The organism is Microtetraspora glauca (assembly GCF_040656155.1).
GTDB classification, from domain to species: Bacteria; Actinomycetota; Actinomycetes; order Streptosporangiales; family Streptosporangiaceae; genus Microtetraspora; species Microtetraspora glauca.
Map to the genome: position 1 here is coordinate 228,320 of NZ_JBFALK010000003.1, position 57,174 is coordinate 285,493.

The following is a 57,174-nucleotide window of genomic DNA, read 5'->3' on the forward strand; positions in this document are numbered from 1 at the left end:
TACACCGGACACCGGACACCGGCCGCCCGCACCGGCCCGCGGAGCCTCGGGGTATCACCCCGAGGCTCCGCCCCGTACGCGCAGGGGCTCGCCGGCCCCGTCCGTACGAGCCGGCCCCGTCCGTACGAGCCGGACGCGGGCGGGCGGTCCTGTCGATCTCGCGGTGAACCCGTCGACGCGCAGCGGGATCGAGCTGCGCCTCCCCTCCAGCGTCGACGGGCTGACGGCCGATACCGAATCCCGGACGGGCTTTTGATCGGGTCGTGTGACCGGCCACTAACGAGGCGTCGTGTCCGCCGTCGTGCGGTTGGCGCTCAGGTCGCGTGGACCGGGAGCGCCTTTCGCCAGACCTCTACTTACAACCACGGCCCGCACATGGAGTCTCCATCGACCCGTCGCCCGCAGGCGCGGAACTGTTCGCCGGGCTCGCGGGTCGCCTTGTGCGCTGCGCTGGTATTGGGTGATCCGTTGCTCTGCACGGTGAAGGGTCCACACTGAATCCAGCCGTCCCCATAGGTCGTGCTGTAGTCCATCCAGACCAGATCTCCGGCCTTGGTGGCTCCGCTGATCCTGGCCCATCTGTGTGGAACGCCGTTGATCCATGCGATGTGGAGTTCCGCCCGCCGGCCGCCGCCGAGGTCTTTGGTGGTCTCGACGGTCCCGGACTTGTTGTAGGGGATGCTGGTGAAGCCGTTGGCTCCGTTTGTGCAGTTCGCCGCGGACGCGTTCGCCGGACCCGCGGACAGGGTGACCGAGAGGCCGCCCACCACAAGCGCCCCCGCCGCGGCGGTCGACAGAAACCTACGACCGAACGTCATTTCTCGCCCCTTCGTTTTGTATGAGCCCCGTCGGGACTCTGGCTCATGCGCTTACAGGTCTAACCGCTTCCGGGTTGTGCGGCATCGGAGCACACAATGCACAATCAACACTGCACAACCGTCACAAAAGTCTCAGTTCTCCCGGAGGTGGGGATGCCGCGCCCTGAGCGGCCAGTGGATCCGGGGGAAGGGGCTGTTCAGCGGTTCGCGTGGGAACTCCGCCGGTTGCGCCAGAGCGCGGGCAATCCGGGCTATCGGGATTTGGCGCGACGCGCGCACTACTCCGCCAGCACTCTTGCGCAGGCCGCCCGGGGGGAGAAACTACCGAGCCTGGCGGTGGCATTGGCCTACGTACAGGCGTGCGGCGGTGACAGCGCGCAGTGGGAGGCGCGCTGGCGCCAGGCCGCGGAGGCCGTGGAAGACGCGCGCCTGTTCTCCGGGAAGGCCGGCGACGACGCGAGTGGAAAAAGCCCCTACCTGGGATTGGCCGCCTTTCAGGCGGAAGACGCCGAGCGTTTTCACGGCCGTGAACGAATCGTCGACGAACTCGTCGCGCGACTGACTCGGCAGCGTTTTCTCGCGGTGTTCGGTACGTCCGGGGCGGGAAAGTCGTCGTTGTTGCGGGCCGGCCTGATCCCCAGGGCCCGAGCCTGTGACCCGGAAGGCGGCGCGGGATGGCGGACAGTGCTGATGACCCCCGGGGCACACCCGTTGCGCGAGTACGCCACCCAGGCCGCCGCCGCGAGCGGCCGGTCGCCGGACGAGATGTACACCGCGCTCGTCGACGGCCCGTCCGGCCTCTCCGGCCTGACCGAGCAGCCATCGCCGCAGCGGCCGCTGCCCGCTCCGCTCCTCATCGTGGTCGATCAGTTCGAAGAGATCTTCACCCTCTGCCACGACGCGCATGAACGCGGCCGGTTCATCGGCGCCCTGCTGGCCGGGGCCCAGACGACCGGCAGCCGGACACGAGTGGTGCTCGGCGTACGCGCCGACTTCTATGCGCACTGCGCGGATCACCCTGATCTCGCGGCGGCGCTCACGGACGCGCAGATCCTCCTGGCTTCCATGACGACCGAGGAACTACGGCAGGCTGTCACACAACCCGCCCGTGCCGCCGGCTGCAGTGTCGAGGGCGCCCTGCTCGCCGCGATCGTCGCCGACGCCGTCGGGCAGCCCGGCGCCCTGCCCCTCGTCTCCCACGCCTTGGTGGAGACGTGGCACCGCCGCCGCGGCAACACGCTCACTCTCGCCGGGTACCGGGAGGCGGGCGGCATCCATGGCGCCCTGGTGAAAACCGCCGAGACGCTGTATGCCGATCTCTCCCCCGCTCAGCGATCCCGTGCCAAGGACATGTTCATCCGGCTGACCGCCCTGGGGGAGGGCACCGACGACACCGCCCGCCGGATCACCCAGGGCGAGCTGGACATCGACGACCCCGATACCCGCGCCATCCTCGGCATGTTCGCCGAGGCCCGGCTCATCACCCTCGGCGACGACACCGTGGAGATCGCCCATGAGGCGTTGATCCGAGGCTGGCCCCGACTGCACAAGTGGCTGACTGCCGACAGAGAGTCCCTGCGCGTGCGCCGCCAGCTCACCGAGGCCGCACAGGCATGGGCGGCGCTCGACCACGATCCCGGGGCGTTGTACCGCGGCGCCCGTCTGGCCATCGCTCGGGAATGGGCCGCCTATGGCGGCCACCGTGACACGCTGAACAAGCTGGAACGCGACTTCCTGGACGCCGGCATCCAGCGGGAGAAGGCCGAGCACACCAGAGCCCTCCGCCGCAGCCGCCAACTCCGCTACCTGGCGCTCGGGCTCGCGTTTCTGCTGCTCGTCACCACCGGTACCGGTCTGATAGCCGTCCGGCAGTGGCAGGACGCCGCGGCCGCCCACCGGATGGCGCTGTCGCGCCAGCTCGCCGCCCAGGCGCTCACCGTCGCCGACTCCGAACCCGACACCGCCATGCTCCTGGCCGCGCACGCCTTCGCCATCACACCGACCGTCGAGGCACGCGGCGCCCTCCTGAGCACCTCAGCCCTGCGAGCCCACCAAGGGACGCTCACCGGCCACATCGGCGCCGTCTCCCAGGTGCTCTTCAGCCCCGACGGCCGCACCCTCTTCAGTGTCGGCAGGGACAGAACGGTGGCGGTGTGGGATGTCCGGCGCCGGATCCGGCTGGCCACACTTCGCGGGCACGACACATGGCTGAAGGCCGCGGCTCTCAGCCCGGACGGGGAGGTGCTGGCCACCGGTGGGGAAGACGGTCGCCTCGTGCTCTGGGACACGGCAGGGCGCGCACGTGTCGCCACCCTTGACGGCCACACCCAGCAGATCAGGGAGATCGCTTTCAGCCCCGACGGCCGCACTCTGGCCACCGCCGGCGACGACCGGACCGTCATCCTCTGGGATACGCTCCGGCACGCCCGCCTGGCGACGTTCAGCGCCCACACGGGAAAGGTGCGCGGCGTGGCTTTCAGCCCCGACGGCCGCACCCTCGCCACGGCGGGCGACGACAGGCAGGTGATCCTTTGGGACCTCACGCGGCGTGTCCGGCTGGCGACCCTGACCGGGCACGCCGAGACCGCCAGCGCCGTCGCCTTCAGTCCTGACGGCCGCACCCTCGCCAGCGCGGGCGGGAACACGACGGTGATCCTGTGGGATGTCGCCCGGCGCGCCCGCCTGGCGGCCTTCAGCCATCAGCGGCCGGGGGAGGTCATCACCCTTGAATTCAGTCCGGACGGCCGAACCCTCGCCACCTCGGGACACGATCCGGCGATCCTGTTATGGGACGTCGAGCACCGTGTCCTGCGCGGACGCCTCACTGGGCACAAGATCAACGTCTACACGCTGGCTTTCAACCCCCGGACGTCCATGCTGGCCTCAGCGGGAGAAGACGGGGCCATCATCGTGTGGGACACGGCGCAGGCCTCGCTGGCCGGTCAGTCCACACGGGTCAACGATGTCGCCTTCAGTCCCGACGGCCGCCTGCTGGCCGCCGCCGGCGCGCATCAGACGATGGTGTGGGAGACGCGGAATCGAACCCTGCACGCCATACACACGGACACATCCTCGGACATCTACGCCCTCGCCTTCAGCCCCGACGGCCGCACCCTCGCCATGGCGGAGGGAAAGACCGGATTGTCCCCGGAAACGTCGGCCGGCACCGTCACCTTGTGGGATCTCGAGAAGGGCACCTCGGCGAAACTCACCGGACACACCGGTGCCGTGCTCGACATCGCCTTCAGCCCCGACGGCCGCACCCTGGCCACCGGCAGCGTGGACACGACAGTGAATCTGTGGGACGTGGCCCGGCGCACCCGCCTGGCCGTCCTGACCGGCCACAATGGGCCCGTCAACGGAGTCGCCTTCAGCCCCGACGGCCGCACCCTCGCCACGGGCAGCCACGACCAGACCGTGATGCTCTGGGACATCGCGACGCGCAGACCGCTGGCCGCGCCACTGGCCGCCCACACCGCTTGGGTGAGAACCGTGGCCTTCAGTCCCGACGGCCACACTCTGGCCACCGCCGACGCCGACAAGACGGTGATCTTGTGGGACGTGGCCCGGCGCACCCGCCTGGCCGTCCTGACCGGCCACGCCGACGCCCTCACCACCGGCGTCGCCTTCAACCCCGACGGCCGTACCCTCGCCTTCACCAGCGGCGACAACACCGTCACCTTGTGGGACGTCCGCCAGGGCAGACGTACGGCTCACCTCGCCGGTCACACGGAGCCGGTGCAAGCGATCGCCTTCAGTCCTGACCGGCGCACGCTCGCCACCGTCGGCGCTGACGCCACCGTGTTGCTGTGGAACACCGACCCCCAGGAGACGGCACGCCGCATCTGCGGGGCTCTCGGGCGTGACCTCACCCGAGAAGAATGGCGACAGTACACCGAGGGGACGCCGTATCGAAAGACATGCGGCGCTCCGTCATCACGATGATCCTGCTCTCTCGGAGCGTCGCACGAAACGGGCGAACAGCGGCCGGTGTCGGACTTCAGAAAGTATCCGCAACATTCTCAACATTCCTGGCATCTCATGAAACATGAGATTCCGTGCAGCGCTCGCGACACTGCTTCTGACCGCCGCGACACTGATTGGACCGCCCGCGGCGGCTGCCACGCCGGTCACGATCGCGTACGCGCAGCGAACACAGACCTGGCAACTGGTGCTGACCAACGGAGACGTGGTGGAGGTGCCGGAGGCGCTCGCCAAGGCGCCCGATGACGCGGCCAATCCCGGTGCGCCGGCGCCGTTCCTGGTCAGTGGGGACGGGCGGCATTTCTTTTATTTCCGGAAATCGGATCAGTTGTTCGTCGAGCGGACGCTGAACGGCAAGGAAAGGGTGGTGTCACGGCGGCTCACGGCGTTCGCGATCAACGAGGAGTGGCCGGTGGTGTCGGACGACGGCAGTTTCGTGGTCACGACGACCTCGGCGCCGGGCGTGGGGGTCTTCGCGGACCTGCGGAAAGGCAAGACGTTGCCGCTTCCCGGGCGGACGGACGCGTGGAGCTTCCTGGGGTTCAGTCCGGACAGCAAGCGACTGCTGCTGGCAGGGGAGAACCAGCTGACGGTGTTCGACCGAGGGCTGCGCGCCCGGATGCGGCTGAAGACGCGTCTCGGGTCGATGGCGCTGGCGAATGACCACGTCACGGCGGCGGTGCCTGTCGGCACGTGGCCCAAGTACCGCAAGCTGCGCCTGCTCAATCTGCGTACCGGCCGTGTGAGCGGCACGGTGACCGTGCGGTTGCCGCGCGGGCAATACGTCGACGACCTCGCCTTCGACCGGGCGGGACGCATGATCGTCCGATCGAGGACCGGGACGGGGGTGGGGATCTACCGGATCTCGAAGGCGACCGGCAAGGCGACGCTGCTGCGGACGATCGTCAGGCCTGATGCGGAGGTCTGGGTGCTCCCGGGGGACGAGACGTACGAGGCGTGGACGGAGAGGAAGAGCAAGTCTCAGAAGTGAGGTGAGCCCCCCCCCCCCCCCCCGCCGGCGGCACCCGGGCCGTGCGCACACCCTGGCACTCCAGTGACAGCGACCGCGCCGACGCTGAGGGGCACCGCGGGTCGGGGCACCGGGCCTCGACCGATCACCAGGTCCGGTTCGCCCCGCTCCGGCTCAGCGTGCAGCGTACGCCCGCAGAAACGCCCGCACTCCGGCGGTTGTCAGCCGCTCTTCCTCCTCCTTCGGGAGAGGAATGACACCCCAGTAGGACCGCTGCACGATGTCAGTCGAGATGAAGCTCATGAAGTGGGAGGCGGCCTGCGCCGGGTCGCCATGGACGTCGATCAGACCGTGGTCGTTCAGGGTTGCCATGGCGGAGGCCAGTTCGTGACCCACCGCGCGAGGTCCGGCCTCCTGCCAGGCGTCCAGGGCCTCGGCCGGGATGTGCCCGGCCTCCGCATGGATGTGCCGCACCAGTGAGAAGTGGTCGCTGAAGTCCGTCATCAGACCGACCCAGGCGTGGGCCAGGGCGAGCAGGTCGCGTTCGAGGTCGTCGGGGTGCGGCGGGCGGGCCGGACAAAGTTCAGCGAGCCACGGCACTGGGCGCCGATATCGCCGTCGACCACCGCGACCCGCGCTGGCCGGACGCGGTACGCGACGCGCTTGGCGGCAGAGAACTCAGCATCGTGTTCGACGGCGTCGGGGGAACCGCAGGCCGCCACGCCTTCGGCCTCCTCGCACCTGGCGGGAGATTCCTCCTGCACGGCTGGTCGTCAGGGACCGCCACCCGCATCACCACCGACGACATCATCGAGCACGCGAGCACCGTCATATGGGCGATCGCATATGGGCGATCGGCCCCCAGCTGCTTCGACGCGCCGGCACTGTCCATGAACTGCAGGCCCGCGCGATCCGGGCAGCCGCTGACGGTGTGCTCGGCCCCTGATCTCCCGCTACCCTCTCAGCCGTGCCGGCGACGCGCACGCCGACCTTGAGAACCGCCGTGCGACGGGCAAGGTCGTCCTCGTCCCACGCTGACCACCCGCGCGGCACGGCCTTTGGTCAGCGAGCGAAGAACTCGTCAAAGTTGCCCGCGCAGCACAAGGCCAGCCACCCATCAGCCGTGTCACCGAGCTGCCTGGGCAGTACGCCTAGGAGACCTCGTCCGGGCTGGGCTTGGCGGGGCGGGCCCTGCGGGGGGAGTCCAGGGCGGCGGCCTCCTCCGGTGTGGGCGCGGTGCCGCCGAGGTGGGCGGGCTGCCACCAGACGCCCGGGGGGATCTCGGGGTAGGTCCGCTGCGCGCGGTCGAGCAGTTCCGACATCCGCCGCCGGAGCTCCGTGGTGAGGTCCCCGATCGGCTGGCCGGGCTCCGGGTGCATCGGCTCGCCGACCAGGATCGTGATCGGCACGTGCCTCTGGAGGAGCTTGCGCGGGCGGCCCTTGGTCCAGAGCCGGTGCGGCCCCCACACGGCGACGGGGATCATCGGGACGCCCGCGTCCGTGGCCATCCTGATCGGGCCGCTCTTGATGTCCTTGATCGTGAACGACCGGCTGATCGTGGCCTCGGCGAAGTTCCCGACGATCTCGCCGTCCTTCAGCGCGCGCACCGCCGCGCCGAAGGCGCCCGCCCCGGCCGAGCGGTCCACCGGGATGTGGTGCATGCCCCGCATCAGCGGTCCGGCCACCGGGTTGGCGAAGACCTCCTCCTTCGCCATGAACCGGACGAGGCGGCGCGAGGGCCAGGCGGCCAGGCCGGCGAAGATGAAGTCGAGGTAGCTCACGTGGTTGCTGACCAGGACCGCTCCCCCCGTCTTGGGGATGCGCTCCGCGCCCTCGATATTGATCTTGAGGTCCAGCACCCGGAAGAACAGGAGCGCGCTCCGGATCACCGGGGGGTACACGATCTCAGCCATGACTGAACGCTAACCTACGCAACCGTAACCTCCGGACTCACCCCCTCGGGAACGTCCCGGCGTGGCGCGCTCTCCCGTGGCGGGCGGTCATCGAAGGTCAGTGCCCGCGGAACGCCTCCTCCAGCCACCACGAACCCCGATCCCCCGTCACCTTGGCGTGGACGACCAGGGCCTTGTCGCGCGGCCCCTTCAGCCACTCGGCGACCCCCGCCAGGTCCGCCCGCTCGCGTACGGTCACCGCGTCGCAGCCGAAGCCCCGGGCGATGGCCCCGATGTCGACGGCCGGGAAGGTCACGGTGTCCAGCGCGTGGCCGTCGGGGCCGAAGTGGTGGACCTCCGCGCCGTACGCCTCGTCATCGTAGATCACGATGACCATGGGCAGGCCGAGCCGTACCACGGTCTCCAGTTCGGCGACGCCCATCAGCGCGCCGCCGTCGCCGAGCGCGGCGACCGGGAGCCGGTCCGGCCGGGCGAGCGCGGCACCGACGGCGGTGGCCAGGCCGAGCCCGACCGACTGGAACGCCTGGGTGAAACAGAAGCCGTTCTCGTCCGGCACCGAGAGGAACATCGACGGATATCCCATGAAATTTCCGGAATCTACGGAGATGATCCGCTCGGCCGGCAGGAGATCGTCCAGCTCGATCGTGAGCGTCCGGGGGTCGATGCGCCCGTTCCCGCTCCGGTCCTCGTACGGAACGTCGCGCCAGCGGATCTCGGCGGCGATCCGCGTGGCCAGCTCGGCGCCGCGGTACCCGTCACGGGGCTCGCCGAGTGCCTGCGTCACCGCCCGCGCGGTCTCGGCCACGTCGCCGATCACTCCGAGGTGGACCGGCCGGTGCGCGCCGACGGCGTCGGGGTCGAGGTCGACCTGCACGACCTTCGCGTCCGGGCCGATCAGCGAGCCGTGCCGTGTCGTCCACATGTTCAGCGCGCAGCCCCAGCCCACGACGACGTCGGCGTCGGCGATCAGCTCGGCCGCCAGCGGGGACGCGAAGCCGCCGCTGACGTCGAGATCCCACTGGCTGCCCCGGAACAGGCCACGCGCCACCGCCGACGTGGCGAGCAGCGCGCCCACGCGATCGGCCAGCGCCTCGATCTCCCGGCGCGCGCCGCGCGCCCCCCGCCCGGCGACGAAAACGGGGCGCCGCGCGGTGGCGAGCAGCTCGGTCAGCTCGCTCACGGAATCGGCCGGGGCCGAACCCGCCACCTCCGAGGCGGACGGCTCCGCCGCGTCGGCCTCGCGCTGCTCGTCCGCGAGATCGCGCCGGGCCCGGTCGCGCAGATCGCGGACGGCCGCCCAGGCCCTGCTCCCCTGCTCCCCCGCGTCGGTGATCCGGCTGGACCGCAGATCGCGGACGGCCTGCGCGACGTCGTCGGGCAGTTCGGCGTCCTGAACCTCGAGCGGGAGGTTGAGCAGGACGGTACGACGCCCGAGCAGCGCGGTGAGGAACGCCAGCACCGTGTCCTCGACGACGGTCTCCGCCGAGCCGACCCGGGCGGCGAGCGCGCCCACGGCCGCCACGAGGCCGGGCTGGTCGACCCGGAAGTTGGAACGCGGCGAGGTGGCCTCACCGGCCAGGACCAGCAGCGGGGTGCGGCTCTTCGCGGCCTCGGCGACGCCGGTCAGCGCGTTGGTGAGGCCCGGACCCTGGTGCACGCTGAGCACGGCGACGGTGCCGCTCATCCGCGCGTACGCGTCCGCCATGGTCGCCGCGCCACCCTCGTGGCGCGCGGCCACGAACCGCACGCCGTGCTCGGTGAGGGAGTTGGTCACGTGGAAGTTGCCGCTGCCGACCACGCCGAAGGCGGTGTCGACTCCGAGAGAGGCGAGGATCGCGCCCACGGCCTCCGCGACGTTCACCGCTCCACCAGGGCGAGGACCCGGGCCGGGCTGCCGGAACCGCCGACGATCGGAAGGGGACCCGCGATGACGACCGCCCCCGTCGGGGGCAGCCGATCGATGTTGCGCAGCTGGGTCAGGCCGTACTTGCCCGCTCCGAGCAGGAACGAGTGGCAGGGGAACGCCGGGTCGAAGGAGTGCGCGGCCCCGGCGTCGGTGCCGACCGTCTCCACCCCCAGCCCGATGATCGGCGTGCTCTCGGCCAGGTAGCGCGCGCACTCGGGCGAGATGCCGGGGGTGTGCGGGCCGTTCTCGTCGGCGTTGAGGATGCTCTCCTGGTCGTGCGCGCGGGCGTCCCAGCCGGTGCGGTAGAGGAGCCAGCCCCCGTCCGGCAACGGGCCGTGCTCCCGCTCCCAGGCGGTGACGTGCTCGATCTCCAGCAGGAAGTCGGGGTCCTTCGCGGCCTCCGCGGTGAAGTCCAGCACGACGGCCGGGGCCAGCAGCCGGGCGGGCGCGACCTGGGCGACGTCCTCGCCGTCGCGGCCCGTGACCCAGTGGACCGGGGCGTCGAAGTGGGTGCCGGTGTGCTCACCCGTGGTGATGTTGTTCCAGTACCAGGCCGGGCCGCGGTCGTCGTACCTGCTGATCTCCTGGAGGCCGAACGGGACGGTGTTACCGAACGGCTCGGGGAGCATCAGGATCGGCGTCGTGTCCGACAACGGCGCGGTGAGGTCCACCACCTCGATACCACCACCTCGGATGCCCTCCACGAGATCCCGCAACACCGACATGCCCCGCCTCCCATCCGTCACAGATCCCCAGAATCCTCCTACAACCGCCATCCCGAACGCCAGCGTGCTCGCCGGACACCTCGGATCAGCCGATCAGGGCGTACACGGGCCAGCAGACGGCGACCCCGGCGACCGCACCGGCGGCGACCTGCGCGGGCGTGTGGTCGCGCAGCATGATCCGCGACCAGCCGACCAGGGCCGCGAACGGCCAGCAGATCCACGCCCACGGGCCGAACTCCACCATCAGGATCGCCGCGGCCCCGGCGACCGCGGCGGCGTGGAAGGAGATCTTCCAGAGTCGCGTGATCGGCAGCATGACCACGCCCATGCCAAGCAGCGCGCCCTGCACGGCCAGGACGGTGCTGGGCGCGCCCGCCAGCAGGAGCACGACGACACCGCCGAGCACCAGCGCGACGCTGATCGCGAGAGGCACCAGCCGCTGCTCGCGGCGGGTGATGTGCCGGTCGTTCGCCTTCCCGCGCGCGACGCGCCACAGCACGAGCCCGTACGGCAGGACGCCGCCCGACACGGCGGCGAACAGGCCCCACAGGAATCCGGTGGCGGCCGGGTAGGTCTGGTGCCAGCCGACCACGACAGGGAGCGGGATCACCACGTGAAAGGGGCTGAGGACCTCGGTGACGACCCGGGCGGCCCGGGACTCGCGGGCTCGCGGCTCCGCCGCCTCCACGGGAATGGTCACCGCGTTCCTCCATCAGTCGCCACGGGGCTCCGGCATGCCGGGGACGCCGTCGCGCCTCCGACATTAGCGTGATCTTCAACCTCCACGGGAGCGCGGAGAAACGGACGCCGTGGACGGCCGAGGCTTGCCGTCCCTTGTGGCAGGGCAGGCGTAAAGGGGACGATGGCCCCCCACACGAGGACGGCGGCATGAAGAAGCTCATCAACGATGTCGGTTCGGTGGTCGCCGACACGCTGCGCGGCGTCGCGGCGGCGCATCCCTCGCTCCGGGTGGACGTCGAGAACAGGATCATATTTCGGCGGGACGCGCCCCGGCCGGGCAAGGTGGGGCTGGTCTCCGGCGGCGGGTCCGGCCATGAGCCGCTGCACGGCGGATACGTCGGGTACGGCATGCTCGACGCGGCCTGCCCCGGAGAGATCTTCACCTCGCCCGTCCCCGACCAGATCGCCACGGCGACCACGGGAGTGGACGGCGGCGCCGGGGTGCTGCACATCGTCAAGAACTACACGGGCGACGTGCTCAACTTCGAGATGGCGGCCGAGCTCAGCGGTGACGAGGGTGTGGAGGTGGCCCGCGTCCTGGTCGACGACGACGTGGCCGTGCGCGACTCGCTGTACACCGCCGGCCGTAGAGGCACCGGCGCCACGCTGTTCGTCGAGAAGATCGCCGGAGCGCTCGCGGAGAGCGGGGCGCCGCTGGCCGAGGTGGCCCGCGTCGGCAGGGAGGTCAACGACCGCAGCCGCTCCTTCGGCGTCGCCCTGACGCCGTGCACCACCCCCGCCGCGGGCACGCCCACGTTCGAACTGGGCGACGCCGAGATCGAACTCGGCATCGGCATCCACGGGGAGCCCGGCCGTACCCGCGCCGCGCACCGGGAGGCCCGCGAGATCGTCCGGCTCGCCATGGACGCGATCGACGACGACCTCCCCCTCTCCGGGGAGACGCTCGTCATGGTCAACGGGATGGGCGGCACCCCGCTCATGGAGCTGTACATCGTCTTCGCCGAGGTCGCCGCGTACCTGGAGGAGAAGGGCGCGACCGCCGTACGCAGCCTGGTGGGCGACTACGTCACCAGCCTCGACATGCAGGGTTTCTCGGTGACCACGTGCGCGCTCACCGGCGAGCTCACCCGGCTCTGGGACGCTCCGGTGGAGACGCCGGCGCTGCGCTGGGGCCGCTGACCGAATCCCGACCCTCTGGAGTCCCCCTTGGACACGCGGTTCTTCGTCACCTGGATGGAGGAGATCACGGCCGCCGTGCGGGCCGCCCGTGACCATCTCACCCGGCTGGACGCCGCCATCGGCGACGCCGACCACGGGACCAACCTCGACCGGGGCTTCTCCGCCGTGGCCGAGGCCCTGGCCGCCCGCCCGCCCGCGACGCCCGGCGGTGCGCTCGTCCTGGCCGGCTCCACCCTGATCAGAAAGGTCGGCGGAGCCTCCGGCCCCCTGTACGGCACCGCCTTCCGGGAAGCGGGGAAGACACTCGGGGAGACCCCCGAGGTGTCGACGGCCGAGCTCGCCGCCGCCCTGGAGGCGGGCCTCGCGGGAGTGCGCAGGCTGGGCGGCGCCGAGGAGGGCGACAAGACCATGGTCGACGCACTGGCCCCGGCCGTCAGGGCGCTGGCGCGCGCCGTACACGAGGGGGGAACGGCCGGGGAGGCGCTGGACGCGGCCGCCGCGGCGGCGGAGGACGGCGCCAAGGCGACGATCCCGCTGCAGGCGCGCAAGGGGCGGGCCAGCTATCTCGGGCCGCGCAGCATCGGCCACGAGGACCCCGGGGCCGCCTCGACCGCGCTCATCCTCGACGCGCTCAGGACCGTCGGCTCCCGCTGACGACCGCACATCGGACGACACACATCAAGGAATCGGAATGGTGGGCATCGTTCTCATCTCGCACAGCGACGGCCTCGCCGCAGAGGCGGCCGAGCTGGCCAGGCGGATCTGCGGAACGGACGTGCCGGTGGCGGCGGCGGGAGGCACCGACGACGGCGGAATCGGCACGAGCCTGGACAAGGTCGCCGCGGCCATCGACAAGGTGGACCAGGGCGACGGCGTGATCCTCATCCCCGATCTCGGCAGCTCCGTGCTGACCGCGCGGCTACTCGAGGCGCCCGGCGCCGTGGTGATCGCGGACGTGCCGTTCGTGGAAGGCGCGATCTCGGCGGCGGTCGCCGCCGGGTGCGGCACCCCCCTCGACGGCGTGCTCGCCGCCGCCGAGGAGGCCAGGACCATCCGCAAGATGTGATCCGCGGTCAGATCTCTCTGGCGCTACTCCCGCCGGACGTACGCGTGCTCGCCGCCGGTGATCACATCACGGCTGCTCTTCTGAGCTGGGCATCGCGGTCTCTTTCGTGATGATCCGCGCGGTGAAGCCGCCGGCCGTCGAGGCCGCCCCTGCGGCACCCCCGGAGACCGCCGCGGTCCACCAGTCGGCGGTCCGGCGTTTCTTCGCCGAACTCGGTGAAGGCACTCGATTTGTCGCCGACAGCCCGGTGCTGCGGGTCCTGCTGGTCACACTGGCCGTGTTGACGCTTGGGGCGGCGACCCTCAATACGCTCAACGTCTTCTTCGTTTCGGAGAACCTGCACGCGGACGCCGGCTGGTTCGGGACGATCGGCATGGGCGAGGGGGTCGGCGCTGTCGTCGGCGCGCTGGCGGCGGGTCGGCTGTGCCGGCGGTTCCGGGACGTCACGGTGTTCGGCGTCGGCCTCACGCTGGTCGGCGTGGGGCTGGTCGTCTACGCCCGGATCGGCACGCTGTGGGCCGCGGTGCTGGTGATAGCACCCGTCGGCGTGCCGCTCGGCGCGATCAACTCGGCCATATCGCCAATCGTGCTGCGCGCGACACCGCGGGAGTACATCGGTCGCGCGATCTCGACGTTCGGGCCGGTGCAGCAACTCGCGTCGATGGTGTCGGCGATCGGTGCGGGCTGGCTCGTCAGTACGGTCTGGCGCGACTTCGATCACGTCGTCGCGGGAGTGACATTCGGCCGGATCGACACGGTGTATCTGATCGGCGGGGTCGCAATCGTGATCAGCGGGATGTTCGCGACTTTGGCGTTGAAGGGACCGGGCGCGACGCGGCTCACCGACGCCGCCGTCGCGGACGAGACCGTGGGAGCGGACTGAGATCACCGGTCGGCGCCTGCCTCTGACGGTCGGCGTCGCCGTCGGGTTCAAAGGAGGTCGAGCGGTTTCTTCTACGACGGGTTGGTGTGGCGTTCAGGGTCGCAGAGTTTCCAGGTGCCGGCTTCCTTGCGCAGGTACAGCGTGGCGGGTTGCTGGGCGGGACGAGTCACGCGGGCCTTGGCCACATCGCCGGTAACGCGAATGTCTGAAACGTCGATGGGACGTTCGTGGCTGGGGTCGAGGCCGGGGTCATCAGGGGACGGCACCTCGTCGATGACGCTTTGGGCCTCTTCCTCACAGAGCATGGCGACCATGGTGACTGTGTCTTCTCGGTCAACCGCGTGGGCGAACTTCTCTATCGTTGTGCGAATCTGGGCCTCGCCCGCCTTCTCTGCTGTTTCGCGGATCGGGGTCGCGCCGGGGTGCGTCCGGGAGAGGGCGCTGTGGACCACGGCAGCGGACACCGCCAGGGTGATGATCGTCGCAGCGATCAGCAGGGGCTTCCGGTGGGGCCTGCGGGGCCGTTGAGGTCGCGTGGGGAAGAGCGGGTCTGGGGGCTCCATCTGGGGGTCCATCGGTTCAGGCTCCCTGGCTCTTGAGGAGCGCGGCGATGAGCTCCTGCACTTCCTTCGTGGCTTTCTCCCTGAGCTTCGCCTGCGCCTGCAACCATGCGGGGGACGCACCCGAAACGAAGTAGGAGCTTCCGGACTGCTTCGAGCTGTTCGCCGCGCGGGAGAGCCACTGTGAATTGGCGGGAGAGTTGGCGACGAGATACATGTTCCGCGGGGTGAGCTTCAGGAAGTCGCGAAATGTGACCAGACGCCTCAATGGAATGATGTGATCGAACGCCACACCATTAATCCTCCGACCGGGGTATGCGGGGTCAGCGGACCCGATTGCCGGAGCCCGCACGCCTTGCAGGTACGAGGTCCGGGGTATGTCGGGCCGAGTTTCATCGAGCGCCTTATAGACCGCCTTGATGGACGACGGAAGCGGTACCGGTTTTCTGTCCGATCGCGTGGTCATGCCCGGCTTTCCTGGCCCGTACTTGAGGAAGTCATAGGTTTCCGGATTCCATCGGCTACCGGCTCGCTTCTGTGCGAGGGTCAACTTCCCGGCCGCTGTCGCGATCTTGCTGAGCTTGTCCTTGCTGGGGGTGACAACCGTCGACAGCGGGTGGTTGGCTTTCATCTGGAAAAACGCCTCGGCGCAGGCCCGCAGCCGGGCGGCGACCGGGCCTTTTTGAGCATTGAGAGCCCTCGCTTCGGCGTTGTACGTAGCGACAGCTCCCGCGTTGGATTGTGCGGGTGGATTAGCGTTGTGCACGCGGATCTTCTCGCGTAACGCCCTCGCTTCCGCGACCGGATCCGCACAGTTTTCCTTGTAATCGAGGCTGGTCGCCGCCACTGGCGAGGCTCCGACTGTTACGAGGCCGGCCGAGCAGACCAAGGCCAGGGTTCCGGCGACCCTCCGGGATGTGTGCGGCATGCTCCTCGCTCTCTCGTTTCCTCACACCCTCATACGCCGTGGACGATCGGTCAGGGGAAACCGACCCGCTGGCGTACGACGCTTCGGGAGATAAGACCAGATGTGCACTGCGAGCGCTTGCCTCATCCTGCCTGTCATGCGACCGTCACGCCACCCCCGTTACCATCTGATTCTGCTTTCGCCGCCGACACAGAAATACTGTCCACTCGCGCATAAGAGCGTGTTTGAAAAGTGGCAATATCGGTTGATAACAGGAAATTTTCTGGCCAGAGCCAGCACGGTCGACTTTCACGATTCCCCACGCCTATCTCTTCTCCGTGAGCGGCCGGCGGCGGTCCTCGCACCGGCCGGCGCACAGATCCGACTCGGCGAGAGCGGGCCGGCGCGGCCCGCTCGCGCCGCGGCGGCCGTCGCCAGCAAGGACGAGCGACCCCGCTCAGCCGCCATGTAGCGCGCCGCCATGTAGTGCTGCGACCCGTTTCACGGGTGCTCTGACCTCCGGACCATTCGCCAGCCGGTCGATAGCCGATTGCGAAATGCGTTTCCGGCCGACCCTGGAAGCTTCCAGGTTGTCCATCCCGTGCTCGCGCCTGAGCATCTCACCGGAGAAAGAAGAATCTGTGATCACCTCTTGCTAGGAGGATTCATGGCACTGGCGAGGAAAGTCTTCGCGGCGGCAACTCTGTGCGCGTCGGCGTTCGTGGTCCCGATCGTCGTCGCGCCGGCGCCGGCATTCGCCGCGAACACCTGTCGTCTGCCGACGCAGGCCACGCCGCCCAGCAGGTTCATCAAGAGTTACAGCAACTGCAACACCTGCGTCTCCGAGGCCTACAAGAAGTCGCAGAACATCCTCGGTTTCCGGTACTACTGCACCTACAACCCGAGCAACAACCTGAACGACCTGCACCAGTACCTCGGCTAGGTACTCCACCCCTAGATCCTGATCATGCCTCGTCAACGGCCTGTCGCCGGTAGTGGCTGATCCGGGCACGGGCTTGATGGCCTCGTCGCCAGCGGAACCAGCCCAGCACATCAGCCGCGGTCTGATCAGTCCTGGTGAGCAGCCGAACGAGCAGGCGCCTGATCTCGCCCAGAGTCAGTGGAGCCGGTTCGGAGACCGCGGTGGCAGCCTGGCTCGCTCGCAGGCGGCCGCCGCGGCAAGGAAGGCGTGGGCCGGCATGGCCAGGGTGGTCCACCGGTACCACGATCGCCAACGGCGGACGTGATGCTCGTCCAGACCGGTCAACCCCTTGCCGGTCTGGAAGGACTCCTCGATGGTCGATCGACGGCCAGCCACCTTGACCAAGGCGGCCAGCGGTACCGGGCGAGGGGCGTAGCAGCGGTAGAAGTCCAGCTCATCGATGCGCCGGTTCCGGCGGATCAACGACCAGCGACGGCCCCGTCGATGATCGGGCCCGAGCCGTGGAGGCGGCGCATCAGACCTGGCATCAGCCGGAACGCCGCTGTGGGCCGAGGCCCAGCAAGCCTCCGCGAATCAGTGAGGCGACGATCAAGCCGAACGTGATGCGCGTCCTTCCGGCCAAGACCCGGCGGAAGATTTCCGGGCGGCCGCGTTCGGAGCAGGCCACACGCAGAGCGACAGCCGGCCGACCAGACCCGCGTGCGTGGCCAAGGCCTACCGGGCCTGCAAGGAAGCCCGCCACGAGGACTCTCACCGTGCGCCTTCCGGCCAGATCACGATCAGACCGCGATCCGGGCCCCTGCTGATCAATGACACGACAAGAGCTGCCTAAGAACGGTATGGCGGTGTTTGTCGTCTCACAGTTCCGGAGATCCACACGATGCGGAAATGGCCCCATCGGGGTTATCCGGGGCATTCTTCGGCATGGATGGCGGAGATGTCCGAGCGTCTAGAGGAATCGATTCCTTTTCGGGGGAGAATCGCTATGTCAAAGTTCAAGAGTCTCGTCGGGCTGCTCGCCGTGAGCGCCGCGTTGACCGGTGGGGCGGTCGCGCTGGGCGCCGCTACCACCGGCACTGCGGCGAGCGCCGCCGTCATCCAGACCGGCGGCTACATCCCCCCGGCGGCCCCGGTGGCGAAGCCGGTGGCGAAGCCGGTCGTGGTGGCGAAGCCGGTCGCGGTGGCGCCGGCGGTCGGCTGCACCAGTTGTGGCGTCAGCAGCAACCGCAACCGCAACTGGAACCGCAACCACAACCGCAACCGTCAGCACCAGCGCGAGGAGCAGCGCCAGCACCAGCGTCAGCGCCAGCACGTGATCAACAACATCCGGATCAGCCAGCCGGAGCAGCGGCGGGAGCGTGAGGTCAGGGAGAACCGGGGCTTCGAGATCCCGGCCGATGTCCTCGCCCAGCTCGTCGCGCCCGGCGGCGTCAACGGCGGCTGAAAACCGGCGGCATGCGCCGTCACCACAATCAAAGACCAGCAGGAGGAACGGCGGAGCGACGCGTATCGATCCGCATAACCTGAAGGTCCACGAAGCGGTTGGCTCTTGCCGTCCGGTGGAGGACCGCGAACAGGACCTGCCAGCTGCCATGGGAGCTGGCCTGCTGATCTACAGGAGAGCGCCCCGCCACCCTTCGCCAGGGTGCGGGGCGCTTGACTGTGCTCGATGCCCTACTACTGGGGCCAGCCGAGCACCCGGTTCGCCGTTCACGGCTGAAGCTCGGCCGTTGCCGGCGCCTCTCTTCCTCTCGCGCCTTCGGTTCGGACGCCGCCTATCTTGCGCCTTTCGTCGGCTGACCTCGCATGTCGTGATCGGAAGGCAGGGTGACGGTCATGTCCCCTCCTTCGCCGACGGCTTCGGCCCGTAGGTCGGCCATCAGGGCGGGGTGGCTTCCTCCTCCACGGACGCAGGTAGCCCGATCTGCCGTTCGCTGATCATTCGGCCCGAGCTCGTGACTGGCTTTCCGCACCGCATGCTCATGGAGTCCGGCCAGACGCGCGACAGCGCGCGGCGGTCTCGATGATCACGTCGGCGTGTGTCCTGGTCGTGCCCTCGGGCACGCCGAGGTGAGCCTTACGCCTGGCGGACGCGCCGTACGGTCACTTCCACTGGAAGTAGACGAAGAGGCGGCCGTGGTTCTTCGCGTCCTTGTCGATGCGGTGATAGAGGGCCTTGATCTCCTTCTGCTCGAGGAAGCGGAGGACCTTCTTCTTGAGCTGGCCGGAGCCCTTACCCGGAATGATCTCGACCTGGGTGGCCTTGACGCGCACGGCCTCCTGGATGATCCCGTTCAGCGCGCGGTCGATCTCGCGGCTGTTGTTGTAGATGTCATGGAGATCAAGCTTGAGCTTCACGTGATCGAGTGTAGAGCTTGTCAACTTCCACCCAACAGAGCCACATAAAGTCAGCATAAATAGCGATCTATACGTGAAATTGATCGCTGGTTAGACTCCGAGTCAGGTGCGCCCACCTCCTGGAGGTGGGCGTTCACTCGTCGCCCAACGGGGGAGGGTCGTGCACCTTCCCGTGTCTTCAGGGCGGCACGACACCTCACGCTGCGGGCGGCGTCCCCGCAGTTCCCTCATGGGAGGTGTTCGTGTCAAGGAAGACCCCGTCCACCTACTTACGCATGACCGCCGTCGCGGGCGGTCTCGCCCTCGTCGCGGCGACGATCCCCGCGGCGTCCGCGACGGCGGAGCCCACCCCCGGTTCCACCGCCTCATGGTCCGCCACCGCTCTCACCGACGGTGAACGGGTCCAGGGCGCCAAATCCTCAAGCGGCCGGCTGGCCGAGAGCGACCCCGCACTGCTGAAATCGAGATCCGCGGCGCCGGTGAACGTCGTCGTGAAGCTGGACTACGACTCCCTCGCGGCATACCGGGGCGACCTGCCGGGCCTGCCCGGGACCAGCCCCGCGGTCACCGGCAGGTCCCTCGACGTGAAGAGCGCCGACGCCGCCAAGTACGCCAAGCACATCGAGGGGATCGAGAACGCGTTCCTCGGCGAGCTGGCCAAGAAGGTTCCCGGCGCCAAGGTGGGCCAGAAGCTCCGCACGGTGTACGGCGGCGTGGCGCTCACCCTGCCCGGCGAGAAGGCCGCCGAGTTGCTGAAGCTCCCCGGGGTCGCGGCCGTGCAGGAGGACAAGAGGGAGCAGCCCCTCACCGACTCCAGCGCCTCCTTCATGGGGGCCGACACGATATATAACCAGCTCGGCGGATCGAGCTCGTCCGGCAAGGGCGTCATCGTCGGCATCCTCGACTCGGGCGCCTGGCCCGAGCACCCGTCGTTCGCCGACCCGGGCACCCTGCCCGCGCCCCCGGCCAAGGCCGACGGCACTCCGCGTACCTGCAACTTCGGGGACAACCCGCTGACCCCGGCGGCCGACGTCTTCGCCTGCAACAACAAGCTGATCTCCGGCCAGCCCTTCCTCGCCACGTACAACGCCCTGGTGGGCGGTGAGATGTACGGCGACAGCGCCCGCGACTCCAACGGGCACGGGACGCACACGGCGACCACCTCGGCCGGCGGCCCGGTCGAGCACGCGAACCCGCTCGGCATCGATCGCGGCGCGATCCACGGCATCGCACCGGCCGCCCACGTGGCCGTCTACAAGGTCTGCGGCGCCGAAGGGTGCTACCAGTCCGACTCGGCCGCCGCGGTCGCCCAGGCCATCGCGGACGGCGTCCGCGTGATCAACTTCTCGATCTCGGGCGGGTCCGATCCGTACAGCGACCCGGTGGAACTGGCGTTCCTCGACGCGTACGCGGCGGGTGTGTTCGTGTCTGCCTCGGCGGGCAACGCCGGTCCGGGCGCGGGCACGACCGACCACCGCAGCCCGTGGGTGACGACCGTGGCCGCCTCGACCCAGTCGCGGACCTTCCAGTCGACGATCACCCTCTCCGGCGGTGGCGCGACCGCCACGATCAAGGGGGCGTCGGTCACCGCGGGCGCGGCGACCCCGCTGCCGATCGTGCTGGCCTCGGCTCCGCCGTACAACGACGCGTTGTGCGTCGGCACGCCGCCCGCCGGGCTGTTCACCGGGAAGATCGTCGCCTGTGAACGCGGCCCGAACCGGGTGCAGAAGAGCGCCCAGGTCAAAAAGGGCGGCGCCGCCGGGATGATCCTCTACAACTCGTCCGCGATGGACGTCATGACGGACAACCACTGGGTGCCGACGGTCCACATCGACAAGCCGGAGACCGACGCCCTGCTGGGCTTCCTGAGTGCCCACCCGGGCGCGACGGCGAGCTTCACCCAGGGTGAGAAGGCGACGTGGCAGGGCGACGCGATCACGACGTTCTCCTCGCGCGGCCCCGGAGGCGACTTCCTCAAACCGGACGTGAGCGCGCCCGGCCTGCACATCCTCGCCGGCACGACCCCGACCCCGGAGTCGGAGCTCGAAGGCCCGCCCGGCAACCTGTTCCAGGCGATCGCGGGGACGTCGATGTCGTCGCCGCACGTGGCGGGCGCCGGGGCGCTCATGGCGGCGCTGCACCCGGACTGGACACCGGGCCAGATCAAGTCGGCGCTGGAGACGACGGCCACGACGAAGGTCACCAAGCAGGACCGCACCACGCCCGCCGACCCGTTCGACTACGGCGGCGGCCGCGTCGACCTGTCGAAGGCCGGTGACGCCGCCCTGACCCTGGACGAGACCGCGGCGAACTACGCGGCATCGGCGACCGACCCGATGGGCCGGATCGACCTGAACCTGCCCTCGGTGAACGCGCCGACCATGCCGGGCGTGATCACCGTGAAGCGCACGCTCGTGAACACGACGAACAAGAACCTGGTCTACACCGCGACCGGCACCACCGTCAGCGGGGCGAACATCGCGGTGCTCCCGCCGCTGTTCACCGTCAAACCGGGCAAGAGCGTGAAGATCACCATCGTCATCACCGCGCCGGACCTGCCCGACGGGCAGTACTTCGGCCAGGTGAACCTCAAGCAGGTCAACGGCAACCGGGCACAGCACCTGCCGGTGGCGTTCTACCGCAAGGAGGGCGCGGTCCCGATCGACCAGACCTGCTCGCCCGACACCATCGCGAAGAACACCGGCACGTCCACCTGCACGGTGTCGGTGCAGAACAACACCCTGGAGAACGCCGAGGTCACCGCGCTCAGCACGCTGAACACCAAGCTGAGCGTCACCGGGGTCACCGGCGCCACGCAGACCGGGAACCGGCTCGTCACGGCGAAGACCACCCTGGCGGCACGGCAGCCCGACAAGCCGGGCATCGCGCCCGGAACGAACCCCGCGGGCGGCTGGCTCTCGCTGGCGAACTTCGGCATCGCGCCCACACCGATCGGCGACGAGGAGGCGATCAACTTCACCGTCCCGGCCTTCGTCTACGCGGGCAAGACGTACACGCGGCTCGGAGTCGTGTCCAACGGCTACACGGTCGCGGGAGGTACGAACGGCTCGGCGGACATCCAGTTCGCCCCGCAGACGCTGCCCGACACGACACCGCCCAACGGCGTGCTCGCGCCGTACTGGACCGACCTCGACGGCGGCGGGGCGCCGGGTGTGTACGCGGGATCGCTGACGGACGGCGTCAACCGGTGGCTCGTCATCGAATGGCACGTCCACCTGTACGGCGACAGCGCCATGAAGGTCTTCCAGCAGTGGATCGGGCTCAACGGCACGGAGGACATCAGCTTCGCCTACAACCCGGCCGCGCTGCCGCCCTACCCGGGTGACGACTACGGCCTGACCGTGGGCGCGGAGAACTCCGACGGCAACGCCGGCAGCCAGATCACCGGTCCGCCGACGCAGGACTACCGGATCACGAGCACCCCCGGCGCGCCCGGTGGAACCCTGACCTACTCGTTCACGGTCAAGGGCACGTCCACCGGAACCGGGACGGTGACGACGGCGACGTCGACCCCGCAGGTGCGCGGCATCACCGTGGAGGTGGACAAGATCACAGTCCAGTGAGCGGTCCGATGAACTGTCCGGCGAGCGATCCGGTAAACGATCCGGCGAGCGATCCGGAGACGGATCGCGGGAGAGGTTGAGATGAGGAGGGGCCCGGCGTCCGCCGCCGGGCCCCTTCCCGCGTGGAAGACGATCGTTCAGCTGTGGATGTATCCGACCAGGGCCTCGTTCTCCGTCTCCAGTTCCTCGATGGTGCTCTTGACCACGTCGCCGATGCTGACGATGCCGGCGAGACGGCCCTCACGCAGCACGGGGACGTGCCGTACCCGGTGGTTGGTCATGGTGCGGCGCAGCTCGTCCACATTCGCCTCCGGTGCGCACGTGTGCACCTCGGACGTCATGATCGCGGAGACCGGGAGGTCCAGGACGGCGGCGCCGCGGTCGGCCAACCGGCGCACGACGTCGCGTTCGGAGACGATGCCGGTGATGGTCGCACCGTCCTCCGAGACGACCACGGCTCCGATGTTCCGCTCCGCCAGCACGGCGAGCAGTTCGGTGACCGTGGCGTCCGGCGCCACCGTCGCCACGTCCGTTCCCTTGCCCCGCAGAATCGTTCTGATCAGCATCGACACCACCTCGACTCGGCCCCGGCTCGGTTTTCCCTGAACATTGCCCTCTCCGCGTTCCGCCTAAGCACGCGGCGCCCGCGTGCGCGGCTCAGGTGACGGGCAGCAGCCGTACGGCGTCCAGGGCGAGGGCGAGTTCCACGACGTCCAGCGGCCGGGCCAGTGACCGTCCGGTGAGCTGCTCGATCCGCCTGATGCGGTTGAAGACCGTGTTCCGGTGGCAGTAGAGCCGCCCGGCGGCGCGCATCGCCGAGCCCTCGCAGCGAAACCACGCCTCCAGCGTACTGAGCAGCACCTCGCGGTCGGCGGGGTCGAGGGCGAGGACGGGTCGCAGCACGGCGCCGCTGAGGTGGCCGGCCAGTTCGGGCTGGCTCACGACGAGCGCGGCGGGCAGCCGGTCCTCCAGATGCGCGATCTCCGGCCCGTCGCCCGCGCAGGTACGCAGCGCCAGCTCGGCGAGCCTGCGCGCCCGGCCCAGTTCGGCCAGTCCCTCGACGACCGGGCTGATCCCGGCCGGGCGGGTGACGTGCGGGCGCAGCCCCCGGGCCAGCTCCTCCATCTCCGCGTCGCGCAGCAGGGCGACCGCGACCTCGTAGTCGGGCCGCATCCGCCACAGCAGCCGGATCGGGCCCAGGGTCGTGGGCCGGGTCGCGGAGTCGCCGTGGTCGTGACGGCCGGGCAGCCGGGTGATGACGACCGCGTAGCGGCCGAGCTCCGGCAGGTCGAGCGCGGCCGCGGCGCTGCGCGCGAGCGAGGTGTCGGCGCGGTCCTCGATCAGCGCGTCGAGCAGGGACTGGATCCGCTCGGCGGTGCGGCCGAACATCTCCGCCTCGCGTCTGCGGTACGTCTCGGCGGCGGCGACGGCCTGCCGGTCGATGGCGTGCCAGACCCGGGTGGCGCCGCGGATCAGCACGGGCAGGCTCTCCGGCTCCTTGTCCGCGACGACGTCGATCAGGGCGTTCCACACCACCTGCGCCGACATCTGGTAGCTGCGCAGCAGCGAGTCGATCGGGAGTCCCTGCTCGGCGCGGCGCCGGGCGGTCCGCTCGGCCTGGGCGACGTCTCGGCGCTCCCCCGGCGGGAGCAGGATGGCGCCGATGCCGGTACGCATGGCGTCGTGGACGCTCTGCCAGTGGTCGTCGGTGGGCACCATCCGCCGGTACGCCTCGTCCGCGTCGCGCATCTTGCCCACGAGCTCGTCGGCGAGGTCGGGAAGCCGGTCGAGCAGCACGCCCGCGGCCAGGCGCATGATCCTGCCGATCTCGTCGGCGGCCGCGCTACCGCTACCCATCGCGCCATCGTGCCAAGAGCACACCTACCGGAACAAGGTTCTGTTCTCTTTCGTGACACGGCGTTGTACTCGTGCACAACCGCCCCCCTCCCGCCGTGGGCGCGCGCCCCGACTTCGCCCCGGGCTCTGGACGCGGGTGAGACGCCTCGGTTGTGTTCGTTCATCGGCGTCCCAGGAGGCGAATACATGAATGTCCACGCCCCCGGGTCCCCCGGCGCCACCGGGGACTCGGGGTTGACGGTCAGGGATCTGGTGGTGGGCTACGGCCCCGTCGCGGCGTTGCGCGGGGTCTCGCTCCGCGTACCGCGCGGCGCCGTCGTCGCGGTGCTCGGCGGCAACGGCGCGGGCAAGTCCACGCTGCTCCGCGCGATCTCGGGCACGCTGCGGTTCCACCGGGGCGGGATCGCCTCGGGCGACGTCACGTTCGACGGCGAGCGGATCTCGGGGGTCGAACCCTCCGGCGTGGTGGCCCGCGGTGTCGTACAGGTGCCCGAGGGGCGGCGGATCTTCGCCAGGATGACGGTCGAGGAGAACCTGCGGGCGGGCGCGCTCGGTGTGCGCGACCGCGGGGCGAACGCGCGGGCGCGCGAGCGGGTGCTCGGCCTCTTCCCGATCCTGGCCGAGCGGTCGCGGCAGCGGGCCGGGCTGATGTCCGGAGGCGAGCAGCAGATGCTCGCCATCGGCCGGGCGCTGATGGCCGCGCCCCGGCTGCTCCTGCTCGACGAGCCCACCCTCGGCCTCGCGCCGATCATGGCGGCCAGGATCGCCGAGACCATCCAGGAGATCAACGCGCAGGGCACCTCGGTGCTGCTGGTGGAGCAGAACGTCGCGACCGCGCTCGCGCTGGCCTCGCACGCGTACGTCCTGGAGGTCGGCGAGGTGGCGCTCTCCGGCGCCGCGCGCGACCTCGCGGGCGACGACGAGGTACGGCGGCGCTACCTGGGGATCGGCCCGGACGCGGACGGCGGCGCGAGCGCTCCGGGAACTCCGGACGCCCCGGGCACCCCGGACGTCCCCGCCGAACGCCGAACGCTGACGAGGTGGTCGGCGTGACCGGAACATACCAACCGGACGGTACGGCGCCGCCCGCCCTGGAGGTCAGGGACGTCACCGTCCGCTTCGCCGGGCTGACCGCGCTCGACGGCGTCGGCTTCACCGTGGAGCCGGGCAGCGTGCACGCGCTCATCGGGCCCAACGGCGCCGGCAAGTCGACCTGCTTCAACGTGCTGTCGGGCGTCTACCGCGCGACCTCGGGCAGCGTCCGGTTCGGCGACGCCGAGCTGACCGGCCTGCCCCCGCACCGCGTCGCCGCGCTCGGCATCGCGCGGACCTTCCAGAACATCGCGCTCTCCCCGCACCTGTCGGTGCGCGACAACCTCATGCTCGGGCGGCACCGGCTGACCCGCGCCGGTTTCGTCGCGGCGGGGCTCCGGCTGCCCTCGGCCCGCGGGGAGGCCGCCAGGCATTCCGGCCGGGTCGCCGAGATCGCCGCCTTCGCCGGGCTGGCCGACCTGCTCGACTGCCCCGTCGGGCTCCTGCCGTACGGCGTGCGCAAGCGGGTGGAGCTGGCCCGCGCGCTCTGCGTGGAGCCACGCCTGCTGCTGCTCGACGAGCCGGTGGCGGGGATGAACGGCGGCGAGCGCCGGGACATGGCGGGACTGATCGTCGCGGTCCGGGAGAGCCTCGGCATCTCGATCCTGCTGGTCGAGCACGACATGGGGATGGTCATGCGCCTGGCCGACACGGTGACCGTCCTGGACTTCGGGCGGCGCATCGCGACCGGGCCTCCCGAGCGGGTCCAGGACGACCCCGAGGTCGTCCGCGCCTATCTCGGCGCGGCCGCGCGGGACTCCGCGGGAGACGCGGCGCGAGGGACAGCACGAGAGGCAGCACGAGAGACCGGACGAGACAGGCCGAGGGACGGGGCGACGGGAACGGCGCCGGGTGTCGCGAGTGGCGGGGAGAGCGCGTGATCACCTTTCTGGAGCTCCTGGTCAACGGCATCTCGGTCGGCGCGGTCTACGCGCTCATCGCGCTCGGCTTCGTCGTCATCTTCAAGGCGACCGAGGTGGTGAACTTCGCGCACGCGTCGCTGCTCCTGGCCGGCGGCTACGTGATCGCCCGGCTGCACGAGGTGCTCGGCTTCTGGCTCGCGCTGCTCGCCGGGATCGCCACCGCGGCCCTGGTCGGCGCGCTGGTGGAGTTCCTGGTGATCCGCCGGGCGAACGTGGCCGTGCGGAGCGTGCTCGCGATCGTGACGATCGGCGTGGACATCGTGCTCACCACGGAGCTGACCCGGCGGATCGGCACCGAGGTGCTGGCCCTGGGCGACCCCTGGCGTGACCGGGTGCTGCGCGTCGGGGAGGTGTCGATCGCCGAGACCCGCCTGGTGGCGCTGGCCGTCGCCGCCGCCCTGATCACCGCGTTCCTGCTGGCGTTCAAGTACACCGCATGGGGCGTGAGGATGCGCGCCGCCGCCGAGGACGCGGAGACCGCGGCGCTCATGGGGGTCCGGCTCGGCCGGGTCTCGCTGAGCGCGTGGGCGGTCGCCGGGGCGCTGGCGGCGGTGGCGGCGCTGTTCCTGTGCGTCTTCCCCACTCCCGGCCTGGACCGCGGCACCGGTCTGGCCGCGATGAAGGCGTTCCCGGCGGCGATCCTCGGTGGTCTGGACTCCACCACCGGCGCGCTGGCCGGCGGGCTGATCGTCGGCCTGACGGAGGCGCTGATGAACGGCTACCAGAACCAGCTCGCCTTCCTCGGCCGGGGCGTCGGGGACGTCGCGCCGTTCGTGGTGATGCTGGCCGTCCTGCTCGTCCGGCCCGCCGGGCTGTTCGGCACGAGGGAGCCCGCCCGTGTCTAGGACCGTGATCCTCAGAATCCTGACGGGCCTCGCGGCCGTCGCCGCCGCGTTCGCCGTGCCGTTCTATCTGGACGGTTTCTGGCTGCAGGCCGGGCTGTTCGCGATGTCGGCGGCGGTCGGCGCGATCGGCCTCAACCTGCTGACGGGCGCGACCGGGCAGCTGTCGCTCGGGCACGCCTTCTTCCTCGCGGTCGGCGCGTACGCGTACGTCTACTTCGGCTCGGAACCCGAGGGCGAGCTGGGCGGCCTCGGACTGCCGACGCCGGCGGCGGCCGTGCTCGCGGTCCTCGCGGCCGGGGTCGCGGGCGGCCTGCTCAGCCCCATCGGCGGCAGGCTCAAGGGCCAGTACCTCGGCATCGCCACCCTCGCGCTGATCTTCTTCGGCCAGCACGTGCTGTTCAACGCGACACCGGTCACCGGCGGCTACAACGGCCGGGCCGTGCCACCGCTGGAGCTGTTCGGCTTCGCCTTCGCCGACTCGCCGGGACTGGTGGTGCTGCGGGTGCCGTTCGGCGCGCTGGAGCGGCTGTGGTTCCTCGGCCTCGCCGTACTGGCGGGCGCGGCCCTGTTCGCCAGGGGCGTGCTGCGGGGACGGCCGGGCCGTGCCATGAACACCATCCGCGACCACGAGATCGCGGCCGGGGTCATGGGTGTGCCGGTGGCGCGCTACCGCGCGGGCGTGTTCCTGCTGTCATCGATGTACGCCGGCCTGGCCGGGGTGCTGCTCGCGCTGGCCTTCCAGCGCACCGTGCCGGAGTACTTCGGCATGCTGCTGTCCCTCGACTATCTCGCGATGATCGTGATCGGCGGCCTGGGTTCGGTCGCGGGAGCGGTGGCCGGCGCGGTGTTCGTCTCCCTCCTGCCCCAGTTGCTGACGCGGTACAGCGACGCTCTGCCGCTGGTGTCCGACCCCGGCACGGGCGGGCTGTCCCCCGCCGAGGCCGCCCGCCTCCTGTACGGCGTGGCCGTGGTGGCCGTCGTCCTCTTCCTGCCCGGCGGCCTCGCGGGCCTGGCCTCCCGTACGCGTGCCGCCGGCCGCCGGTGGTTCTCTCCGGGGTCCGCCCGGCGGCGATTCTCCCCCTCATCCCCCGAAACGACGTCACCTGAGTCGACGTCGCCCGAAACGACCTGACCCGAACCGACCTGACCCGAAACGACAAGGAGCTGACCCATGCGCAACCTCAGGTCCACGGTCGCGGCCGCGGCGATCCTCGCCCTGGCCGTCACCTCCTGCGCGAGCGAGAAGGCGACCGGCGGCGCGGCACCCTCGGCCGCCGGCGGCGACGGCGTCACGACCGGCCCCGGCGTCACCGCCGACACGATCACCGTCGGCGTCATGACCGACATGACCGGCCCGTACGCGTCGTTCGGCAAGACCCTCACCCAGGCGCAGCAGCTCTACTTCGAGCAGCTCAACGCGGCGGGCGGGGTCTGCGGCCGGAAGGTCGAGCTGGTCGTGCGCGACCACGGCTACGACCCGCAGAAGGCGGTCACGGCCTACACCGAGATCGCGCCGAAGTCGGCGGCGATCGCGCACTTCATCGGCTCCCCGATGGTGATGGCGCTCAAGTCGCGTATCGAGACCGACAAGCTGCTGACCATTCCCATGGCGTGGTCCACCAACCTGCTGGGCGCCAGGGCCGTCCAGGTCACCGGCACCACGTACGACATCGACATGATCAACGGCGTGGACTTCCTGGTCAAGGAGAAGGGCCTCGCGGCGGGCGACAAGATCGGCCATCTGTACTTCGAGGGCGACTACGGCGAGAGCGCCCTCAACGGCTCGGTGTACGCCGCGAAGAAGCTCGGCCTGACCGTGGTCGAGCAGAAGATCAAGCCGACCGACCAGGACATGAGCGCCCAGGTCGCCGCGTTCAAGGCCGCGGGCGTCAAGGCGGTGCTGGTCTCCGTCGGCCCGCGGCAGGCGGCCTCCCTGGTCGGGGTGGCGCTCGCCAAGGGGATGGACGTGCCGTTCCTGGGCAGCAACTCGGCCTACTCCCCGCAACTGCTGGCGACCCCCGCGGCTCCCGCGCTGCTGAAGGACTTCTACGTCGCGACCGGCGGGGCGCCGATCAGCGCGCCGCTGCCCGCCATGCGCAAGCTCGTCTCCGAGTACCAGGCGAAGTATCCCGGGGAGGCCCTGGACAGCGGAGTCTCCGCGGGCTACCCGGCGGCGGCCATCGTCGGCGAGGCGCTGAAGAAGGCGTGCGAGGCCAAGGACCTGACCAGGGAGGGCATCCTGACCGCCCACCGCGCCAGGGGCGCCTGGGACGGCGGCTACGGCACCACGATGGACTTCTCCCTGATCGACAGGCCCGCCACCCGCGCCACGTACATCGTCAAGCCGGACAAGGAGGCGGTCGGCGGCGCGGTGATCTACAAGGAGGCGGCGGTCTCCGGTCTGGCCGAGGAGTATCCCGTCCCCGTGGGCTGACCTGTCACTACCGTCCAGGGCGTACGCTGGTGATACTCGGGCACCGAAGCAGTAATGTGTGAAATACCACTATTACCGCCGCCGGAGACACACGATGACGGACACGCTCAACACCGGAAGCCACGACCTTCCGATCACCGAGGCCCTCGCGCAGTTCATGACGACCGGCTGGGCCGACACCAGCCGGTCGGACGTGGAGCCGCTGCCGCTCGCCGCGTACACCGCCAAGCGGCGCGCCGCGCTCGCCGCGCGCTTCCCCGGGGAGCGGCTGGTCATCCCCTCCGGCACGCTCAAGGTCCGCAGCAACGACGACGACTACAGGTTCCGGACGCACAGCGCGTTCGCGTACCTCACGGGCGCCCAGCAGCCGGGCGACGTCCTGGTCGTCGACCCCTCCGGAGCGGCCCGGCTCTTCCTGCGCCCGCGCTCGCCGCGCTCGGAGGGGCAGGAGTTCTACCGCGACCGTCGGTACGGCGAGTTCTGGGTGGGCCGCCGCCCCGACCTGGCCGAGGCGGAGCAGCTCTACCAGGTCGAGTGCGTCCACATCGACCGGCTGGCCGACGCGCTCGGCGGGCCCGCCCGGGTGCTGCGCGGGGTGGACGCCTCGGTCGACGCCCTGGTGTCCCCGCAGGACGGTGACGGCGAGTTCGCCCAGTTCCTGTCGCAGATGCGGCTCGTCAAGGACGAGTGGGAGATCGCGGAACTGCAGCACGCGGTGGACGCCACCGCCCGCGGCTTCGAGGACGTGGTCCGCGCGCTGCCCGCCGCGATCGCCCACCCGCGCGGCGAGCGGTACGCCGAAGGGGTCTTCGGGCTGCGCTCCCGGCTGGAGGGCAACGCGGTCGGCTACCAGTCGATCGTGGCCTCGGGCGCGCACGCCTGCGTGCTCCACTGGATCCGCAACGACGGGCGGCTGAACCCCGATGAGCTGCTGCTCATGGACGCGGGCGTCGAGAGCGACAACCTCTACACCGCCGACATCACCCGCACGCTGCCGCTGTCCGGCCGGTTCAGCCCGCTGCAGCGGCAGGTGTACGAGCTCGTCCTGGCGGCGCAGGACGCGGCGATCGCCACGCTCCGGCCGGGCGCGCGGTTCCGCGACTTCCACCGGGCGGCGATGACCGTGATCGCCGAGGGTCTGCACGACTGGGGCGTCCTGGCCGACCCCGACGTGGACAGCGGGCTCCACCGCCGCTACACGCTCTGCAGCAGCGGGCACATGCTCGGCCTCGACGTGCACGACTGCGCCGCGGCGCGCGCGGACGCCTATCTCGACGGCGTGCTCGAAGAGGGCCAGGTGCTGACCGTGGAGCCCGGCCTCTACCTCCAGCCCGACGACCTCACCCTGCCGCCGGAGCTGCGCGGCATCGGGGTGCGCATCGAGGACGACCTCGTCATCACCGCCGACGGCGCGCGCCTCATGTCCGAGGGACTGCCCAGGCACCCCGACGCGATCGAGGAGTGGATGGCGGAGCTGCTCGGTTGAGCCACCCGCAATTTACGCGATGGTCACAATGCTCGAATAAGGTGTCACCGTGCGAGCTCCCCTGATCTTCGCCGGCCACACCGACGAGGTGCTCGACATGGCCGGGGGCACGCTGACCGAGGTCGAGCGGTCCCGGGCCGAGCGTTTCACCCGCGAGCAGGACCGGCTCGACTTCGTCGCCGCCCACCTCCTCGTACGGCACTGCGCCGCCGAGTTCCTCGGCACCCGGGCCTGCGTGCTCACGCTGGTGCAGCGCTGCGACCAGTGCGGCAAGCCGCACGGGCGGCCGTCGCTGGCCGAGGAGCCCGACCTGTCCGTGAGCCTGGCCCACACCTCGGGATACGTCTGCGCGGCCGTGGGACACGGCCGCGTGGGCGTGGACGCGGAACACGCGACGGGCGGCCCGGCCGACCAGGGTCTCGCCGCCCTCGCGCTCACCCCCGCCGAGGCGGCCCTGGTGGGGCGGGACAACCGCAAGCTCATCCGGCAGTGGGTCCGCAAGGAGGCCCTCGTGAAGCGGGGCGAGCTCACCCTCGACCGGCTGCGCGAGGCCGACCTGTCCAGCCTGCCGCCCGATCCGGGCCACGCCACCCTGGAGTGGCAGGGCAGGCACCTGCTCGAATGGACCGCGGGCACGGTCATCGCGAGCGCCATCACCGACAGCCCGGCCCGGCTGCGGCTCCTGGGTGGCAGGACCTACGCCGCCAGGGCGTGAGCGGATACTCCGGCCGTACGGACGCGATCTTATGCTGGTCGTCATGGACGACCCTCGCTGGCTCAGCCCTCAGGAGCAGCGGGCCTGGCGCACGCACCTGGCCGCGCACCGGCTGCTGTCCCACCAGCTCGACCGCGAGCTGCACGAGGCCGGCCTGTCGCTGAACGACTACGAGATCCTGGTGAACCTCTCCGAGAGGCCGCGGCGCCGGATGCGGATGAGCGACCTCGCCGACGCGACCGTGCAGTCGCGCAGCAGGCTCTCCCACCAGATCGCGCGCATGGAGGACGCCGGGCTGGTGACCAGGGAGCACTGCGAGGACGACCGCCGCGGCACGTTCGCCGTACTCACCGGCCGGGGCTGGGAGACCATCCAGCGCGTCGCGGGAGACCACGTCGAGGGCGTGCGCCGCCACTTCATCGACCGGCTCACCGCCGACCAGGTCGCCGCCCTCGAAGCGATCTACCGCCCGATCGTGGACCATCTCCAACGCGTGCGCGCCGGAAAGACCGCCTGACCACGCCGTTGGACGCCCGCCCCGGGCTGTGGTTCCAAACCGATACGTCACGACCCTGCTCACGGCGGGTGCCGATCGCTACGATCCGGCGTGTGACAAGACTCCTGACCAGACGCCTGGCAAGCGCCGTCTGGCTCGTCCTGGCCGTCCTTCTGGTGCCGGCCTGCAGCGGGACGAGCGAGGCCGGCCTGCCCGACGGTCCCGACCTGATGAAGAAGGCCGCCACGGCGATGGCGGCGGTCAAGACGGTCGCGTTCACGATCGACACCGAGGGCAAGCCGGCTGTGTCGGTCAAACACGCCGAGGGCAGCCTGACCAAGGAGGGCGACGCGAAGGGCAGCCTCCAGATCGACATCATGGGGTCCCTTCAGGAGCTGGAGTTCGTCCTGGCCGGTGACGCGGTCCACTTCAAGGGCCCGACCGGCGGCTTCCAGCGGATGACCCGGGAGGAGCTCGCCGCGATCTACGACCCCTCGGCCGTGCTGACCGGGGTGCCCGCCCTGCTGAGCAGCGCCACCGATCCCCGCGCCGAGGCCGTGGAGAAGGTCGCGGGCGCCGACGCCTATCGGGTCCCGGTCACGCTGTCCCAGCAGATCCTGGCCAAGCTGATTCCCGGGGTGAACCAGGGCGTCAACGGCACCGTCTGGATCGACAAGGCCACCAGCAGGCTGGTCAAGATGGAGCTCCCGCTCACCGGGGGCAAGGTCCTCGTGAACCTCGCCGACTACGACGCCCCCGTGACGATCACGCCGCCGGTGTCCTGACGGCATGTCCTCACCCTCCCGCGCCTCCGAGCCCGCTCCCGAGCCCGCGACCCCACCCTCTGGTGCGCCCGCCGGTGCGCCCGCGGCCCGCCGGGTCGCGCTCGGCGTCGGCGGCACCGCCGTCCTGCTCGCCGCGCTCGACGCGTACGTCGTGGTCACCGTGCTCATCGACGTCGCCAGGGACGCCGGCGTCCCGCTGAACCACCTGGAGCGGGCGACGCCCATCGTGACCGGCTTCCTGCTCGGCTACGTCGCCGCGATGCCGCTCCTCGGCGGCCTGTCCGACCGGTACGGCCGGCGCCCCCTGATCCACGCCTGCCTGGCCGGATTCGCCGGCGGGTCGCTTCTCACGGCGCTGGCGGACGGCGTGCCCATGCTGGTCGCGGGCCGCGCGATCCAGGGCGTCGCGGGGGGCGCGCTGCTCCCGATCACGATGGCGCTCATCGGCGACCTGTGGGACGAACGTGCCCGCCCCGTGGCGCTCGGCGCGGTGGGCGCGGCCCAGGAGCTCGGCAGCGTCCTCGGCCCGCTGTACGGCGTGGCCCTCGCCTCGGTGATCCCCGCTGGGACGGCCTGGCTGGGCCTGCCGACCGGCGGGTGGCGGCTCATCTTCTGGGTCAACATCCCCCTGGCGGCGCTCGCGGCGGCGGCCGTGCATCGGGGCGTCCCCGGGAGACGCGGACCGTACGGCGGGGCCAGGATCGACGTCGTGGGCGGCGTGCTCCTCGCGGTGGCGCTGGGACTGCTCGTGGCGGGCCTGTACAACCCGGCGCCGGACACGTCGGTGCTCCCCCCGTGGGGCGTGCCCTGCGTCGTGGCCGGGCTGGTCGCGGCGGCGGCGTTCGTCGTCTGGGAGGTCCGCTCCCCGGTCCGGCTGCTCGACCTGCCGTCCGCGACACGGCGCCCCCTCCTCGCGACGCTCGCGGTCAGCTTCCTCGCCGGGGCCGCGCTGCTGGTCACCCTGGTGGACGTGCAGTTCACCGCGCAGACGCTGCTGGGCCTGGACACCGTCGGCGGCGCGCTCGTCCTCACCCGGTTCCTTGTCGCGCTGGCCGTCGCCGCGCTCCTCGGCGGCCTGCTCGCCAGGAGGTTCGGCGAGCGGGCGGTCGCGGTGGCCGGGCTCGCCGTCGCCGCCGTCGGTTACGCCCGGATCTCCCAATGGCCCCTCGACCTCGCGTCCGCGGGACCGCGGATGGACGTCGACCTCGTCGTCGCCGGGCTGGGGCTCGGCCTGGTCATCGCGCCGGTGTCCTCGGCGGTGCTGCGGGTGGTGCCCGCCGTACAGCACGGCGTGGCGTCGGCGGCGATCGTCGTGGCCAGGATGATGGGCATGCTGCTCGGCGTGGCCGCGCTCTCGGCGTGGGGGTTCCACCGGTTCCAGTCGCTCACCGCCGACCTGGACACACCGCTCCCGATCGGGGTGGAGGCGGCCGAGTACGCCCGGCGGCTCGCGGAGTACACCGCCAAGGTGCACGCCGCCCTCCACACGGAGTACTCCGAGATCTTCCTGATCACCGCCGTGCTCTGCGCCGTGGGCGCGCTGACCGCCCTCCTCCTGCCCCGCCGGGGAGCCACCGCCCTGCCGTGACCGCCCGGCGGTGACCGCCCGGCGGTGACGACCTGACCGTTGTCCGACGGGGCAACTTCCCGAACAAAGGGGACCCGCGTCCCATGCGGCCGGGACACCCGAGAGTGCAGGCTGTGCGCGAACCGCCCCGTCACCAACCCCCGGGGCCATTCCACACGTCTGAGGGAGCCCCCATGCGCAAGGTCTTCTACGGGTTCACGGTGGTCCTGCTGATCTCCGTGCTCGCCCAGTTCTACCTCTCCACGTTCGGCGCGTTCGAGCGCCCTGTCCCGGCTCCCGGGGCCGAGGGCGCGATGATCGGATACCACGCCCTGAACGGCGAGCTGGTCATCCCGATCCTGTCGCTGCTGACCACCATCGTCGCGGCCATCGCCCGGGTGGGAGGCCGGCTGATCTGGCTGTCGATCACGCCGTTCCTGCTGGTGGCGGTCCAGCTCTTCGTCATCTTCTCGCTCGCCGAGATGGCCGGCGCCTCGGAGAACGAGACCACCACGGCCGGCCTCGTCGTCCTCGGCTTCCACGCCCTCGACGGCGTGGCCATCCTGTGGGCGGCCTTCGTCCTGCTCCGCAGGGCCCACGCGCTGACGAAGGGCGTCGCCACCACTCCCGCCATCGCGCGGGTGACCACCGGCGGGTGAGCACCGCCCCGCTGATCGCCCTCGATCAGATCCTGTTCGTCCTGGTCGCCGGGCTGTGGGGCGCCGCGGGAGGGTTCGCCCTCGCCGCCGCCCGGCAGCCCGGCGACGCCGGTACGGCCCGCCGTACCTCCCTGGCCGCCGCGGCGCTGTGCGCCGCGGCGATCGTCATGACCGGCCTCAGGGTCCTCGTGACGATCCTGCTCGCCCAGGTCGGCTGGTGGTTCGTCGCCGAGAAGGTCACCCTGGCCCTGCCCCTCGTCGTGCTTCCCGGGCTGGCCACCGGCGTGGTGAGCCTGCCCAGGCTGCTGCGCGGCGCCCCCTCCGCGCTCGCCGCGTTCCCGCCGCTCGTGGCGGCGTACGGGGCGGTGGCGGGCATCGCCTGCGGCGTCATCGTGTCCTATCCGGTGACCGTGTCCGACGCCGTCGCCGTCCTGACGCTCTTCACCGGAGCTTCCGCGATCACCTGGCGGATCCTGTGGCGCGGGCGCGCGGTGAACCGCTGGCAGGTCGCGGGCGTGACGGTGCTCCTGGTCGCCTTCGTCTGGGCGGTCACCGCGGGCTGGTCCGGCGGCCACCTGCACGACGGGCACGGAACCTCGGCCGCCGGGACGCCCGTCGACCGGCTGATCGGCCCCAGGGCCGAGGACGCGCGCCGGTTCACCCTGACGGCGAAGGCCGCGACCGTCCGGCTGCCCTCCGGGCAGTCGCTGGACGCGTGGTCGTTCAACGGCCAGGTCCCCGGCCCGGTCCTGCGCGTACGGCAGGGCGACCTGGTCGAGGTGACCCTGCGCAACGAGCTGGCGGACCAGGGGGTCACGATCCACTGGCACGGCTACGACGTGCCCTCCGGTGAGGACGGCGTCCCCGGAGTGACCCAGGACGCGGTCCGGCCGGGCGGATCCCACACCTACCGGTTCCGCGCGGACGACGCCGGCACCTACTGGTACCACAGCCACCAGAACTCCAGCGTCGCCGTGGCGCGCGGCCTGTTCGGGCTGCTCGTCGTCGATTCGGCCGGAGCGTCCGCCACTCCCCCAGCCGGGGATCACACGGTCGCGCTGCACACCTTCGGCGGGCGGGTCACGACGTCCCTCGACGGCGCCGCCCCCACCGACCTGCTCGCGACCTCCTCTCACCGGCCGGGCACGCCCGTACGGCTCCGCGTGGTCAACACCGACACCCTGCCGCGGACCGTCGGGCTGGCCGGCGTCCCGTTCACGGTCGCGGCGGTGGACGGCGGCGACGTGCCGGGGGCGACGGAACTGACCGGGCGGCGGATCCGCCTGGCCGCGGGCGGGCGCTACGACCTGGCGTTCACCATGCCGGACGGCCCGGTCCTGCTGTCCGCGGACGGGCGTCCCGGCCTGCTGGTCGACAGCGGAGGCGCCCCTGCCACGGCCCAGCCCCCGCCCGCCTCCGGCCCGCTGCTCGACATCACCACGTACGGCTCACCCGCGCCGGTGCCCGGACGGGCCGACCGGCGGATCACCTGGGTGCTGGACCGGACCCTCGCGATGGTCGACGGGGTGCCGAAGCTGGGATACACCGTGAACGGCAAGGCCTGGCCGCACATCCCGACTCCCGTCGTACGCGAAGGCGAGACGATCAGGATCACCGTGGTCAACCGGAGCGGGGACACCCATCCCATGCATCCGCACGGCCACCACGTCCAGGTGCTGTCCAGGAACGGGGTGCCCGCGAACGGCCTGCGGATGGACACCTTCGACGTGGAGCCCGGCGAGGTCTGGGAGGTCGTGCTGGTGGCCGACAACCCCGGTCTGTGGATGTCCCACTGCCACGATCTGGCCCACGCCGTCCAGGGGATGGAGTTCCATCTCGCCTACGAGAACATCACCACGCCGTTCGACGTGGGCGGACCCGCCGAGAACCATCCCGCGTGACGCCGGCCGCGCGTGACGCGCCCGACGCGCGGTCAGGAGCGCAGGTAGGCCAGCACCGCCAGGACGCGGCGGTGCTGGTCGGCGTCCTGCGCGTGCAGGCCGAGCTTCTGGAAGATGCCGGTGATGTGCTTCTCGACCGCGCCCTCCGTGACTACCAGGTGGCGGCTGATGGCGGGGTTGGACCTGCCCTCCGCCATCAGGCCGAGCACCTCGCGCTCGCGCGGGGTGAGCGAGGTCAGCGGGTCGTCCCTGCGGCGGCGCACCATCAGCTGGGCGACCACCTGGGGGTCGAAGACCGTGCCGCCCCCCGCGACCCGGCGCAGCCCGTCCATGAACTCCTCGACGTCGACCACCCGGTCCTTGAGCAGGTAGCCGACCGCGCCGCGGGCGTCGGCCAGCAGGTCGTCGGCGTAGGAGACCTCGACGTACTGGGACAGGATCAGCACGGGCGCGCCCGGAACCTTCTCCCGGGTCTCGACGGCGGCCCGCAACCCCTCGTCGGTGAAGGTCGGCGGCATCCGCACGTCCACCACGGAGACGTCCGGGCGGAGGGCGACGACGGCCCGCACGAGCTCATCGCCCGTGCCGACCGCCGCCACCACCTCGCAGCCGAACTCCTCAAGAAGACGGACCAGGCCCTCCCGGATCAGGACGGCGTCATCGGCCACGACTACCCGCACGGCACCTCCGCGACGATCAGCGTCGGCCCACCGGCCGGCGAATTTACGGTCAGCTCACCCTCGACCACGCGAACCCGGTCGGCGAGGCCGGCCAGGCCGTGTCCCTTCGCGACGTGCGCGCCGCCGACCCCGTCGTCGCCGATGGTGAGCAGAAGGGAGTCCCCGATCCTGGTCAGGGTCACCGAGCACGACGTGGCCCGGCTGTGCTTGGCCACGTTCGTGAGCGCCTCGGCGGTCAGGAAGTAGACGGTGTTCTCCACCAGCGCGGGGAACCGCTCGGCGACCTGGACGTCGAGCTCCACCGGCACGGTGCAGCGGCCCGCGAGGGCGGCCAGCGCGGGGGCGAGCCCCCGGTCGGCGAGGATCGGCGGGGCGATGCCCCGCGACAGCGCGCGCAGCTCGTCGAGGGTCTCCCGGGTCGCGGTGATCGCCTGGCCGATCGTGTCGTGCGCCGCGGACGCGTCCCGCTGCAGCTCCCGCTGCGCCCTGGACAGCTCCATCGCGAGGTGCACGAGGCGCTGCTGCGGCCCGTCGTGGATGTCGCGCTCCAGCCGGCGCAGCGCGTCTGCCTCCGCGTGGACGGCGGCGTTGCGCCCCTCGGTGAGCCCCTCGATGCGCTCGTGCAGCTCCGCCACCCCGGTCAGCAGGGCCCTGCCCAGCGAGGCCTGCATGACGGCACACCCCCGGATGACCGGCACGAGCGTGACCGCGAAGACCAGGCCGAGGAAGAAGTAGAAAGCGGTGTCGACGACGTATCCGCTGCCGAGGCCGATCAGCTCGGGCAGCTGCTGGTTACCCGGGATGTTGGAGGTGATCCATCCGTAGAGCGGGTACAGCAGGCCGAAGGCCGTCGCCGCCCACCACGTCACGGCCACGCAGAACGTCAACGTCGCGACGGGGAAGACCACGAATCCGTGCAGCACGTCGAGCCAGGACTGGCCGCTGAGGAGCGGGGTCACCACGCGGCGCACCCATCCGGCCCCCGCCGGCGCCTCCGGATAGCGGGGCCGGGACAGGGGCTTGTCGAGAACGCCGCGGACCCGCACCCGCTCGATGTCACCGAGGCCCCGCGCCCCGAGCAGGGTCAGGGCGAGCAATGGGACGCCGATCCAGACGACCACCAGTCCGACTCCGGCCGACAGGCCGACGGACAGCAGGCAGAAGGCGATGAGCGCGAGGGGAAGACCCAGCAGCAGATAGGTCGTGTCAGCCGTCAGGCGGCGCAGTAGTCGTCGCATGCCAATCAAACTAGGTTTTCCCGCTCGCGCGATCGAGCCTGCCCACCAGCGTTCCGATGGTGGGGTCAGCCCTACCATCGGAACCGCCGGCGGTCACTTGCCCTTGCGCTTCTCCCTGATCTTCATCGTGACCTCGATCGGAGACCCGGCGAAACCGAACTCCTCGCGGATCCGGCGCTCGATGAACCGGCGGTAGGTCTCCTCCAGGAAGCCAGAGGTGAACAGCACGAACTTCGGGGGCTCGGTGGACGCCTGGGTCGCGAACAGGATCTTCGGCTGCTTGCCGCCGCGCACCGGGGGCGGCGTCGCCTGGACCAGTTCGGTGAGGAACTGGTTGAGCCGGGCGGTCGGCACCCGCGTCCCCCAGGAGTCGAGCGCGCGCTCGATCGCCGGGGTGAGCTTCTCGACGTGCCTGCCCGTCTTGGCGGAGATGTTGACCCGCAGCGCCCACGGCGTGCGGACGAGCTGCCGGTCGATCTCCTTCTCCAGGTAGTAGCGCCGGTCCTCGTCGACCAGGTCCCACTTGTTGAACGCGACCACCATGCACCGGCCGGACTCGATCACCAGGCTGATGATGCGCAGGTCCTGCTCCGTCAGCACGTCGGAGGCGTCGATCAGCACGATCGCGACCTCCGACCGCTCAAGCGCGGCCCGCGTGCGCATCGCCGCGTAGAAGTCGGCGCCCTTCAGCTCACGGTCACGGCGGCGGATGCCCGCGGTGTCGACGAAGCGGTACGTCCGGCCGCCCAGCTCGACCAGCTCGTCGACCGGGTCGCGGGTGGTGCCCGCCATCGGGTCGACCAGGACCCGCTCCTCGCCCGCCACCTTGTTCAGCAGGGAGGACTTGCCGACGTTGGGCTTGCCCAGCAGCGCCACACGGCGCGGGCCGCTGCGCACGCCGAACGTCTGCGGCGGCGTCTCGGGCAGCGCGTCCAGCACGATGTCGAGCAGGTCGCCGCTGGCGCGGCCGTGCAGCGCCGACACGGGGTACGGCTCGCCCAGCCCGAGCGACCACAGCCCGGTCGCCTCCAGCTCCATGAGCTGGTTGTCCACCTTGTTGGCGGCCAGCACCACGGGCTTGCCGGAACGGCGCAGCACCGCGCCGACGGCCTCGTCCGAATCGGTCACGCCGACGCTCGCGTCCACGACGAACAGGATCACGTCGGCCAGCTCGGCCGCGATCTGCGCCTGCTCGGCGATCCGCAGCGCCATGCCCGTGGCGTCCGGGTCCCAGCCGCCGGTGTCCACCAGGGTGAACCTGCGGCCCCGCCAGGTCGCCTCGTAGGTGACCCGGTCCCGCGTCACGCCCGGCACGTCCTCGACGACCGCCTCGCGGCGGCCGATGATGCGGTTGACCAGCGTGGACTTGCCCACGTTGGGGCGGCCCACAACGGCCACGACCGGCAGCGGCCCGGTGTCGGGCGTCTCCTCGGCCTCGTCCCCGGCGAGATCGGCGAGCTCGGCCTCGATCCAGCCGGCCTCGTCCCCGTACTCCCCCGTCACGTCCCTGCTCATCGCTTCCTCTCCCGATCCGGAGAGGATCAGGTTCGCTTCTTGCCCGTCGGCCCTTCGAGACCGGGTGCCCCGGCCCTTCCCGAACTCAGGCTCGTTCCTTGACCAGCCGCAGCACCTCGGCGATCACCTCGTCGAGGTCCAGCGGCGTCGTGTCCAGCTCGATCGCGTCCGCCGCCATCACCAGCGGGTCCGCCTGGCGGGTCGAGTCGAGCGTGTCCCGCCGCGCCATCTCGGCCTTCTGCGCCGCGACGGTCGTGCCGGACAGCTCGGCCGTACGCCGCCGCGCTCGGGCGTCGGCGCTCGCGGTCAGGAAGACCTTGACCTGTGCGTCCGGGGCGACCACGGTGCCGATGTCCCGCCCCTCCACCACGATGCCGCCGGAGGCCAGCGAGCCGACGATGATCTCCCGCTGGAGGTTCACCAGGCGGGCGCGCACCTCGGGGACGGCGCTCACCGCCGAGACGGCCCGCGTCACCTCCTCGGTGCGGATCGGCCCATTGGCGTCCACGCCGTCCACGGTGACGCCCGGGGCGTCAGGGTCGGTGCTCATGACCAGCTCGGGCTCGCCCGACCGGCTCGCGATCGCCCCCGGATCGGCCAGATCGACGCCCCGCTGGAGCATCCACCAGGTGACCGCGCGGTACATCGCTCCGGTGTCGAGGTAACGCACCCCCAGAGCCCGCGCGACCCCGCGCGACGCGCTCGACTTGCCCGACCCCGAAGGCCCGTCCATCGCGACGACCAGACCCGACACGATCGCTCCTCTGCCTCAAGAGCGCGTCAAGATGCACTCCGACGTTGTCCGCCCCCGAGAGTACCGGCACTCGCCGATCCCCCGCGCATCGGACAGCGCCGCCGGCGATCAGGGCACGGCCCTGCCACCGCTGACGGCATCGGGCCCCTCACCCGACGAGGAGGCTCCGGGCGTCCGCCCTCAGGGCACCTGCCAGCCGCGCTCGCGCAGCGCCTCTGCGAGCCCTTCCGCCGCCTCCGGCTGGACGTACAGCTCGGCGGCGCCGAGAGGCAGCCCCGGCGCGTGCTCGAGGCGGATGTCCTCGATGTTGACCCCGGTCTCCCCCGCGGCCTGCACCAGCCGGGCCAGCTCGCCCGGCCGGTCGCCGATCACGACCTGGACGACCGTATAGGTGCGGGCCGGGCCGCCGTGCTTGCCGGGGATCCGGCCGGTGCCCACGACGCCGCGGGCGAGCAGGTCGGTCACCTCGGCGACGGCCGTGCCCTCGCCCGCGAAGGCGCGCAACGACCGCGCGGCCGCGGCCAGGTCGGCCGCCACGACCTCGAGCACCTCCGCGACGGGTACGGCGTTGCCGGACAGGATGCCGGTCCACAGCGACGGGTCGCCCGCGGCGATGCGCGTAACGTCGCGTACGCCCTGGCCGGACAACCCGAGCGCCGTCTCCGATGCCTCGGCCAGCCGCGCGGCCACGGCCGCCGCGGTCACGTGCGGCGCGTGGGAGATGACGGCCACCGCGCGGTCGTGCTCCGCGGCCTCCACCGTGACGGCGTTCCCGCCGCAGAGGGCGACCAGCTCACGCACGGTCTGTACGGCCTCCGCCGACGTCTCCGCGATGGGGCACAGGGCCCAGGGGCGGCCAAGGAAAAGGTCGGCCCGCGCGGCTGCCGGACCCGACCGCTCGCGTCCCGCCAGGGGATGGCCCGGCACGAAGGAGGTCAGGTCACACCCGAGCTCCTCCGCCTGAGCCACGGGGAGCGCCTTGACGCTCGCCACGTCGGTGTAGCACCGGGCGGCGCCGTTCTTCTGGAGGTCGAGCAGCTGGCGGGCGACGAACTGCGGCGGCACCGCGATGACGGCGAGGTCCGCGGTCGCGCCAGGCGTCCACTCCTCCCCCGCGCCGAGCTCCCGCGCCAGCCGTACGGCGCCCGCGTCGCGGTCGGCGAGGTAGACCCGCACGCCGCGCTGGCGGAGGGCCAGCGCGACGGAGGTGCCGATCAAACCGGTGCCGACAACGACGACGCTGCCGATCGTGCCGTCCTGAATGGGAGTCATGGTGCTGCCCTACCGTGCCGTGTCGTGTGGCGTCCGCTCGCCGGACGCTCCTACCAGGTCCTTCTTGCCAGGCTCGTCCTACCCGAGGCGTTACGCGCCGTCTCACCCGGCTGTGATACTTGGCCCAACTTATGGTGCTCAATTCACCCGAGGGGCTTTCGCGCCCTCCGGGCCCCGGCAGGCCGTGCTAGCTCGCCGGGCGGTCTACTGGGCGATGTCCACCCTGAGGGCGACCGCGCCCCGGAGATAGACGTGCTGGATCTCCTGCCGGGGCCGGTCGGTGGCCACGTGGGCCATCAACCGGACCACTCTCGGCAGGGCACCCGGCACGTCGATCTCACTCGCGCACAGCAGCGGCACGTCGTGGAAACCCAGCTTCCTGGCCGCGAGGGCGGGGAACTCCGCCGTCAGGTCGGGTGTGGCCGTGAAGATCACGCTGATGACGTCGTCGGTGGTGAGCTTGTTGCGCGCCATCACCTCGGTCACCAGCTCCGTCGTCCCGGCGAGGATCGACGCGCGATCGTTGCCGTCGACCTGGATGGCTCCCCGGACCGCCCGCACCATGTCGTCCCCTTCTCGTTCCACCACGCCTGATTCCACGGGGCGCCGCTGCCGCCGTCTGTCGTCCGGACAGGCTACAGGCCGACCGCCGCGTACAGCTCGCCGACCTCCTGCAGGGTGAGCGTGCGCACCGTGCCCGGCTTCAGCCGGCCCAGCTTCACCGGGCCGAACTCGATGCGGGCCAGGTCGATCACCCGGTGGCCGGTCTCCTCGAGCAGCCGCCGCACGATGTGCTTGCGCCCTTCGTGCAGGACGATCTCGACCAGCGCCTGCTGGGCGTGCTCCTGAACCACGTGGAACTCGTCCACCTTGGCCAGGCCGTCCTCCAGCTCGACGCCCTTGCGCAGCACCCGGTGGAGGTCACGCGGGACCGGTCCGGGGACCTTCGCCCAGTACTTCTTCTGGACGCCGTAGCTGGGGTGGGTCAGCCGGTGGGCGAGCTCGCCGTCGTTGGTGAACAGCAGCAGGCCCTCGGTCTCGGTGTCCAGCCGTCCGACGTGGAACAGGCGCGGCGCGAGATCCTGGACGTAGTCCTGCAGGCAGGGCCTGCCCTCGGGGTCCTCCATCGTGCTCACCACGCCGATCGGCTTGTTGAACGCGTAGTAGACGAGGTCGGCCGCGGTCGGGATGCGCTTGCCGTCCACGTGGATGACCTGCTTGGCCGGGTCGACCCGCGCGCCGAAGCGGCGGACCACCTGGCCGTCGACCGTGACCCGGCCGTCGCCGATCATCTCCTCGCAGGCGCGGCGGCTCGCCACCCCCGCCTGCGCGAGGACCTTCTGCAGCCGGACGCCGCCCGGCACCTCGGTGGTGTCGCGCTCGTCGGTGTAGCCGGGCTCGTAGAAGTCCGGGTCCCGGCGGGGCTGCCTGGCGCTCTTGAACGGGTTCTCGCCGGGGGCCCCGTCACGGCCGCCCGCGCGGCCGCCCGCCGGGCCGTTCCTGAAGTCGTTCCGCGGACCGCCGCGCAGCTCGCGCCGGGAGCTGTCCCTGCCGAACCGGCCACGGGAACCGCCTCTGTCGCCGCCGCCGACGCGCCCGATGGTCTGCACCTCGTCACGGCGCTCACGGCGCTCGCCGTCCCTGCGGCCTCCGCCCTCGGGCCTGCCGTACCGGCCTCGGGAGCCGGCGCCGGACGTACGGCCGTCGCGGTCGCCCGAACCGCGCTCGCGGAAGTCACGGTCACCCGAACCACGGGAGTCACGGGAGTCACGGGAGTCACGGGGACCACGGTCGCGGAAGTCGCCGCCCCGGGAGTCCCTGCCCCGGAAGTCGCCGCCCCGCGAGTCCCGGTCGCGGAAGTCGCGGTCACGCGAGCCACGAGAGTCGCGCGAGTCCCGGAAGTCACGAGAGTCGCGGTCGCGCGCATCCCTGCCCCGGAAGTCACCGCGAGAGTCACCACCGCGAGAGTCACGATCGCGGGAGTCACGGAAGCGGTCGCCGTCCCGGCTCCGGTCGCCGGCCGGCCTGCCGTATCCACCGGCGGAACCGTTCCGCCCCGCCCGGAAGGATCCGCGCTCGCCCCGGTCGGATCCGGCGGGGCCCCGGTCGCGGCTGAACTCGCGGGAGCCTCCGCGGTCCGCCCCGCGGTCGAACCCACGGTCGGGCCCGCGGTCGAATCCGCGGTCGCCCCTGCGATCCGCTCCTCTGCCGGCCCCGCGGTCGGCTCCTCTGTCGGACGCACGGTCACTCGACCGGGAGGAGCCTCCTCGGTCGTCGTACCGGCGCTCGCGGTCGCCGTATCTGTCAGAACGGGGTTCCTGGGCACGGAACCCGCCACCTCGGCCGGCCCGGAATCCGCCCTGGGATCCACCGCGCGATCCGCCCTGGGATCCGCCCTGTGACCCGCCTCGCGTGTCGCGCCCGCCGGTGCTCCGGCTCCGACCGCGTCCATCACCGGACGGGGTACGCCTGCTGTCCACTACTTCTGCTCCTCTAGGGTTTCCACGTCGTCGGGGAGGAAGGGGGCGAGCTCCGGCAGTTCGCCGAGGTCTCGCAGGCCCAGCCTCTCCAGGAAGTAACTCGTCGTCCGGTAGAGCACGGCCTGGCTCTCCGGATCGGTGCCGGCCTCTTCCACGAGGCCACGCGCCACCAGCGTCCGCATGACGCCGTCGCTGTTGACGCCGCGGACCGCCGCCACCCTGGCCCGGCTGACCGGCTGGCGGTAGGCGACCACGGCGAGGGTCTCCAGCGCGGCCTGCGTGAGCCGCGCCTGCTGGCCGTCCCGGACGAAGCGCTCGACCACCTGGGCGTAGTCCGCCCGGGTGTAGAAGCGCCAGCCTCCGCCGACCTCCCGGAGGTCAAAACCCCTCCCGGCGGCGGTGTATTCCGCCGAGAGGTCACGCAGGACCGCGGCCACCTCTCCGGTCGGGCGTTCCAGGACCTGTGCGAGCGTCACCTCGGCGACCGGCTCGTCCACCACGAGGAGGATGGCCTCGATCGCGGACCTGAGATCGGGCCGGGCCGTGATCGTCGTGTCGTCGACATGCTCGGACTCACTCGGACTCATCGGCGGCCTTCTTGCCCTCGTCGTAGTCGTCGCCGACGGTCACGTCCCCGTCGGCGGCGCCGGTCCAGGTCACGTACAGATCGCCCAGAGGCTCCAGCTGCTCGAAGGAGACAGCGGCCTCCCTGAACAGCTCCAGGACGGCCAGGAAACGCGCGACGACCTCGAACGTGCCCGCGCAGTCGGCGGTCAGCGACCGGAAGGTGGCCGTGCGGGCCAGCCTGAGCCGCTCGACAAGGATAGCGGCCTGTTCGCGGACGCTGGCGAGCGGTTGGTACATGTGATGCACGGAGACGGACGGCGGAGCCTTCGGTGTGAAGACCTTGACGGCGATCTTGGCGAGCCGGTCCGGCCCGATGCCGATGATCAGCTCCGGCAGCAGGTTGGCGAACCGCTGCTCCATCGGGACCACGCGGGGGAAGCGCAGCGCCTCCTCGGCCATGCGGCCGGAGAAGATCTTGGCGACCTCCTTGTACGCGCGGTACTGCAGGAGCCGGGCGAACAGCAGGTCACGCGCCTCCAGCAGGGCGAGGTCCTCCTCGTCCTCGACCTCGCCGGTGGGCAGCAGCCGGGCCGCCTTGAGGTCCAGGAGCGTCGCCGCGACGAGCAGGAAGTGGCTCGTCTGGTCCAGATCCCACTCCGGGCCCCGGGAGCGGATGTAGGCGATGAACTCGTCGGTGACCTTGTGCAGGGACACCTCGGTGATGTCCAGTTTGTGCTTGGCGATCAGCCCGAGCAGCAGATCGAAGGGGCCCTCGAAGACGTCCAGGTGCACCTGGAACGCGGTGGCGGGCTGCTCGGTCACGCCGCCCATTGTCCCGTACACCGTCGCTCCCCGTGAACGGATCAGCAGGACAACGGGCCGGTGGGCAGCGCCGGGCCGTCAGACGCGGGCGGGCCACCTGGCGAGCAGCTCGCGGGCCAGCTCGCGGTACGCGGTGGCTCCCATGGAGCCGGGGTCGAACTGGGTGATCGGCTCGCCCGCGAGGGTGGCGTCGGGGAAGCGGACGGTCCGGTTGATGACCGTGTGGAAGACCTTGTCGCCGAAGCCCTGCATGATCGTCTGGAGGACTTCCCTGGCGTGCAGCGTGCGCGGGTCGTACATCGTCGCGAGCAGGCCGTCGATCTCGAGGTTCTTGTTGAGACGCTCCTGGACCTTGCCAATCGACTCCATCAGCAGGGCGACGCCGCGGAGGGCGAAGAACTCGCACTCCAGCGGGATCATCACGCTGTGCGCGCAGGTCAGCGCGTTGACGGTGAGCAGGCCGAGGGACGGCTGGCAGTCGATGAGGCAGATGTCATAGTGCGGCAGCAGGGGTTCGAGCGAGCGCTGCAGGGCGTACTCCCTGGCGACCTCGTTGACGAGCCTGATCTCCGCGCCGGACAGGAAGATGTTGCTCGGCAGCAGGTCCATGCCCTCGACCGTGGTGTTGAGCAGCACGTCCTCGGCGGTGACGTCGGGCTCCTCCATGAGGAGGTCGTAGATCGTCAGCTCCAGCGGCCGGGGGTCGATGCCGAGCCCCACCGACAGCGCGCCCTGCGGATCGAAGTCCACGAGGAGGACCCGCTGGCCCACCTCGGCGAGCGCCGCCCCCAGGTTGATCGTGGTCGTCGTCTTGCCGACGCCGCCCTTCTGGTTGACCATCGCGACGATGCGCGCGGGACCGTGGTTCTCGGGCCGGGCGGGGTCCGGGAAGACCGGACGGGGTCGGCCGGTGGGCCCGATCTCACCGCCGGGGGTCCCCGCGGTCCACGTCGCATCGGTGGTCGCAGTCACCTTGTTGAACCTCCCTGACGGTCACGAACTCGACCGAATTTAAAGGCTTGGCACGTATGCGGCAAGGCGCCGCGCCCTTCCGGGCGATATTCGGCCGCCTTTTCAACGCAGTGCACGGGGATGCGTGGCCGCGTAAACCTCACGGAGCTTGTCGACCGTGACCAACGTGTACACCTGGGTGGTGGTCACCGAGGCATGGCCGAGCAACTCCTGGACAACCCTAACGTCAGCTCCGCCGTCAAGGAGATGTGTTGCGAACGAATGCCGCAACATATGTGGTGAAACTCCGGAAAGACCGGCTCTTTCCGCGGCTTGTTGCAGGACCTCCCAGGCACCCTGACGGGTCAGCCTGCCGCCCCTGGCGTTGAGGAACAGCCCCGGGGTCCCGCGGCCGTGCGCGGCGATCTGGGGCCGCGCCCTGACCATGTACGCGTCGAGCGCCTGGCGGGCGAACTGCCCGATGGGGACGATCCTGGACCGTCCCCCCTTGCCGCGCAGGCGAACCTGGTCCTCCTCGCCTCCCGAGGAGCCGCCGGACCTCCCGCTGAGCGACACGTCGTCCACGGCGAGGCCCACCGCCTCCGAGATGCGGGCGCCCGTGCCGTACAGGACCTCCAGGAGCGCCCGGTTGCGCAGGGCCAGCGGGGAGTCCTCGGGGCCCGAGGCGGCGATGAGCCGCTCGACCTCGGCGACCGTGATCGCCTTGGGGAGCCTGCGGAGCTGGCGCGGGGGGCGGACCTCGTGCGCCGGGTCGTGGCCGGCCACCCCCTCGCGCAGCGCGAACCTGTGCAGGCCGCGCACGGCCGACACGGCCCGCGCGGCCGAGCTGGCGACCAGCGCCGGGTGCTCGTCGTCGCCCTCCCGCAACGCGGCCAGGAAGGCGACGACGTCGGACTCGGCCACATCGGCGAACGTGTCGAGTCCACGCGACCGGAGATGGTCCACATAACGTCGCAGGTCACGCCGATAGGAGGCGAGCGTGTTGGCGGCCAGGCCCCGCTCCACCGCCAGATGGGCGAGGTAGCTGGACAGCACGGCCTCCGTCTCGCTCAGGACGTCCCCCTACGGACTCAGGCCTCCGGCGCGTCGGCGGGACGGAGCCCCTTGAAGCCGTCGGCGGAAGCGGCGTACGCGGCGAGGATACCGGCGATGGCCGGGGAATTGTGGATCATTCCCGCCATCGCCTTCTCCACGGCCTCCTGCAGCGGAATCCACTCCACCGGCATGCCGATCTCCTCGTGCCGGTGGACGTAGTCGTTCTCCTCCTCCGGGATCGGAGACAGGTCCCGGGCCAGGAAGATCCGGATGCGCTCGTCACACATCCCGGGCGAGGTGTAGATGTCGAGCAGCGTGTGCCACGTGCGCGCCCGGTAGCCGGCCTCCTCGGCCAGCTCGCGTGCGGCGCAGTCCACCAGCGGCTCGCCCGGCACGTCCCTGATCCCGGCGGGCACCTCCCAGAGCAGGCGCCGCACCGGGTGGCGGTACTGGCGGATCATCAGCACCTTGTCGTCCTCGTCGATGGCGAGGACCGCCACAGAACCGGGGTGGACGACATAGTCGCGGTCGGCCGTCTCGTCGCCGGGCATCCGCACCGTGTCGGTCCGTACGGAGATCACGCGAGCGGCGAACCGCTCCTTGGAGTCTGTGACCTCCCAGGACTCCGCGACGTCTTCGACCCTCACTTGGTCCTGCCCGCCTTCACCGCGGTCCCACGGGCGTCGGCGTACGCGAGGGCGGCGCCGATCAGACCCTTGAACAGCGGGTGCGGGCGGGTCGGCCGCGAGCGGAACTCGGGGTGTGCCTGGGTGCCGATGAAGAAGGGGTGCTGGTCGGTGGCGAGCTCGGCGTACTCGACGAGGCGGCCGTCCGGCGAGAGGCCGGAGAACACCATGCCGACCTTCTCCAGGCGCTCCCTGAAGGAGTTGTTGACCTCGTAGCGGTGCCGGTGGCGCTCCTCCACCTTGGCCTTGCCGTACAGCTGGCGGGCGAGCGAGCCCTCGGACAGCTTGGCCGGGTAGAGACCGAGCCGCATCGTGCCGCCCATGTCGCGCTCGCCGGAGACGACGTCCTCCTGGTCGGCCATCGTGGAGATCACGGCGGCGGACGTCTCCGGGTCGAACTCGGTGCTCCCCGCGTCCTCGACGCCGGCCAGGTTGCGCGCCGCCTCGATCACCATGCACTGCATGCCCAGGCAGATGCCGAGCAGCGGGACGGTGTTCTCGCGGGCGTGCCGGATCGCGCCGACCTTGCCCTCGATGCCGCGTACGCCGAACCCGCCCGGGATCAGCACGCCGTCGACGCCGTCGAGCTCCCGCGCGGCCCCCTCGGGGGACTCGCAGTCGTCGCTCTTGACCCAGCGGATGTTGACCCTGGCGTCGTTCGCGAAGCCGCCCGCGCGCAGCGCCTCGGTGACCGACAGGTACGCGTCGGGCAGGTCGATGTACTTGCCGACCAAGGCGATCGTGACCTCCTTGGCGGGGCGGTGCACCCGGCGCAGGAGCTGGTCCCACTGGACCCAGTCCACGTCGCGGAACGGCAGGCCGAGCCTGCGCACGACGTACGCGTCGAGGCCCTCGGCGTGCAGGACCTTCGGGATGTCGTAGATCGAGGCGGCGTCCACGGCGGAGACGACGGCGTCCTCGTCCACGTCACACATGAGGCTGATCTTGCGCTTGATCGCATTGGTGACCGGACGGTCGGACCGCAGCACGATCGCGTCGGGCTGGATGCCTATGCTGCGCAGCGCCGCCACCGAGTGCTGGGTCGGCTTGGTCTTGAGCTCGCCGCTCGGGCCGATGTACGGCAGCAGCGAGACGTGGAGGAAGAAGACGTTGTCGCGGCCCACCTCGTGGCGGACCTGGCGGACGGCCTCGAGGAAGGGGAGCGACTCGATGTCGCCGACCGTGCCGCCCACCTCGGTGATGACCACGTCGACGTCCGGACCCGCCATGCCGCGGATCCGGTCCTTGATCTCGTTCGTGATGTGCGGGATGACCTGGACGGTGTCGCCGAGGTACTCGCCGCGCCGCTCCTTGGCGATCACGTTGGAGTAGACCTGGCCGGTCGTGACGTTGGCCGAGCCGTGCAGTTCGGTGTCGAGGAACCGCTCGTAGTGGCCGACGTCGAGGTCGGTCTCCGCCCCGTCGTCTGTGACGAACACCTCACCGTGCTGGAACGGGTTCATCGTGCCCGGATCCACGTTGAGGTAGGGGTCGAGCTTCTGCATGGTGACCCGCAGGCCACGAAGTTTGAGGAGGCGTCCGAGGCTGGAGGCGGTGAGCCCCTTGCCCAAACTGGAGGCGACGCCGCCGGTGACGAACAGATGCTTGGTATGTGCGGCGCTGCGCAAGAGTGGCTCCCGTGGTCGTTGTGATCCCCGGCCGTCCAGATGGGGCGGCCTCCATGCCCACGGGCTCTCAGAATAACAAACCTTGTCCGCTACGTGCACGAACCCGCCATAGCCCGCACTTCGACCGAGGAGTAACTTGTCCCGTTATGTCGATCGTGAAGCGCGCCGTCGGCCGCTTGCTCCACCGTGGCTGGGCATACGCGAGGGAGGCCGGGGCCGTCAGCCCCCTCTCCCCCGCGGGCTATCGGTTCCGGCGTCTCGGCGACGGCGCGTGCCTGTCCTTCCCGCTCGGCGCGATCTTCGGCGAGGCGTGGATCGAGATCGGCGACCACACGTTGGTCGGCGAGCGCGTGTCGATCTCGGCGGGCATGGGACCGGGTGTCGACCTCGGACCGGACTCCATCGTCAGGATCGGCCGCGGCTGCTCGATCGGCAGGGGCAGCCACATCGTGGGGCACCAGTCGATCGACATCGGCGAGGACGTCTTCACCGGACCGTACGTGTACATCACCGACCAGAACCACGTCTACGACGACCCCGAGATGCCCATCGGGCGCCAGTGGCCGCGCAACAACCCGGTCTCGATCGGCTCGGGCTCGTGGCTGGGCACCGGGGCGATCATCCTGCCCGGCACCCGGATCGGCCGCCAGTCCGTGGTCGCCGGGGGCGCCGTGGTGCGCGGCGAGTTCCCGGACCATTCGGTCATCGCCGGGGTGCCCGCCAAGATCGTGCGCAGGTACGACCCGGACGAGGGCTGGACCGCGCCGCGCCCCGGCGGCACGGCGGCCATACCGGACACGGCGGCAGTACCGGGCGCCACGGAGCGGCTGGACGAGGCGGAGCGGCCGGAGGAGGCGGAGCGGCCGGACGATCGGCCCGTACGGCATCTGGCCCCGCACGAGTGAGCGGCTGAGCCGTCCCCGCCGTCTGGCGCGGCGGTTCCTGAGCCGTCCTCCGGCGTACGGCGCGACGGTTCGCACCCTAGACCGAACGTCGTTCTGGGGCGTAGGTTCGCGGCATGCGCACCAGCCTCACCGAACGGCTCGGCATCGACTTCCCGTTGTTCGCGTTCAGCCACTGCCGCGACGTCGTGGCCGCCGTGACCAACGCGGGCGGGTTCGGCGTGCTCGGCGCCGTCGCGTACTCGCCGGAGCGGCTGGACCAGGAGCTGTCCTGGATCGACGCCCAGGTGAACGGCCGGCCGTACGGAGTGGACGTGCTGGTCCCCGGCAAGATCGACCCCGGGGCCGCCGATCCCGGCGCGCACCTGCTGGACCTGGTGCCCGAGAGGCATCGCGACTTCCTCGCCCACCTGTTCCGGAAGTACGGCCTCGGCCTCCCGGGCGGCCCCATGGAGCCCGGCGCGGACGAGGCCGGGCGCAGGGTCACGCCGGAAGGCGCGACCGGCCTGATCGACGTCGCGCTCAGGCACCCCATCGGACTGATCGCCAGCGCCCTCGGGCCGCCGCCCCCCGCGATGGTGGACCGGGCACGGGCGGCCGGGGTACCGGTCGCGGCCCTGGTCGGCACCGTCGAACACGCGACGCGCCAGGTCGCCGCGGGAGCCGACATCATCGTCGCGCAGGGCACCGAGGCGGGCGGGCACACGGGTGAGGTGTCCACGATGGTCCTGGTCCCCCAGGTCGTGGACGCCGTGGCCCCGGTGCCCGTGCTCGCGGCGGGCGGCATCGCCGAGGGGCGGCAGGTGGCCGCCGCGCTCGCCCTCGGCGCCGAGGGGGTGTGGTGCGGCTCGGTGTGGCTCACCACGGACGAGGCAGAGACGCCACCGGTCGTCAAGCGCAAGATGCTCGCCGCGACGTCGCGGGACACCGTCAGGTCCCGCTCGCGTACCGGCAAGCCCGCCCGCCAGCTCAGGTCCGCCTGGACCGAGGAGTGGGACGGTGCCCCGGAGAGCCCGGGGCCGCTGGGGATGCCGCTGCAACTCCTGCTGGCCGAGGCCGCGATGGCCCAGGTGGGTCAGGCCGCCGAGTCCGGCAATCCGGGCGCGCGTGAGCTGGCCAACTACTTCGTCGGCCAGGTCGTCGGGCAGATGAACCAGGTCAAACCGGCCCGCCAGGTCGTCTACGAGATGATCAAGGGGTACGGCGACGCGGTCGAGAGGCTCCGCGGCATCACCGACGCCTGACTCCCCCTGACACGACGGACCACGGCACGGCGCCGGGTCACGACACGTACACCACGGACCACGACAGCGACACGACACCGGCAGGCGGCACGGCACCGGGACGCGGCACGACACGACACGACACGAGCAGGCGGCACCTCGGCACGATGCCGCGTCACGTGCGACATCGCCGGTCGCGTCGCGCGCTCATGGTTTGTTGCCGAGACCGGCCTGCCGGGCCCGGATGATGGCCTCGGCCCGGTCGGCGACCTGAAGCTTGGCGAAGATCGCGGAGATGTGGTTGCTGACGGTCTTGACGCTGATGACGAGGTGGCGGGCGATAGCGAGGTTGGTGTGACCCGCGGCGATCAGGTCGAGGACCTCGCGCTCGCGCGCGGTGAGTTCGGGAAAGGGCTCGGCGGCCGGGGCGGCGCGCGCCGCCCCGGCGAAGAAGTCGATGATCCGGCGCGCCACGCTCGGGCCGAAGACGGCGTGTCCCGCGGCGACGGAGCGGATCGCCCGGACGATCTCGTCCTGCTGGGCGCCCTTGACGAGATAGCCGGAGGCGCCGGCCCGCATCGCCCCGAAGACCGAGTCGTCGTCCTCGAACATGGTCAGCACGAGCACCCGCGTCGCGGGCGTGGTCCGCAGGATCGCCCGTGTCGCATCCACCCCGTTGGTCCCGGGCATGTGAAGGTCCATGATCACGATGTCGGGCTGGGTGAGCTGGGCCTCACGGCGGGCGGCCTCGCCGTCACCGGCCTCGCCCACGACCTCGACGTCGGGCAGGGACGCGACGAGGGCGCGTAACCCCTCGCGCATGAGCGGATGGTCGTCGACCACGACGATGCGGATGGGGCCGTCGGCGCTCATGCGCGCTCCAGTGGTAGCAGGACGTGGACGCGGCCACCCCGGTTGGTGGGTCCGGCGGTGAGGGTACCGCCGAGTTCGGCGGCGCGCTCGTGCATGGAGCGCAGCCCCACGCCGTGGGACCACTCGCCACCGGCGGCGGTGCCGTCGTCGCGCACTTCGAGGTGCAGGGCGTGGTCGGCGCGCAGCGAGACGCTGCACGTGCTCGCGTGCCCGTGCCGGAGGGCGTTGGTGACCGCCTCGGTGGCGATACGGTACGCGGCGACCTCCACGGCCGCGGGCAGCGGCGGCAGGTCGTCGGGGATGTCGACGGTGACCACGAACCCGGCCTGGTCACGATGCCAGGACTGCTGGGCGCGCTGGCGCAGCGCCCCGGCCAGCCCCAGCTCGTCGAGGTCGGGCGGGCGCAGATCGTAGACGAGCCGCCTGATGTCCGCGATCGCGTCGGTCAGGTCGGCGCGCAGGTCGAGCAACAACCGCCCGCACCGATCCGGATCGCTCTGCCGCAGGTTGTGCGCGGCGTCGGCCTTGAGAGTGACCGCGGTCAGCGCGCTGCCCAGGCCGTCGTGCAGGTCGCGGCGCAGCCGCCGGCGCTCCTCCTCACGGGCGGCCACGATCTGCGTGCGCGACTCGCGCAGCCGCTCGGACAGGCGCACCGCCTGGAGGGCGAGGCCGACGGGGGCGACCAGCAGGCCGAGAGCCCGCCGGTCGGCGGCCGAGAGCCGCGTCTCCCCCGCGCGCAGGCCGACGAGCAGGTCCGCCGGCTCCCCCTCCGCCACCTCGATCGCCACCGTGTGCCAGGCCGTCGTGGGCCGGCCGTACGCCGAGATGAGGCGGCCGTCGGAGCTGATCGCGGCGTAGGGCAGGCGCAGCGCCTCGCACACCGCCCGCAGCACACCTTCCAGGCCCGTGCCGAGACGGACCCCGACCCGGGCGGCGGCCTCGGCCGGGTCATGCCGCCGGCCGTACATGAGCCGGTCCACGAGGGACTGCACGGCTGAACGGGCCGGCGCGAACGCCACCGCGATCATCGCGGTCGCGACCAGCGGGCTCGCCGACAGCCGGTCGCGGGCCAGCGGGGCGAGTCCCGCGACGATGCCCAGATACGCCCCGACCACGCCCAGCGTGAGGAGGCCGTACACCAGGGAGCGGTTGACGATCAGCCGGATGTCGTAGAGCTGGTGGCGCACGATCGCCACCGTGGCCGCCGCGGGGATCAGCGGCAGGGTGAACAGGAACAGGATCGGCCCGTCGGTGGTGACGATCCGCTGCAGGTTCAGCGCCACGAACAGGACCACCGCCCACAGCAGCCACATCACCTGCAGCCGCTCCGCACCCCGCGACCGGTACGCGCGAAGCCCGAGCGCGACAATGCTCCCCAGCAGCACCAGCCCGGCGAGGGCGACGAACACGGGCATCAGGGTCGCTATGACACGTTCGACCGCGTCGGGCAGCAGCGGGCCCTGGTCGGCCGTCGACTCACCGCTGTCCCCGCCGGGCTGCAGTGTCACGGTCGGCGCCAGCAGGGTCAGCGCGACGGTCACCACGGCCAGCGGCCGCCATCTGGGGGACAGCGGGCGACCGTCGGGGAACACCTGCAGGATCAGAGGCAGGCACACCACCGGCGCCGGGATCCAGGCGGTGATGCCGATCAGGTTGATCGCGCGTTCCCAGCCGGGTGACAGCGTGAACGCACCCGACAGCGCGCCCAGGCACGCCACGCTCACGGTGTAGCAGGCGCCGTACGCGACGAAGAGCAGCCCGACCCGATGTCGCGGCCGGTGTGCCAGCACAAGCGCGCCGAACGCGGTGAACGTCACCGACATCGCACTGTTCGTCAACAGGTACGACTCCGCCGCGTCGCCCACGGTGAGACCGCCGGCGAACCACGACACCCATGTCGCGACGACCACGACTCCCGTTACCGCGACGACGGCGACAGGCGCGGTCCGCTTCCCTGGCATGGACCCATCATCGGGTCCGCCGACCTCGGCGGCCATGGGTGCGCGCTCCTATCTCGCCTGGGAGTACGCGGGACCGGCATGGGAGGCCGCACCCACGACGGCGGGGGCGCGCGCCGGTCACCCTCGGATCCGCAGGAAGGACCAAACCACCCCACATTCGGAGGACCCCATGGAACCCGGCACCCGACCCGACCCGGCGACGACCAGCGGCCCGTCGCGTGCCACGCCGCTACGCGACGTACGCGGCTTCTGGCGCATCCTTCTCGCGGTCATCGCTCCGCTTCCCATGCTCGCGCAGGCCGTCTACTACCTGCTCAACCCGGTCGACGGAGGGTCGTCCTTCGCCGACACCGTGACCGCCTACACGGCCCACCAGCAGCTCATCGGCGTCCTCAGGCTGGTCGGCGCCGTCTTCGTCGTCGGACTCCCGGCCGCGACGTTCGCGGTCGCCTGGGCGGCCCGTCGCGGCGCCCCGCGACTCACCTCGTTCGGCGCCTTCATCTCTCTGCTGGGCTCCTTCTCCGGGATCGCACTGATCATCGGTGGGGACCCGCTCGCGTACTACACCGTCCGCGAGGGGCTCGACGTGGGCGTCATGACCAAGCTCTCCGACGACGTGGTGGAGAACGATCCGGTGCAGCAGGTGGCGGGCCTGCTGTTCATCGTGGGCATCGTCATCGGCCTGCTCCTGCTGGGTCTCGCACTGTGGCGCAGCCGCGTCGCCCCCGCGTGGATGGGCATCGCCCTCGCCGTGGGGGGCTCCACCCACCCATTCCTGCCCGGCCACGTCGCCCAGGGCGCCGGCCTGCTGGTCGCCGCCGCCGGCTTCGCCGGGGCGTCGTACGCGTTGCTGCGCATGCGGAACGACGACTTCGACCTGCCCGCCATGTCTCCGGCCCCTCGCCCCGCCTCGTCGCACGTGCGCACGTGAGGGACGTGAGGGACGTGAGGGACGTGAGGTGGCCGTTTCGGCGAACCCGGCGGGTGCGGACCGCCGGGATCGCTGCTTTGATGGCCTCCTGCGGGGATCACGCGCTCCCTCAGGCACTGACACGCGGGCGCGTTCGTTGGAGGGGTGATGTTCGCCGCACTCACCGGGCTCGGCCTGTCCACCGCCGCGGGGCTCAACGCCTACATCCCGCTGATGGTCGTCGGGCTGGTCGCCCACTTCACCGACGCCGTACGGCTCCCGCAGGGCTACGAGTGGCTCTCGAACGGCTGGGTGCTGCTCATCATCGGCGTGCTGCTGGTCGCGGAGATCGTGCTCGACAAGGTGCCGGTCGTAGACCATGTCACTAAGACGTTTTC

General features: G+C 71.1%; 52 protein-coding genes and 2 pseudogenes (1 of these 54 running past the window's edge). 27 read left to right on the forward strand and 27 right to left on the reverse strand.

Going from position 1 to position 57,174, the window contains the following annotated elements:
* Window positions 1–356: 356 nt before the first annotated feature.
* Window positions 357–818 carry a hypothetical protein gene (locus tag AB0I59_RS07265; RefSeq protein ID WP_061252458.1) on the reverse strand — a complete coding sequence of 154 codons (462 nt, stop codon included), beginning with the start codon at window positions 816–818 and terminating at the stop codon, window positions 357–359.
* Window positions 819–971: 153 nt separating this feature from the next.
* Here AB0I59_RS07265 and AB0I59_RS07270 point away from each other — a divergent pair, with 153 nt between their 5' ends.
* Window positions 972–4,763, forward strand: a complete 3,792-nt coding sequence (locus AB0I59_RS07270; protein ID WP_358131069.1) for an nSTAND1 domain-containing NTPase — start codon at window positions 972–974, stop codon at window positions 4,761–4,763.
* 103 nt (window positions 4,764–4,866) lie between these two features.
* Window positions 4,867–5,793: a WD40 repeat domain-containing protein gene (locus AB0I59_RS07275; protein WP_358131072.1), complete on the forward strand. Its 927-nt coding sequence runs from the start codon at window positions 4,867–4,869 to the stop codon at window positions 5,791–5,793.
* A 153-nt stretch (window positions 5,794–5,946) separates the two neighbouring features.
* Here AB0I59_RS07275 and AB0I59_RS07280 read toward each other — a convergent pair whose 3' ends face one another.
* Entirely contained in the window at window positions 5,947–6,372 is a 426-nt protein-coding gene (locus AB0I59_RS07280) for a TetR/AcrR family transcriptional regulator C-terminal domain-containing protein (protein WP_061252455.1), read from the reverse strand.
* Between the two features lie 11 nt (window positions 6,373–6,383).
* Between AB0I59_RS07280 and AB0I59_RS07285 the strand changes: the two are divergent.
* Window positions 6,384–6,563 (forward strand): annotated as a pseudogene (locus tag AB0I59_RS07285) (zinc-binding dehydrogenase); the annotation flags it as partial.
* A gap of 154 nt (window positions 6,564–6,717) precedes the next feature.
* Entirely contained in the window at window positions 6,718–6,810 is a 93-nt protein-coding gene (locus AB0I59_RS07290) for a zinc-binding dehydrogenase (RefSeq protein WP_358131583.1), read from the forward strand.
* A gap of 113 nt (window positions 6,811–6,923) precedes the next feature.
* Here AB0I59_RS07290 and AB0I59_RS07295 read toward each other — a convergent pair whose 3' ends face one another.
* The 4 genes from AB0I59_RS07295 to AB0I59_RS07310 all read right to left on the reverse strand — a co-directional run bounded on the left by AB0I59_RS07295 (window position 6,924) and on the right by AB0I59_RS07310 (window position 11,016).
* Window positions 6,924–7,685 carry a lysophospholipid acyltransferase family protein gene (locus AB0I59_RS07295; protein ID WP_061252454.1) on the reverse strand — a complete coding sequence of 254 codons (762 nt, stop codon included), beginning with the start codon at window positions 7,683–7,685 and terminating at the stop codon, window positions 6,924–6,926.
* A 97-nt stretch (window positions 7,686–7,782) separates the two neighbouring features.
* Complete coding sequence (locus AB0I59_RS07300) at window positions 7,783–9,546, reverse strand: thiamine pyrophosphate-binding protein (RefSeq protein WP_061252453.1); 1,764 nt, start codon at window positions 9,544–9,546, stop codon at window positions 7,783–7,785.
* Entirely contained in the window at window positions 9,543–10,316 is a 774-nt protein-coding gene (locus AB0I59_RS07305) for a cyclase family protein (protein ID WP_061252452.1), read from the reverse strand. Before AB0I59_RS07305 ends, AB0I59_RS07300 begins: the two co-directional genes overlap by 4 nt.
* 85 nt (window positions 10,317–10,401) lie before the next feature.
* Complete coding sequence (locus AB0I59_RS07310) at window positions 10,402–11,016, reverse strand: phosphatase PAP2 family protein (protein ID WP_358131076.1); 615 nt, start codon at window positions 11,014–11,016, stop codon at window positions 10,402–10,404.
* Window positions 11,017–11,204: 188 nt separating this feature from the next.
* On the opposite strand from AB0I59_RS07310, the gene dhaK reads away from it, so the two are divergent.
* The 4 genes from dhaK (at window position 11,205) to AB0I59_RS07330 (ending at window position 14,146) form a co-directional block, all read left to right on the forward strand.
* Window positions 11,205–12,197, forward strand: a complete 993-nt coding sequence (dhaK, locus tag AB0I59_RS07315; protein ID WP_228646291.1) for a dihydroxyacetone kinase subunit DhaK — start codon at window positions 11,205–11,207, stop codon at window positions 12,195–12,197.
* A gap of 27 nt (window positions 12,198–12,224) precedes the next feature.
* Window positions 12,225–12,851 (forward strand): dihydroxyacetone kinase subunit DhaL, encoded by a 627-nt coding sequence (gene dhaL / locus AB0I59_RS07320; protein WP_358131080.1) that lies wholly within the window; start codon window positions 12,225–12,227, stop codon window positions 12,849–12,851.
* Window positions 12,852–12,888: 37 nt separating this feature from the next.
* Window positions 12,889–13,263: a dihydroxyacetone kinase phosphoryl donor subunit DhaM gene (dhaM, locus tag AB0I59_RS07325; RefSeq protein WP_061252449.1), complete on the forward strand. Its 375-nt coding sequence runs from the start codon at window positions 12,889–12,891 to the stop codon at window positions 13,261–13,263.
* A gap of 121 nt (window positions 13,264–13,384) precedes the next feature.
* Window positions 13,385–14,146, forward strand: coding sequence for an MFS transporter (locus AB0I59_RS07330; RefSeq protein ID WP_358131083.1), 762 nt, complete (start codon window positions 13,385–13,387; stop codon window positions 14,144–14,146).
* Between the two features lie 71 nt (window positions 14,147–14,217).
* Here the strand turns inward: AB0I59_RS07330 and AB0I59_RS07335 are convergent, their stop codons facing one another.
* Window positions 14,218–14,721 (reverse strand): Rv0361 family membrane protein, encoded by a 504-nt coding sequence (locus AB0I59_RS07335; protein ID WP_358131086.1) that lies wholly within the window; start codon window positions 14,719–14,721, stop codon window positions 14,218–14,220.
* A gap of 4 nt (window positions 14,722–14,725) precedes the next feature.
* Window positions 14,726–15,553 (reverse strand): hypothetical protein, encoded by an 828-nt coding sequence (locus tag AB0I59_RS07340; RefSeq protein ID WP_358131089.1) that lies wholly within the window; start codon window positions 15,551–15,553, stop codon window positions 14,726–14,728.
* Between the two features lie 727 nt (window positions 15,554–16,280).
* On the opposite strand from AB0I59_RS07340, the gene AB0I59_RS07345 reads away from it, so the two are divergent.
* On the forward strand, window positions 16,281–16,556 hold the full coding sequence (locus tag AB0I59_RS07345) for a hypothetical protein (RefSeq protein ID WP_061252445.1): 276 nt from the start codon (window positions 16,281–16,283) through the stop codon (window positions 16,554–16,556).
* Between the two features lie 22 nt (window positions 16,557–16,578).
* Here AB0I59_RS07345 and AB0I59_RS42080 read toward each other — a convergent pair.
* Window positions 16,579–17,039: pseudogene (locus tag AB0I59_RS42080) on the reverse strand (IS701 family transposase); the annotation flags it as partial.
* Between the two features lie 502 nt (window positions 17,040–17,541).
* Here AB0I59_RS42080 and AB0I59_RS07355 point away from each other — a divergent pair.
* A complete protein-coding gene (locus AB0I59_RS07355; RefSeq protein WP_061252443.1) occupies window positions 17,542–18,000 on the forward strand; it encodes a hypothetical protein in 459 nt (152 codons plus the stop codon).
* A gap of 659 nt (window positions 18,001–18,659) precedes the next feature.
* Here the strand turns inward: AB0I59_RS07355 and AB0I59_RS07360 are convergent.
* Window positions 18,660–18,914, reverse strand: coding sequence for a Smr/MutS family protein (locus tag AB0I59_RS07360; protein ID WP_061252442.1), 255 nt, complete (start codon window positions 18,912–18,914; stop codon window positions 18,660–18,662).
* Between the two features lie 275 nt (window positions 18,915–19,189).
* Here AB0I59_RS07360 and AB0I59_RS07365 point away from each other — a divergent pair, with 275 nt between their 5' ends.
* Window positions 19,190–22,498 (forward strand): S8 family serine peptidase, encoded by a 3,309-nt coding sequence (locus AB0I59_RS07365; RefSeq protein ID WP_358131096.1) that lies wholly within the window; start codon window positions 19,190–19,192, stop codon window positions 22,496–22,498.
* Window positions 22,499–22,635: 137 nt separating this feature from the next.
* Here the strand turns inward: AB0I59_RS07365 and AB0I59_RS07370 are convergent, their stop codons facing one another.
* Both AB0I59_RS07370 and AB0I59_RS07375 read right to left on the reverse strand, forming a co-directional pair.
* The gene (locus AB0I59_RS07370) at window positions 22,636–23,064 is read right to left on the reverse strand and encodes a CBS domain-containing protein (RefSeq protein WP_061252814.1); all 429 of its coding nucleotides are present in this window, start codon (window positions 23,062–23,064) and stop codon (window positions 22,636–22,638) included.
* 91 nt (window positions 23,065–23,155) lie between these two features.
* Entirely contained in the window at window positions 23,156–24,355 is a 1,200-nt protein-coding gene (locus AB0I59_RS07375) for a PucR family transcriptional regulator (protein WP_358131098.1), read from the reverse strand.
* Window positions 24,356–24,541: 186 nt separating this feature from the next.
* Here AB0I59_RS07375 and AB0I59_RS07380 point away from each other — a divergent pair, with 186 nt between their 5' ends.
* The 12 genes from AB0I59_RS07380 (at window position 24,542) to AB0I59_RS07435 (ending at window position 37,258) form a co-directional block, all read left to right on the forward strand.
* Window positions 24,542–25,408: an ABC transporter ATP-binding protein gene (locus tag AB0I59_RS07380; protein WP_358131100.1), complete on the forward strand. Its 867-nt coding sequence runs from the start codon at window positions 24,542–24,544 to the stop codon at window positions 25,406–25,408.
* Entirely contained in the window at window positions 25,405–26,328 is a 924-nt protein-coding gene (locus AB0I59_RS07385; protein ID WP_358131102.1) for an ABC transporter ATP-binding protein, read from the forward strand. Before AB0I59_RS07380 ends, AB0I59_RS07385 begins: the two co-directional genes overlap by 4 nt.
* On the forward strand, window positions 26,325–27,215 hold the full coding sequence (locus AB0I59_RS07390) for a branched-chain amino acid ABC transporter permease (protein WP_061252438.1): 891 nt from the start codon (window positions 26,325–26,327) through the stop codon (window positions 27,213–27,215). The genes AB0I59_RS07385 and AB0I59_RS07390 overlap by 4 nt, the downstream gene beginning before the upstream one ends.
* A complete protein-coding gene (locus AB0I59_RS07395; protein ID WP_082776421.1) occupies window positions 27,208–28,347 on the forward strand; it encodes a branched-chain amino acid ABC transporter permease in 1,140 nt (379 codons plus the stop codon). Before AB0I59_RS07390 ends, AB0I59_RS07395 begins: the two co-directional genes overlap by 8 nt.
* Before the next feature lie 39 nt (window positions 28,348–28,386).
* Window positions 28,387–29,649 (forward strand): ABC transporter substrate-binding protein, encoded by a 1,263-nt coding sequence (locus AB0I59_RS07400; RefSeq protein ID WP_061252437.1) that lies wholly within the window; start codon window positions 28,387–28,389, stop codon window positions 29,647–29,649.
* Window positions 29,650–29,743: 94 nt separating this feature from the next.
* The gene (locus AB0I59_RS07405) at window positions 29,744–31,135 is read left to right on the forward strand and encodes an aminopeptidase P family protein (protein WP_061252436.1); all 1,392 of its coding nucleotides are present in this window, start codon (window positions 29,744–29,746) and stop codon (window positions 31,133–31,135) included.
* Between the two features lie 49 nt (window positions 31,136–31,184).
* Window positions 31,185–31,850 (forward strand): 4'-phosphopantetheinyl transferase family protein, encoded by a 666-nt coding sequence (locus AB0I59_RS07410; RefSeq protein ID WP_061252435.1) that lies wholly within the window; start codon window positions 31,185–31,187, stop codon window positions 31,848–31,850.
* 43 nt (window positions 31,851–31,893) lie between these two features.
* The gene (locus tag AB0I59_RS07415; RefSeq protein WP_358131107.1) at window positions 31,894–32,367 is read left to right on the forward strand and encodes a MarR family winged helix-turn-helix transcriptional regulator; all 474 of its coding nucleotides are present in this window, start codon (window positions 31,894–31,896) and stop codon (window positions 32,365–32,367) included.
* 92 nt (window positions 32,368–32,459) lie between these two features.
* Window positions 32,460–33,131, forward strand: coding sequence for an LppX_LprAFG lipoprotein (locus tag AB0I59_RS07420; RefSeq protein ID WP_228638977.1), 672 nt, complete (start codon window positions 32,460–32,462; stop codon window positions 33,129–33,131).
* Between the two features lie 4 nt (window positions 33,132–33,135).
* On the forward strand, window positions 33,136–34,719 hold the full coding sequence (locus AB0I59_RS07425) for an MFS transporter (protein ID WP_358131111.1): 1,584 nt from the start codon (window positions 33,136–33,138) through the stop codon (window positions 34,717–34,719).
* A gap of 173 nt (window positions 34,720–34,892) precedes the next feature.
* The gene (locus AB0I59_RS07430; protein WP_358131114.1) at window positions 34,893–35,357 is read left to right on the forward strand and encodes a DUF6220 domain-containing protein; all 465 of its coding nucleotides are present in this window, start codon (window positions 34,893–34,895) and stop codon (window positions 35,355–35,357) included.
* Complete coding sequence (locus AB0I59_RS07435; RefSeq protein ID WP_061252433.1) at window positions 35,354–37,258, forward strand: multicopper oxidase family protein; 1,905 nt, start codon at window positions 35,354–35,356, stop codon at window positions 37,256–37,258. The genes AB0I59_RS07430 and AB0I59_RS07435 overlap by 4 nt, the downstream gene beginning before the upstream one ends.
* Window positions 37,259–37,290: 32 nt before the next feature.
* Here AB0I59_RS07435 and AB0I59_RS07440 read toward each other — a convergent pair whose 3' ends face one another.
* From AB0I59_RS07440 to pyrG, 13 genes are all read right to left on the reverse strand, one after another.
* Window positions 37,291–37,938 (reverse strand): response regulator transcription factor, encoded by a 648-nt coding sequence (locus tag AB0I59_RS07440; protein ID WP_228638985.1) that lies wholly within the window; start codon window positions 37,936–37,938, stop codon window positions 37,291–37,293.
* Window positions 37,929–39,176: a sensor histidine kinase gene (locus AB0I59_RS07445; RefSeq protein WP_061252431.1), complete on the reverse strand. Its 1,248-nt coding sequence runs from the start codon at window positions 39,174–39,176 to the stop codon at window positions 37,929–37,931. The genes AB0I59_RS07440 and AB0I59_RS07445 overlap by 10 nt, the downstream gene beginning before the upstream one ends.
* Window positions 39,177–39,269: 93 nt before the next feature.
* A complete protein-coding gene (der, locus tag AB0I59_RS07450) occupies window positions 39,270–40,691 on the reverse strand; it encodes a ribosome biogenesis GTPase Der (protein ID WP_061252430.1) in 1,422 nt (473 codons plus the stop codon).
* A gap of 85 nt (window positions 40,692–40,776) precedes the next feature.
* A complete protein-coding gene (cmk, locus tag AB0I59_RS07455; protein WP_358131585.1) occupies window positions 40,777–41,424 on the reverse strand; it encodes a (d)CMP kinase in 648 nt (215 codons plus the stop codon).
* Window positions 41,425–41,625: 201 nt separating this feature from the next.
* Window positions 41,626–42,717, reverse strand: a complete 1,092-nt coding sequence (locus tag AB0I59_RS07460; RefSeq protein WP_358131120.1) for a prephenate dehydrogenase — start codon at window positions 42,715–42,717, stop codon at window positions 41,626–41,628.
* 204 nt (window positions 42,718–42,921) lie between these two features.
* The gene (gene aroH / locus AB0I59_RS07465; protein WP_061252428.1) at window positions 42,922–43,281 is read right to left on the reverse strand and encodes a chorismate mutase; all 360 of its coding nucleotides are present in this window, start codon (window positions 43,279–43,281) and stop codon (window positions 42,922–42,924) included.
* Window positions 43,282–43,352: 71 nt separating this feature from the next.
* Entirely contained in the window at window positions 43,353–44,327 is a 975-nt protein-coding gene (locus AB0I59_RS07470; RefSeq protein WP_228638991.1) for a pseudouridine synthase, read from the reverse strand.
* 869 nt (window positions 44,328–45,196) lie between these two features.
* Window positions 45,197–45,784: an SMC-Scp complex subunit ScpB gene (scpB, locus tag AB0I59_RS07475; RefSeq protein WP_061252427.1), complete on the reverse strand. Its 588-nt coding sequence runs from the start codon at window positions 45,782–45,784 to the stop codon at window positions 45,197–45,199.
* A complete protein-coding gene (locus AB0I59_RS07480) occupies window positions 45,771–46,595 on the reverse strand; it encodes a segregation and condensation protein A (protein WP_061252426.1) in 825 nt (274 codons plus the stop codon). The genes scpB and AB0I59_RS07480 overlap by 14 nt, the downstream gene beginning before the upstream one ends.
* Before the next feature lie 69 nt (window positions 46,596–46,664).
* Window positions 46,665–47,507: a ParA family protein gene (locus AB0I59_RS07485; protein ID WP_308066767.1), complete on the reverse strand. Its 843-nt coding sequence runs from the start codon at window positions 47,505–47,507 to the stop codon at window positions 46,665–46,667.
* A gap of 153 nt (window positions 47,508–47,660) precedes the next feature.
* Entirely contained in the window at window positions 47,661–48,611 is a 951-nt protein-coding gene (locus AB0I59_RS07490) for a site-specific tyrosine recombinase XerD (protein ID WP_061252424.1), read from the reverse strand.
* 17 nt (window positions 48,612–48,628) lie between these two features.
* Window positions 48,629–49,240 carry an NUDIX domain-containing protein gene (locus AB0I59_RS07495; RefSeq protein WP_061252423.1) on the reverse strand — a complete coding sequence of 204 codons (612 nt, stop codon included), beginning with the start codon at window positions 49,238–49,240 and terminating at the stop codon, window positions 48,629–48,631.
* Complete coding sequence (gene pyrG, locus AB0I59_RS07500) at window positions 49,237–50,907, reverse strand: CTP synthase (RefSeq protein ID WP_061252422.1); 1,671 nt, start codon at window positions 50,905–50,907, stop codon at window positions 49,237–49,239. The genes AB0I59_RS07495 and pyrG overlap by 4 nt, the downstream gene beginning before the upstream one ends.
* Window positions 50,908–51,053: 146 nt before the next feature.
* Between pyrG and AB0I59_RS07505 the strand changes: the two genes are divergently transcribed.
* Both AB0I59_RS07505 and AB0I59_RS07510 read left to right on the forward strand, forming a co-directional pair.
* Window positions 51,054–51,812, forward strand: a complete 759-nt coding sequence (locus AB0I59_RS07505; RefSeq protein WP_082776418.1) for an acyltransferase — start codon at window positions 51,054–51,056, stop codon at window positions 51,810–51,812.
* Between the two features lie 113 nt (window positions 51,813–51,925).
* On the forward strand, window positions 51,926–53,053 hold the full coding sequence (locus AB0I59_RS07510) for a nitronate monooxygenase (protein ID WP_061252421.1): 1,128 nt from the start codon (window positions 51,926–51,928) through the stop codon (window positions 53,051–53,053).
* 186 nt (window positions 53,054–53,239) lie between these two features.
* On the opposite strand, the gene AB0I59_RS07515 is transcribed toward AB0I59_RS07510, so the two are convergent.
* Both AB0I59_RS07515 and AB0I59_RS07520 read right to left on the reverse strand, forming a co-directional pair.
* Complete coding sequence (locus tag AB0I59_RS07515; RefSeq protein ID WP_358131131.1) at window positions 53,240–53,905, reverse strand: response regulator transcription factor; 666 nt, start codon at window positions 53,903–53,905, stop codon at window positions 53,240–53,242.
* The gene (locus tag AB0I59_RS07520) at window positions 53,902–55,866 is read right to left on the reverse strand and encodes a sensor histidine kinase (RefSeq protein WP_358131134.1); all 1,965 of its coding nucleotides are present in this window, start codon (window positions 55,864–55,866) and stop codon (window positions 53,902–53,904) included. Before AB0I59_RS07520 ends, AB0I59_RS07515 begins: the two co-directional genes overlap by 4 nt.
* A 169-nt stretch (window positions 55,867–56,035) precedes the next feature.
* Between AB0I59_RS07520 and AB0I59_RS07525 the strand changes: the two genes are divergently transcribed.
* The gene (locus tag AB0I59_RS07525; protein ID WP_358131136.1) at window positions 56,036–56,797 is read left to right on the forward strand and encodes a hypothetical protein; all 762 of its coding nucleotides are present in this window, start codon (window positions 56,036–56,038) and stop codon (window positions 56,795–56,797) included.
* A gap of 147 nt (window positions 56,798–56,944) precedes the next feature.
* Window positions 56,945–57,174: the 5' portion of a DUF4126 domain-containing protein gene (locus AB0I59_RS07530; protein ID WP_358131139.1), read on the forward strand. It continues 61 nt past the right edge of the window; 230 of the gene's 291 nt are visible here — the first part of the coding sequence; it begins with the start codon at window positions 56,945–56,947; the stop codon falls past the right edge of the window.

Excerpts from the sequence above, each read along its gene's own strand:
- AB0I59_RS07265 (WP_061252458.1), bottom strand. The coding sequence starts at position 818 with ATGACGTTCGGTCGTAGGTTTCTGTCGACCGCCGCGGCGGGGGCGCTT.
- AB0I59_RS07270 (WP_358131069.1), top strand. The coding sequence starts at position 972 with ATGCCGCGCCCTGAGCGGCCAGTGGATCCGGGGGAAGGGGCTGTTCAG.
- AB0I59_RS07275 (WP_358131072.1), top strand. The coding sequence starts at position 4,867 with ATGAGATTCCGTGCAGCGCTCGCGACACTGCTTCTGACCGCCGCGACA.
- AB0I59_RS07295 (WP_061252454.1), bottom strand. The coding sequence starts at position 7,685 with ATGGCTGAGATCGTGTACCCCCCGGTGATCCGGAGCGCGCTCCTGTTC.
- AB0I59_RS07305 (WP_061252452.1), bottom strand. The coding sequence starts at position 10,316 with ATGTCGGTGTTGCGGGATCTCGTGGAGGGCATCCGAGGTGGTGGTATC.
- dhaK (WP_228646291.1), top strand. The coding sequence starts at position 11,205 with ATGAAGAAGCTCATCAACGATGTCGGTTCGGTGGTCGCCGACACGCTG.
- dhaM (WP_061252449.1), top strand. The coding sequence starts at position 12,889 with ATGGTGGGCATCGTTCTCATCTCGCACAGCGACGGCCTCGCCGCAGAG.
- AB0I59_RS07335 (WP_358131086.1), bottom strand. The coding sequence starts at position 14,721 with ATGGACCCCCAGATGGAGCCCCCAGACCCGCTCTTCCCCACGCGACCT.
- AB0I59_RS07345 (WP_061252445.1), top strand. The coding sequence starts at position 16,281 with ATGGCACTGGCGAGGAAAGTCTTCGCGGCGGCAACTCTGTGCGCGTCG.
- AB0I59_RS07355 (WP_061252443.1), top strand. The coding sequence starts at position 17,542 with ATGTCAAAGTTCAAGAGTCTCGTCGGGCTGCTCGCCGTGAGCGCCGCG.
- AB0I59_RS07365 (WP_358131096.1), top strand. The coding sequence starts at position 19,190 with ATGACCGCCGTCGCGGGCGGTCTCGCCCTCGTCGCGGCGACGATCCCC.
- AB0I59_RS07370 (WP_061252814.1), bottom strand. The coding sequence starts at position 23,064 with ATGCTGATCAGAACGATTCTGCGGGGCAAGGGAACGGACGTGGCGACG.
- AB0I59_RS07375 (WP_358131098.1), bottom strand. The coding sequence starts at position 24,355 with ATGGGTAGCGGTAGCGCGGCCGCCGACGAGATCGGCAGGATCATGCGC.
- AB0I59_RS07380 (WP_358131100.1), top strand. The coding sequence starts at position 24,542 with ATGAATGTCCACGCCCCCGGGTCCCCCGGCGCCACCGGGGACTCGGGG.
- AB0I59_RS07400 (WP_061252437.1), top strand. The coding sequence starts at position 28,387 with ATGCGCAACCTCAGGTCCACGGTCGCGGCCGCGGCGATCCTCGCCCTG.
- AB0I59_RS07405 (WP_061252436.1), top strand. The coding sequence starts at position 29,744 with ATGACGGACACGCTCAACACCGGAAGCCACGACCTTCCGATCACCGAG.
- AB0I59_RS07415 (WP_358131107.1), top strand. The coding sequence starts at position 31,894 with ATGGACGACCCTCGCTGGCTCAGCCCTCAGGAGCAGCGGGCCTGGCGC.
- AB0I59_RS07425 (WP_358131111.1), top strand. The coding sequence starts at position 33,136 with ATGTCCTCACCCTCCCGCGCCTCCGAGCCCGCTCCCGAGCCCGCGACC.
- AB0I59_RS07430 (WP_358131114.1), top strand. The coding sequence starts at position 34,893 with ATGCGCAAGGTCTTCTACGGGTTCACGGTGGTCCTGCTGATCTCCGTG.
- AB0I59_RS07445 (WP_061252431.1), bottom strand. The coding sequence starts at position 39,176 with ATGCGACGACTACTGCGCCGCCTGACGGCTGACACGACCTATCTGCTG.
- der (WP_061252430.1), bottom strand. The coding sequence starts at position 40,691 with ATGAGCAGGGACGTGACGGGGGAGTACGGGGACGAGGCCGGCTGGATC.
- cmk (WP_358131585.1), bottom strand. The coding sequence starts at position 41,424 with ATGGACGGGCCTTCGGGGTCGGGCAAGTCGAGCGCGTCGCGCGGGGTC.
- AB0I59_RS07460 (WP_358131120.1), bottom strand. The coding sequence starts at position 42,717 with ATGACTCCCATTCAGGACGGCACGATCGGCAGCGTCGTCGTTGTCGGC.
- aroH (WP_061252428.1), bottom strand. The coding sequence starts at position 43,281 with ATGGTGCGGGCGGTCCGGGGAGCCATCCAGGTCGACGGCAACGATCGC.
- scpB (WP_061252427.1), bottom strand. The coding sequence starts at position 45,784 with ATGAGTCCGAGTGAGTCCGAGCATGTCGACGACACGACGATCACGGCC.
- AB0I59_RS07480 (WP_061252426.1), bottom strand. The coding sequence starts at position 46,595 with ATGGGCGGCGTGACCGAGCAGCCCGCCACCGCGTTCCAGGTGCACCTG.
- AB0I59_RS07505 (WP_082776418.1), top strand. The coding sequence starts at position 51,054 with ATGTCGATCGTGAAGCGCGCCGTCGGCCGCTTGCTCCACCGTGGCTGG.
- AB0I59_RS07510 (WP_061252421.1), top strand. The coding sequence starts at position 51,926 with ATGCGCACCAGCCTCACCGAACGGCTCGGCATCGACTTCCCGTTGTTC.
- AB0I59_RS07515 (WP_358131131.1), bottom strand. The coding sequence starts at position 53,905 with ATGAGCGCCGACGGCCCCATCCGCATCGTCGTGGTCGACGACCATCCG.
- AB0I59_RS07520 (WP_358131134.1), bottom strand. The coding sequence starts at position 55,866 with ATGCCAGGGAAGCGGACCGCGCCTGTCGCCGTCGTCGCGGTAACGGGA.
- AB0I59_RS07525 (WP_358131136.1), top strand. The coding sequence starts at position 56,036 with ATGGAACCCGGCACCCGACCCGACCCGGCGACGACCAGCGGCCCGTCG.